53 protein-coding genes, 1 pseudogene and 1 riboswitch (1 of these 55 running past the window's edge) are annotated in these 57,671 nt (G+C 38.6%); of the genes and pseudogenes, 31 read left to right on the forward strand and 23 right to left on the reverse strand.

Features of this window, described 5'->3' with window-relative positions; translation table 11 throughout:
* Positions 1-259 precede the first annotated feature (259 nt).
* From ACE01U_RS07865 to ACE01U_RS07885, 5 genes are all read right to left on the reverse strand, one after another.
* On the reverse strand, positions 260-820 hold the full coding sequence (locus ACE01U_RS07865; RefSeq protein ID WP_395579126.1) for a lytic transglycosylase domain-containing protein: 561 nt from the start codon (positions 818-820) through the stop codon (positions 260-262).
* A gap of 338 nt (positions 821-1,158) precedes the next feature.
* Positions 1,159-2,358: an acyl-CoA dehydrogenase family protein gene (locus ACE01U_RS07870; RefSeq protein WP_395579127.1), complete on the reverse strand. Its 1,200-nt coding sequence runs from the start codon at positions 2,356-2,358 to the stop codon at positions 1,159-1,161.
* 17 nt (positions 2,359-2,375) lie between these two features.
* A complete protein-coding gene (locus ACE01U_RS07875) occupies positions 2,376-3,671 on the reverse strand; it encodes an acyl-CoA dehydrogenase family protein (RefSeq protein ID WP_395579128.1) in 1,296 nt (431 codons plus the stop codon).
* Positions 3,672-3,893: 222 nt separating this feature from the next.
* Positions 3,894-5,267 (reverse strand): ABC1 kinase family protein, encoded by a 1,374-nt coding sequence (locus ACE01U_RS07880; RefSeq protein WP_395579129.1) that lies wholly within the window; start codon positions 5,265-5,267, stop codon positions 3,894-3,896.
* 157 nt (positions 5,268-5,424) lie between these two features.
* A complete protein-coding gene (locus ACE01U_RS07885; RefSeq protein WP_086210648.1) occupies positions 5,425-5,730 on the reverse strand; it encodes a hypothetical protein in 306 nt (101 codons plus the stop codon).
* A 192-nt stretch (positions 5,731-5,922) separates the two neighbouring features.
* On the opposite strand from ACE01U_RS07885, the gene ACE01U_RS07890 reads away from it, so the two are divergent.
* The 4 genes from ACE01U_RS07890 to ACE01U_RS07905 all read left to right on the forward strand — a co-directional run bounded on the left by ACE01U_RS07890 (position 5,923) and on the right by ACE01U_RS07905 (position 9,146).
* On the forward strand, positions 5,923-6,345 hold the full coding sequence (locus ACE01U_RS07890) for a lysozyme inhibitor LprI family protein (protein WP_086210647.1): 423 nt from the start codon (positions 5,923-5,925) through the stop codon (positions 6,343-6,345).
* Between the two features lie 105 nt (positions 6,346-6,450).
* On the forward strand, positions 6,451-7,461 hold the full coding sequence (gene prmB / locus ACE01U_RS07895) for a 50S ribosomal protein L3 N(5)-glutamine methyltransferase (RefSeq protein ID WP_395579202.1): 1,011 nt from the start codon (positions 6,451-6,453) through the stop codon (positions 7,459-7,461).
* A 15-nt stretch (positions 7,462-7,476) separates the two neighbouring features.
* Positions 7,477-8,568, forward strand: a complete 1,092-nt coding sequence (aroC, locus tag ACE01U_RS07900) for a chorismate synthase (protein ID WP_395579130.1) — start codon at positions 7,477-7,479, stop codon at positions 8,566-8,568.
* Between the two features lie 68 nt (positions 8,569-8,636).
* A complete protein-coding gene (locus ACE01U_RS07905) occupies positions 8,637-9,146 on the forward strand; it encodes a GNAT family N-acetyltransferase (RefSeq protein ID WP_395579131.1) in 510 nt (169 codons plus the stop codon).
* Here ACE01U_RS07905 and ACE01U_RS07910 read toward each other — a convergent pair.
* A complete protein-coding gene (locus ACE01U_RS07910) occupies positions 9,143-9,922 on the reverse strand; it encodes a uracil-DNA glycosylase family protein (RefSeq protein WP_086210660.1) in 780 nt (259 codons plus the stop codon). The genes ACE01U_RS07905 and ACE01U_RS07910 overlap by 4 nt on opposite strands.
* Before the next feature lie 153 nt (positions 9,923-10,075).
* A riboswitch (glycine riboswitch) is annotated at positions 10,076-10,162 on the forward strand.
* 133 nt (positions 10,163-10,295) lie between these two features.
* On the opposite strand from ACE01U_RS07910, the gene ACE01U_RS07915 reads away from it, so the two are divergent.
* From ACE01U_RS07915 to ACE01U_RS07930, 4 genes and pseudogenes are all read left to right on the forward strand, one after another.
* Positions 10,296-11,540, forward strand: coding sequence for a D-amino acid dehydrogenase (locus ACE01U_RS07915; RefSeq protein WP_086210644.1), 1,245 nt, complete (start codon positions 10,296-10,298; stop codon positions 11,538-11,540).
* 193 nt (positions 11,541-11,733) lie between these two features.
* Positions 11,734-11,961 carry a hypothetical protein gene (locus tag ACE01U_RS07920; protein WP_395579132.1) on the forward strand — a complete coding sequence of 76 codons (228 nt, stop codon included), beginning with the start codon at positions 11,734-11,736 and terminating at the stop codon, positions 11,959-11,961.
* Positions 11,962-12,201: 240 nt separating this feature from the next.
* The gene (locus tag ACE01U_RS07925; protein ID WP_086210642.1) at positions 12,202-13,632 is read left to right on the forward strand and encodes a GGDEF domain-containing protein; all 1,431 of its coding nucleotides are present in this window, start codon (positions 12,202-12,204) and stop codon (positions 13,630-13,632) included.
* Positions 13,633-13,768: 136 nt separating this feature from the next.
* A pseudogene (locus tag ACE01U_RS07930) lies at positions 13,769-14,422 on the forward strand (amidase family protein); the annotation flags it as partial.
* 53 nt (positions 14,423-14,475) lie between these two features.
* On the opposite strand, the gene ACE01U_RS07935 reads toward ACE01U_RS07930, so the two are convergent.
* From ACE01U_RS07935 to ACE01U_RS07945, 3 genes are all read right to left on the reverse strand, one after another.
* Positions 14,476-15,630 (reverse strand): MFS transporter, encoded by a 1,155-nt coding sequence (locus tag ACE01U_RS07935; RefSeq protein WP_395579133.1) that lies wholly within the window; start codon positions 15,628-15,630, stop codon positions 14,476-14,478.
* 118 nt (positions 15,631-15,748) lie between these two features.
* Positions 15,749-17,686 carry an esterase/lipase family protein gene (locus tag ACE01U_RS07940; RefSeq protein WP_395579134.1) on the reverse strand — a complete coding sequence of 646 codons (1,938 nt, stop codon included), beginning with the start codon at positions 17,684-17,686 and terminating at the stop codon, positions 15,749-15,751.
* 130 nt (positions 17,687-17,816) lie between these two features.
* Entirely contained in the window at positions 17,817-18,896 is a 1,080-nt protein-coding gene (locus ACE01U_RS07945; protein ID WP_395579135.1) for a zinc-binding metallopeptidase family protein, read from the reverse strand.
* A 404-nt stretch (positions 18,897-19,300) separates the two neighbouring features.
* On the opposite strand from ACE01U_RS07945, the gene ACE01U_RS07950 reads away from it, so the two are divergent.
* The 4 genes from ACE01U_RS07950 (at position 19,301) to ACE01U_RS07965 (ending at position 21,771) form a co-directional block, all read left to right on the forward strand.
* Positions 19,301-19,792: a hypothetical protein gene (locus ACE01U_RS07950; RefSeq protein ID WP_395579136.1), complete on the forward strand. Its 492-nt coding sequence runs from the start codon at positions 19,301-19,303 to the stop codon at positions 19,790-19,792.
* A 317-nt stretch (positions 19,793-20,109) separates the two neighbouring features.
* A complete protein-coding gene (locus ACE01U_RS07955; RefSeq protein ID WP_265733403.1) occupies positions 20,110-20,232 on the forward strand; it encodes a hypothetical protein in 123 nt (40 codons plus the stop codon).
* Positions 20,233-20,236: 4 nt separating this feature from the next.
* On the forward strand, positions 20,237-20,692 hold the full coding sequence (locus ACE01U_RS07960; protein ID WP_086210636.1) for a CopG family ribbon-helix-helix protein: 456 nt from the start codon (positions 20,237-20,239) through the stop codon (positions 20,690-20,692).
* A gap of 56 nt (positions 20,693-20,748) precedes the next feature.
* On the forward strand, positions 20,749-21,771 hold the full coding sequence (locus tag ACE01U_RS07965; protein WP_395579137.1) for an ABC transporter substrate-binding protein: 1,023 nt from the start codon (positions 20,749-20,751) through the stop codon (positions 21,769-21,771).
* A 662-nt stretch (positions 21,772-22,433) separates the two neighbouring features.
* Here ACE01U_RS07965 and ACE01U_RS07970 read toward each other — a convergent pair.
* From ACE01U_RS07970 to ACE01U_RS07980, 3 genes are read right to left on the reverse strand one after another with little or no spacing between them, the layout of a single operon-like run.
* Positions 22,434-22,763 (reverse strand): DMT family transporter, encoded by a 330-nt coding sequence (locus ACE01U_RS07970; RefSeq protein WP_086210634.1) that lies wholly within the window; start codon positions 22,761-22,763, stop codon positions 22,434-22,436.
* Positions 22,764-22,777: 14 nt separating this feature from the next.
* Complete coding sequence (locus ACE01U_RS07975) at positions 22,778-23,659, reverse strand: ABC transporter ATP-binding protein (RefSeq protein WP_110975494.1); 882 nt, start codon at positions 23,657-23,659, stop codon at positions 22,778-22,780.
* Entirely contained in the window at positions 23,659-24,603 is a 945-nt protein-coding gene (locus ACE01U_RS07980; protein ID WP_086210632.1) for an ABC transporter permease, read from the reverse strand. The genes ACE01U_RS07975 and ACE01U_RS07980 overlap by 1 nt, the downstream gene beginning before the upstream one ends.
* Positions 24,604-24,820: 217 nt before the next feature.
* On the opposite strand from ACE01U_RS07980, the gene ACE01U_RS07985 reads away from it, so the two are divergent.
* From ACE01U_RS07985 to ACE01U_RS08020, 8 genes are all read left to right on the forward strand, one after another.
* The gene (locus tag ACE01U_RS07985) at positions 24,821-25,189 is read left to right on the forward strand and encodes an immunity protein Imm33 domain-containing protein (protein WP_004693046.1); all 369 of its coding nucleotides are present in this window, start codon (positions 24,821-24,823) and stop codon (positions 25,187-25,189) included.
* Between the two features lie 3 nt (positions 25,190-25,192).
* Positions 25,193-25,618: a hypothetical protein gene (locus ACE01U_RS07990; protein ID WP_086210631.1), complete on the forward strand. Its 426-nt coding sequence runs from the start codon at positions 25,193-25,195 to the stop codon at positions 25,616-25,618.
* Between the two features lie 126 nt (positions 25,619-25,744).
* Positions 25,745-25,996, forward strand: coding sequence for a hypothetical protein (locus ACE01U_RS07995; protein ID WP_395579138.1), 252 nt, complete (start codon positions 25,745-25,747; stop codon positions 25,994-25,996).
* A 33-nt stretch (positions 25,997-26,029) separates the two neighbouring features.
* Positions 26,030-26,755, forward strand: a complete 726-nt coding sequence (locus ACE01U_RS08000; RefSeq protein ID WP_395579203.1) for an ATPase — start codon at positions 26,030-26,032, stop codon at positions 26,753-26,755.
* A 471-nt stretch (positions 26,756-27,226) separates the two neighbouring features.
* Complete coding sequence (locus tag ACE01U_RS08005) at positions 27,227-27,643, forward strand: YeeE/YedE family protein (protein ID WP_086210628.1); 417 nt, start codon at positions 27,227-27,229, stop codon at positions 27,641-27,643.
* A 1-nt stretch (position 27,644) separates the two neighbouring features.
* Positions 27,645-28,058, forward strand: a complete 414-nt coding sequence (locus ACE01U_RS08010; protein WP_086210627.1) for a DUF6691 family protein — start codon at positions 27,645-27,647, stop codon at positions 28,056-28,058.
* A gap of 4 nt (positions 28,059-28,062) precedes the next feature.
* Positions 28,063-28,932, forward strand: a complete 870-nt coding sequence (locus ACE01U_RS08015; protein WP_086210626.1) for an MBL fold metallo-hydrolase — start codon at positions 28,063-28,065, stop codon at positions 28,930-28,932.
* Positions 28,933-29,120: 188 nt separating this feature from the next.
* On the forward strand, positions 29,121-29,894 hold the full coding sequence (locus ACE01U_RS08020) for an alpha/beta fold hydrolase (RefSeq protein ID WP_395579139.1): 774 nt from the start codon (positions 29,121-29,123) through the stop codon (positions 29,892-29,894).
* On the opposite strand, the gene ACE01U_RS08025 is transcribed toward ACE01U_RS08020, so the two are convergent.
* Genes ACE01U_RS08025 through tssH form a run of 6 tightly spaced genes read right to left on the reverse strand, consistent with a single transcriptional unit; the run spans position 29,895 to position 37,494 of the window.
* Positions 29,895-30,863, reverse strand: coding sequence for a M15 family metallopeptidase (locus ACE01U_RS08025; RefSeq protein ID WP_110975487.1), 969 nt, complete (start codon positions 30,861-30,863; stop codon positions 29,895-29,897).
* Entirely contained in the window at positions 30,860-31,459 is a 600-nt protein-coding gene (locus ACE01U_RS08030; protein ID WP_395579140.1) for a hypothetical protein, read from the reverse strand. The genes ACE01U_RS08025 and ACE01U_RS08030 overlap by 4 nt, the downstream gene beginning before the upstream one ends.
* 11 nt (positions 31,460-31,470) lie before the next feature.
* On the reverse strand, positions 31,471-32,268 hold the full coding sequence (icmH, locus tag ACE01U_RS08035) for a type IVB secretion system protein IcmH/DotU (protein ID WP_119064010.1): 798 nt from the start codon (positions 32,266-32,268) through the stop codon (positions 31,471-31,473).
* A gap of 5 nt (positions 32,269-32,273) precedes the next feature.
* Positions 32,274-33,644, reverse strand: a complete 1,371-nt coding sequence (tssK, locus tag ACE01U_RS08040) for a type VI secretion system baseplate subunit TssK (RefSeq protein WP_395579141.1) — start codon at positions 33,642-33,644, stop codon at positions 32,274-32,276.
* A gap of 5 nt (positions 33,645-33,649) precedes the next feature.
* Entirely contained in the window at positions 33,650-34,786 is a 1,137-nt protein-coding gene (tssA, locus tag ACE01U_RS08045; protein ID WP_395579142.1) for a type VI secretion system protein TssA, read from the reverse strand.
* Positions 34,787-34,809: 23 nt separating this feature from the next.
* The gene (gene tssH, locus ACE01U_RS08050) at positions 34,810-37,494 is read right to left on the reverse strand and encodes a type VI secretion system ATPase TssH (RefSeq protein WP_395579143.1); all 2,685 of its coding nucleotides are present in this window, start codon (positions 37,492-37,494) and stop codon (positions 34,810-34,812) included.
* A 376-nt stretch (positions 37,495-37,870) separates the two neighbouring features.
* Here tssH and ACE01U_RS08055 point away from each other — a divergent pair, with 376 nt between their 5' ends.
* From ACE01U_RS08055 to ACE01U_RS08105, 11 genes are all read left to right on the forward strand, one after another.
* Positions 37,871-38,524 (forward strand): hypothetical protein, encoded by a 654-nt coding sequence (locus ACE01U_RS08055; RefSeq protein ID WP_395579144.1) that lies wholly within the window; start codon positions 37,871-37,873, stop codon positions 38,522-38,524.
* A 36-nt stretch (positions 38,525-38,560) separates the two neighbouring features.
* Positions 38,561-39,064, forward strand: coding sequence for a type VI secretion system contractile sheath small subunit (tssB, locus tag ACE01U_RS08060; RefSeq protein WP_086210618.1), 504 nt, complete (start codon positions 38,561-38,563; stop codon positions 39,062-39,064).
* On the forward strand, positions 39,057-40,538 hold the full coding sequence (tssC, locus tag ACE01U_RS08065) for a type VI secretion system contractile sheath large subunit (protein ID WP_086210617.1): 1,482 nt from the start codon (positions 39,057-39,059) through the stop codon (positions 40,536-40,538). Before tssB ends, tssC begins: the two co-directional genes overlap by 8 nt.
* Positions 40,539-40,585: 47 nt before the next feature.
* Positions 40,586-41,089 carry an Hcp family type VI secretion system effector gene (locus ACE01U_RS08070; protein ID WP_086210616.1) on the forward strand — a complete coding sequence of 168 codons (504 nt, stop codon included), beginning with the start codon at positions 40,586-40,588 and terminating at the stop codon, positions 41,087-41,089.
* Between the two features lie 68 nt (positions 41,090-41,157).
* Positions 41,158-41,634: a type VI secretion system baseplate subunit TssE gene (tssE, locus tag ACE01U_RS08075; protein WP_291374058.1), complete on the forward strand. Its 477-nt coding sequence runs from the start codon at positions 41,158-41,160 to the stop codon at positions 41,632-41,634.
* An 11-nt stretch (positions 41,635-41,645) separates the two neighbouring features.
* Positions 41,646-43,454, forward strand: a complete 1,809-nt coding sequence (gene tssF, locus ACE01U_RS08080) for a type VI secretion system baseplate subunit TssF (RefSeq protein WP_395579145.1) — start codon at positions 41,646-41,648, stop codon at positions 43,452-43,454.
* On the forward strand, positions 43,418-44,410 hold the full coding sequence (gene tssG / locus ACE01U_RS08085; protein ID WP_395579146.1) for a type VI secretion system baseplate subunit TssG: 993 nt from the start codon (positions 43,418-43,420) through the stop codon (positions 44,408-44,410). The genes tssF and tssG overlap by 37 nt, the downstream gene beginning before the upstream one ends.
* A 1-nt stretch (position 44,411) precedes the next feature.
* Positions 44,412-45,851: a BAR domain-containing protein gene (locus ACE01U_RS08090; protein WP_395579147.1), complete on the forward strand. Its 1,440-nt coding sequence runs from the start codon at positions 44,412-44,414 to the stop codon at positions 45,849-45,851.
* A gap of 24 nt (positions 45,852-45,875) precedes the next feature.
* The gene (tssM, locus tag ACE01U_RS08095; RefSeq protein WP_395579148.1) at positions 45,876-49,697 is read left to right on the forward strand and encodes a type VI secretion system membrane subunit TssM; all 3,822 of its coding nucleotides are present in this window, start codon (positions 45,876-45,878) and stop codon (positions 49,695-49,697) included.
* A gap of 36 nt (positions 49,698-49,733) precedes the next feature.
* Positions 49,734-50,690 carry a type VI secretion system-associated protein TagF gene (gene tagF, locus ACE01U_RS08100; RefSeq protein ID WP_110975028.1) on the forward strand — a complete coding sequence of 319 codons (957 nt, stop codon included), beginning with the start codon at positions 49,734-49,736 and terminating at the stop codon, positions 50,688-50,690.
* Between the two features lie 6 nt (positions 50,691-50,696).
* On the forward strand, positions 50,697-51,461 hold the full coding sequence (locus ACE01U_RS08105) for an OmpA family protein (RefSeq protein ID WP_395579149.1): 765 nt from the start codon (positions 50,697-50,699) through the stop codon (positions 51,459-51,461).
* Positions 51,462-51,972: 511 nt separating this feature from the next.
* On the opposite strand, the gene ACE01U_RS08110 is transcribed toward ACE01U_RS08105, so the two are convergent.
* The 5 genes in view from ACE01U_RS08110 to ACE01U_RS08130 are tightly spaced (at most 21 nt apart) and all read right to left on the reverse strand, a layout consistent with a single transcriptional unit that may run on beyond the window.
* The gene (locus tag ACE01U_RS08110) at positions 51,973-53,031 is read right to left on the reverse strand and encodes a 2,3-butanediol dehydrogenase (RefSeq protein ID WP_119063979.1); all 1,059 of its coding nucleotides are present in this window, start codon (positions 53,029-53,031) and stop codon (positions 51,973-51,975) included.
* A gap of 21 nt (positions 53,032-53,052) precedes the next feature.
* On the reverse strand, positions 53,053-53,838 hold the full coding sequence (locus ACE01U_RS08115) for an acetoin reductase (RefSeq protein WP_395579150.1): 786 nt from the start codon (positions 53,836-53,838) through the stop codon (positions 53,053-53,055).
* 11 nt (positions 53,839-53,849) lie between these two features.
* Positions 53,850-55,250, reverse strand: coding sequence for a dihydrolipoyl dehydrogenase (gene lpdA / locus ACE01U_RS08120; RefSeq protein ID WP_395579151.1), 1,401 nt, complete (start codon positions 55,248-55,250; stop codon positions 53,850-53,852).
* Between the two features lie 11 nt (positions 55,251-55,261).
* Positions 55,262-56,797, reverse strand: a complete 1,536-nt coding sequence (locus tag ACE01U_RS08125; RefSeq protein ID WP_395579152.1) for a dihydrolipoamide acetyltransferase family protein — start codon at positions 56,795-56,797, stop codon at positions 55,262-55,264.
* Between the two features lies 1 nt (position 56,798).
* Positions 56,799-57,671 carry the 3' portion of an alpha-ketoacid dehydrogenase subunit beta gene (locus tag ACE01U_RS08130; protein ID WP_004979604.1) on the reverse strand. The gene runs 147 nt beyond the window's last position, so only the last 873 of its 1,020 coding nucleotides appear in the window; its start codon lies off the right edge, out of view — the gene reads right to left on this strand; the stop codon is at positions 56,799-56,801.

A 57,671-nucleotide genomic window follows, 5' to 3' on the forward strand; every position in this document is an offset into this window, starting at 1 on the left:
ACCTCTTAGCGCTGATGGTAGTGTGGCGTTTGCCATGTGAGAGTAAGTCATCGCCAGCTCATTATTCAAAAGCCCCCTAACGATTAAGTTAGGGGGCTTTTTTTATTATGTGGTTAGTGAAATATAGAGGAAAGAAGAAGAGATCAGAAACCATATAGTATAAAAAATTTATATTCATGCATGATCTAAAAGGATTATTCAAAAGTTAAAGTTAATGAATTTCCATGTGTCTCAATTCAAAGATCAATGTTTGAAAAACTTATAAGGCTCCTTTTAGGCTTTTTTGATGCTCTTTCACTTGTTTAGCATATTTTTTTCCTTGGCGTTTCATCTTCCAGCTTGAATGGTAGCCTGTTGGACCGACATTATAATAAGCCAAAGCTTTGGGCCAACTTTCTGCTTTTTGGTTATAGTTAGAGAGAATGTACGTGCCACAATTAATATTATTAACTTCCTCAAATAAATCGCCAGGGCAAGTTTGTTGCCAATAGCGTGGGATAACTTGTGTTAAGCCAATAGCACCAGCAGGGGAAATAGCATAATTACGGTAACTAGACTCTTGTCTTATAACAGCCGCAATTAACAATGGATCGACATTATAACGATCAGCACTTTGCACAATGATTGGCGCAACACGCTGTGCTGTAGTTGCTTCAACAGCATATGCCTTTTGAATACCATTGGCTAATTTTGCTGAACGCTTTTCAACAGAACCACCACCGAGCGATGAACAGCCTGTAAATATTAAAGCTGTTGTTAAAATTAAAACAGATTTGGTTCTAATTTGAGATGTGGGGAGGGATCTTTGAAAATTCAACAAGCTGCATATCCGTTGGTTTTAGCATTTGAAATGATCATATTCATCAGGTAAAGCACAGTCAACCCAGTGTGAGAGATGCTCTTTTATGGATTTGTTAAATTTGCCTTTTATTTAAGCAATATTTTCGATGTTAGGCAAGCACGCTGATTTCTAATGCTCTTAACATGATTCCATGACATGAAAGATAGATACAAATAGATTGTATCTAAATAGCCTAAGTAATCATAATGTCAGTTCATTTGTGTCTATGGGGGGACAACTTTAGATGAGCTAATATTTTAGCTAAACGCTTTTGGATGAAAGGCGATAGTTTTAGTTATCGCCTTATTAATATTGAATTATTTTAATTCGCTGGATGACTTGCCTAGTTCACGGCGCGCGATAATGAGTTGCTGAATTTGCTGAGTTCCTTCAAAAATATCTAGAATTTTAGAATCTCTTGCCCATTTTTCTAAAAGCTCATCTTCGTTATAGCCGACTGTTGCTGCAAGTTCGACGCACTTGAGTGTAATTTCATTACAGATCCGGCCAGCTTTAGCTTTTGAGATAGAGGCTTCTTTTGAGTTCGGTTTTTTGTTATCTGCCATCCATGCGGCTTTTAAGGTCAGTAAACGTGCCGCTTCCCATTCGGCTTCCATACGATAAATTTGACTCTCAATATGAGTCGTCTGTAAGTATGGCGTTATGTATTGAGGATCTAAATAATCGCTAAAAATCTCTTTAATGCGTTCTAGTGAGGCCTTGGCACAGCCTATAGCCATTGCTGCAACGAGTGGACGGGTATTATCAAAAGTTTCCATCACACCAGCAAAGCCTTTAGTAGCATCTATTTCAGCATTGCCAAGTAAATTGCTTGCAGATACGCGGCAGTCGATTAAACGAATAACTGCGGTATCAGAGGCTTTGATTCCTAGCTTATGTTCTAAACGTTCCACTGTCATGCCAGCAGTTCCTTTAGGAATCACAAAAGACTTGATCGCTGAACGCCCTAACTTTTTATCCAGTGTTGCCCAAACAACGATGGCATCGGCACGATCACCAGAAGTCACGAAAATCTTTTCACCATTTAAGATGTAATCATCGCCATCTTTTGTTGCTGTGGTGCGAATAGCCGCTGAGTCCGAGCCACAGTTTGGTTCAGTGATTGCCATGGCCGCCCATGTGTTTTTGAAGCGCTCCAACTGCTCTTCATTGGCAACAGCGGCTATTGCTGAATTTCCCAGCCCTTGACGGGGCATTGATAGAAGTAAAGCGGTATCTCCATAGCACATTTCAATGACACTTAATGCGGTGGAGAGATTGACACCATTTTTATTGCCTTGTTCATTGGTACCCCGCTTACCAACAGCGGCCCCTGCGTTCATACCTTCACCACCTTCATTCATACCATCGACTAAGGATGCCAACATATCCAGTTCTTTAGGATAGCTATGTTCAGCTTTATCGTATTTTCGGGAGATAGGGCGAAGTACATTGATTGCAACTTGGTGGGCTTGGTCAATCAGCAATTTAAATTTCTTAGGATTTTGTAAATTCATGCCAGTTTTCCTTTTTATTATGCATGTAGACCAGAGTGAACAATTGCTGTTGCACGTAAATCACGATACCAACGTTCGACAGGGTGTTCTTTGGTGAATCCGTGCCCACCTAAAATCTGTACACCATCAGTGCCAATTTTCATGGCTTTTTCGGCGCAAAGTAAACGTGCTAAATAGGCTTCACGGTGAAATGTCTGCCCAGATTCAGCTAGACTTGCTGCATTTAGGATAAGCATACGCATGGCATCAATTTCGATGGCCATATCGGCAATCATAAAAGCAACACTTTGACGGTGAGAAATGGGTTCACCAAAGGCGGTGCGTTCATTGGCATATTCAATACAATATTTTTTGACTGCTTCACATGTGCCGACCGCCATTGCACACCACATTAAATTGCCGAGGTCTAAAAAAGCAGTGTAGTTGAAGTCTTCATCACCTAAGCGTAAAGCAGGGGTTTGATTAAAAATTAAAGTTGCTGTTTCGGTGGCTTTGAGCCCCATAGCGGGAGATTTTTTAAACTGAATACTTTCATCGCGTCTGAGAATAAAAACTTCAGCTTGACCATTAAGTTCGGCACTGACAAGGAAAATATCTGCACTTTCAGCCAATAGCACCAGTGTCTTTTCGCCTTGAATAAGATACTGGCCATCACATGAAATGGCTTTGGTTTTTAACTGGTAAGGATTAAAAGCAGGCGTAGCTTCTTGAATTGCAAAGCTAGCGCGAATGCTAACGTCTTGCGCAAAACTGTTCAAATATAAAGCTTGTACTTGCTCAGAACCCCATTGTGTAATGGCATTAATCACACTAAAGGTAGAGAGCATACCCGCAGCTAAACTAAAATCACCTTTGGCCAAATGCTCCGCAATAAGTATATTACTCAGAATATTTTTTTCAGATGCAATACCGCCGAGTGCTTCAGGCAAAGCATAAAAGTTTAGACCTAGGTCTTCGATATATTGCCAAAGTTCTGTTGGAAAAGTTTCATTTTGATCGGCACTGGCGGCTAATGGGTAAAGTACATCTGCAGCGAATTGAGACATGGTGTCGATGGTCATTTGCTGATCTTCTGAATAGTTCAGATCAAACAATGATTTTTCTTGATTGTTGAGCCGCTGTTTATGCAGATCTGTATTGGCTTTAAAAGCTTTTTGTGTTTTTGATAGGGTTTTAAAGCTTGCTTTTGAGCCTTGATAAAGTGATTTTTCTACAAACTTTCTAAGTTTTAATTGGTCAAGTACGTCGCTACTTGCCATCTTTGTGATCAGTGATAAGCCAAATCCCTGCGCTTTATTTACCATATTTGTCATTATTTTCATCCAGCAGAATTATTCTGTATTTTTATGCTGACATAGCGGAACATGAATGACTATGTCATCGCTGACATGATGTATTGTCAAAGATAAACGGTAGATGGTGTGTTTTAAATTCTTCTAATGATTTGTTTTTAAACTTTTTTATTAAATCGTTGGAAATTAAATTTATTGACTAATTGACCAAAATGACATTGCGTCATTTTGGTCATGCAGCTTTTAGATGAACTTTTCAACCATTGCGCGAACATTGGTTTTCGCTTCAATCACTGTCATAAAGGTATAAGCACCGATGAATTTACGGCTGATAAACATAAATTCTTTGGGTGGAACACTGAAATAGCGAGACGCCATCGACTTAGACGCTTGTTGCATGACACGGCTATGAAGTTGGCTAGCTTTCCAGTCATAAGCAAAGTGTTCATCCATAACACCAGTAGGTAAGTCAGGATTGTTACTAGGACTGCTGAATGCTTCAGTTGCAAGTAAAAAGACTTTAGCCATATCCGGTTTAATGCTTTGAGGGATAGAGTCGAAAAATTCATAGCCTGTCATTGCTTGAACCATTTCTTCACTATTGTGGTTAAATCCAGCATGAATGAGCTTGCGTGCAACACCGAGTAAGTGTTCATCAAACTGTCGAATTGCACCAAAGTCAAGCAGAACGATTTTATCCAAGATGTCATTGCCATTACCTAAGCGAACCAGATAGTTACCAAAGTTCGGATCGGTCTGCATTTCACCCCATTCAAAAATCTCGCGTACCGCAATTTCAAGTGATGCTTCACCAAGTTTGTTGCGACGTTCTTGCGGTAGAGACAGCATGACGGGGCTGTTAATCGGCACACCACGTTCAAAGGTCATGCATAACACTTGGTCTGTGCAATAGTCATCAATAATTTGTGGCACGATGTAGCGTGGGTCTTCTTTTAAGCGAGCAGCAAAGCGGCGTGTAGTTGCAGCCTCAATTTTATAATTCACTTCACGGTGCATCATTTCACGGACTTCGTCGAACCATTGATCGAACTCACGTGTTTGCGGCACCATGCGTGTCAGTTTAAGCATATTTTTGAATAGGCTCATGTCTGAGTCAATGGCTTCAGCAACGCCTGGGTATTGAATTTTTAATACCACCTCTAAACCATCAGACTTACGTGTTGCGCGGTGCACTTGTGCAAGTGATGCAGTGCCTAAAGGTTCGTGGTCGATGGTTAAATCATCCAGTTTAGAACCCAATTGGCTGTGTAATTGCTGTTTAATCGCAGGCCATGCTAAAGCGACTGTTTGATTGTTTAGAGTATTTAACGCTTGTGTGATTTCTTCTGGTAAAAAATGTTCACCATATAGCGCCATCATTTGGCCAATTTTGACGATGGAACCTTTAAGCTTGCCAATTTCAGATACCAAATAATCGGCTTGTTCTTTCATGGCTTTTTTGCGTTTTTTTTCTTTTTCTTCTTCACTAGAAAACATAGACGTTGCGCTAGAAGCTGCCCAACGTGTTCCAGCAAGCAACGAAGCTTTGGCAATCGATAAACGACGATCCATAGAGGAGGTTTTCAGTTGTTTAAGCTTATCGTTGTGATCTGACATAATTCAGTAAAATCCTTTCATCAGCAAGGGCAGCACTTAAGATTGTAACGGATAATATCGTGTATTCACGTATTAAAAAAGTTCAACTTGCTGAATAGCGAGTTAAAAAAGCTTATAAGTGTCAGATAAGTACTTAAAAATAGCTCAACCTGAGGTTTTACATGCGAAATTGGATTTTAAGTTTGTTCTTCTGAATCAGTTCATTTTTATGCGTTTGAATGTGTTGTAGAATCATTTCTTGCACAGGTTGGTGCATAAAACCGTGTGCATAACCTTTAACAATAATGATGCTTGGTAGACTAAAAAAGAAATATTTTGCATCTTCAACGGTCGCGCAGTCAAAGATACCTTGTTGTTGTAGTAGGTTTTGAAAAAAAGCTTTTTCAATGTCGACGTGGTTATTTTCAGTGTCATTCCAATAACGCTCACGCATCGCCATTAGATTATTGTGTTTATAACTCATAGGTTGGGACGTAATCAGCAAAATAATTCATTTCATAATAAAGCCATTTGATCTGATTTCAATGTAAAGCCTGTGACTTCATGTAAAAGTAAGGATGTGGAAATTTTATAAGTGTTTAGTATGTTCATACAAAATAGGATGTTATATTAAAGCGTTGCAACGCGTAGATGTTGTGAATGATTAGATTAAAAAATGATTAAAGAACATTTGTTTTGGGGAATGGAATTGAAACAGATATTAGGTCTACTCCTTGTAATGGGATTGTGCGGTGGTTCAGCCTTTGCGATGGGTCCAAGTAAAGAATATGAAATATGTATGAAACAAACGGGTAATGTATTGAGTGAGATTGATACATGCATGAGTAAAGAATATAAAGTACAAAAAAAACGCTTAAAAAAAGTGTTCAAAATATATTTAGACAAAACCCCTACTAATGAGCAAGCTTTGGTTAAACAATCTCATCAGCAATGGCTTGAGCAGCGTGATCAAATTTGTAATAACAAACCCATTGTGAAAAATGAAAAGACTGAAGTTCAGCGGATTTCATGTCTGATGCAAATGACACAAACCCGTGCAGATATGTACGAAGCACGTACAGGCAGTATAAGCAAATAAGTGCAAAGCGTATGAAAATGTGTTTGCTGTGCATCAAAACATTATAAATCATAGAAAAACAGGGTATCATAAGGCGTTTTTACAATGACCTTGGAGACGCCTTTAGTGGATCGCCCGACTATTAGCCCTGAACATATACAGGAAGCCGCTGAAAACTTAAGTACAATTCGTGATTTTATCCGTTTTGGAGTGACAGCATTACGTCAATACGATGCACATTTAGGTCAAGGTACAGAAGACTATTTTGCTGAAAGCTCAACGTTGGTGTTACAGACTTTATCTTTAGATTGGAATGCGGATGCTGAAATCTTAGATTCAAAGTTACTACCAAGTGAAAAAGCAGAAGTTTTAAGTTTATTAGAACGTCGAATTAATGAAAAAGTACCGACTTCGTATTTGCTTAATTTGGCATATTTTGATGGCAAACCATATTATGTCGATGAACGCGTACTGATTCCACGTTCACCGATTGCAGAATTGATTCAAAACCGTTTTGCACCTTATTGCTTAGGTGAAAATGGTCAAATGGGTGAGGCAGTCAATAACTTGCCAGAAAATCCAAATCCAAAAACACCACAACGTATTTTAGATATGTGTACGGGTTCAGGTTGTATCGCGATTGCTTTAGCTTATGCCTACCCAGATGCTGAAGTGGATGCAACTGATATTTCTAAAGAAGCTTTAGAAGTGGCTCAAATTAACTCAGAACACCACGACAAACAGTATCAAGTGGCTTTACTTGAGTCTGACTTGTTTGCCAAAATTCCTGCTGAAAATCAATATGATCTCATCGTGTCGAACCCACCTTATGTGGATGCTGAAGACATGGCAGACTTACCAGAAGAATTTCACCATGAACCAGAATTGGCACTGGCAGCAGGTCAAGATGGCTTAGATTTGGTTCGTAAAATGTTAGCTCAAGCACCAGATTACTTAACTGAAGATGGTCTCATCGTGATTGAAGTGGGTAATTCTGAATGGGCAATGCGCCAAAACTTTAATACCGTTGATTTTTACTGGTTACAGTTCAAAAAAGGCGGTACAGGAATCTTTGCATTGACTGCAGCTCAGTGCCGTCAATTCCGTGATTTATTCATTCAATCTGTTCAAGCATAAAAGGAGTCGTTGGACATGGCAGGTAATAGTATAGGGCAACTCTTCCGTGTAACGACTTGTGGTGAATCTCATGGTGTAGGCTTAATGGCGATTGTGGATGGTGTTCCACCGGGTCTTGAGCTTACAGCAGACGATTTGCAAAAAGATTTAGACCGTCGTAAGCCGGGCACCTCGAAATTTGCCACGCAGCGCAAAGAACCTGATGAAGTTGAAATTATTTCAGGTGTGTTTGAAGGTAAAACAACAGGTACACCAATTGGTTTATTGATCCGTAACACCGATCAAAAATCCAAAGATTACGGTAACATTGCACAAAGCTTCCGTCCGGGACATGCAGACTATACTTATACACAAAAGTACGGTTTCCGTGATTACCGTGGCGGTGGTCGTTCGAGTGCGCGTGAAACGGCTATGCGTGTGGCTGCGGGCGCGATTGCGAAAAAATATTTGGCCGAAAAGTTTGGTGTTTTAATTCGTGGTCATGTGACCCAAATTGGAACTGAAGTTGCTGAAAAATTGGATTGGAATGAAGTACCCAATAATCCTTTTTTCTGCGGTGATGTCGATGCCCTACCGCGTTTTGAAGCATTGGTGACTTCATTGCGTGAACAAGGTACCAGTTGTGGCGCAAAGCTTGAAATTTTGGCTGAAAAAGTACCTGTAGGTTGGGGTGAGCCTGTTTTTGACCGTCTAGATGCTGACATTGCCCATGCCATGATGTCCATTAATGCTGTCAAAGGGGTTGAGATTGGTGATGGTTTTGCCGTTGCTGGTCAGTTCGGACATGAGAGCCGAGATGAGTTAACCACAGATGGCTTCCTCGCGAACCATGCCGGTGGCATTTTGGGTGGTATTTCGAGTGGTCAAACCATTCGTGTTGCAATTGCGCTTAAACCAACAGCATCTATTACTACACCAGGTAAAACGATCAATATTAATCGTGAAGATACTGACGTATTAACCAAAGGTCGTCATGACCCTTGTGTGGGTGTACGTGCGGCTCCGATTGCAGAGGCAATGCTTGCGATTGTTTTAATGGATCACTTTATGCGCCATCGTGCTCAAAATGCAGATGTTGTTGCCCCATTTGCGCCGATTGAATGCTAGAGAATTTTCTTCCTATTTAAGAAAGTACATATTAAAGTCAGACTTCGGTCTGACTTTTTTATTTGAATATGAAAGACAATATAATTCGTTTGGTAAAATTAAATGATATTGAAAACGTTGTAGATGTCATCAATATTGCCTATCGTACCAACCAAGGTTGGACACATGAATTTAATGTTGTTGCTGGAGATCGTATATCTTCAAAGCAGTTAAAAATCGAACTACAAAAAGAAAATTTTAAGCTCTTTGTTTTAGAAGCGGATGGTCAAATTTTGGGGTGCATTGGCTTAACCGAAGATGTTGACTCTATTGAAATTGGAAGTTTTGCAATTTTACCTATGCATCAAAATTCAGGTTATGGAAAGAAATTACTCAATTTTGCAGAAGTTTTTGCTAAACAAAAGCAACATATTGTTAGGTTAAACATGTCGGTCTTAAATGTAAGAAAAGAATTGTTAGCATATTATGCACGTCATGGTTATCACGATACTCATAAGACGGAATCTTACCCATTGGATGCCAATGTAGGACAACCTTTGATTAACCTTCATTTGGTCTTACTGAGTAAGCAAATTTAGAGTTCGAGTCTTTCTAATTTTTCAATTAACTGTTGTTTCGCTTGATCAATTTTCTCAGGATTAGTTTTGTTGGACAGTTGATCCTTGGTTTTTAAGTTTAAAAAGTATTGAATCCTTTCTGCATTTGCGCCAGAAGGATGGGGAAAACCATCTAAAATTTGGTTTCGGCTTAAATAGCCTAAGCTAGATAAATAATGTAAAATTTCAATCACACTTTGGCCCAAAGGGATATACAACGCATCGGGTAGATTTTGAATTTGGGGAATAAAATAGTGCTCTACATGCTGTCTCAAAAAAGCATTTCTAAGCATATTCGGTGATGTTCCTGTGTAATTCTTGCCATTATTCAATATGCACTGCCTGAGTAGTGAGCTGTGTTGTACCAAATGCTGTTGCTGTAAAAAAAGCTCAGCGGTCGTTTCAATGCGAAGTTTTTCATGCAAACCAACATGATCCAAAATTTTAATCAGGTTTTGCCGAAGTGGACCACTAAATGCACCAGTTGCTTTGGCAATACTAAGTGCTTCACTATCAGAATAACCTTGTTGTAGTGCATCCTTACAAGCTGTCACAGCATTTCGCCATTGTAGTTGTCCTGGCGCTATCCCCACGAGCACGATTTTGGCATGAGGATTGATGGTATCAAAAGGTGCATAAAAGCTCTGGAGTGAATCAAATGTAGTTATTCGAAGTAAATTAGAGCTGAATAATTTCTGAAGACTATGCTGTTGAATAACTGTTTTATAGTCTGAAAATTGAGCATTTGGAAGAGTCATATTTTGGAGCATAAAGCAGGAATTTATCCATTATAGTGCAAAGTTCATTATCATATTGGATCAATGTGGATCGTAATAAACGACAATATAATACTTTGAGAGTAGTTTTAAATTTCATGATTACATGGTATATAAATTGCTCATAGAATAATAAGCATTATTGCAGGAGAGAAATGTTCTGCATTCGCCGAAGGAGCAACGACCCCGGAAACTCTCAGGCAAAAGGACTGTAATAATGAAAAAACTCTGGAGAGAAGTGTTCAATCACTCACCGAAGGGGATGGTTTAAAGCTTCATGGGAAGTTTTAGATCGAAGCTCTCAGGTACACATGACAGATGGGGTTTGACATCAAACAATAAAAAGGAGGTGTCTATGTGTCATGTCGTTGTCATTGGTGCTGGAATTACAGGCGTCACAACTGCGTATGAATTAAGTTTACTTGGCTATCAAGTGACCGTTGTTGACCGTCATCTATTTCCAGCCATGGAAACTTCTTTTGCAAATGGTGGACAACTGTCTGCATGCAATGCTGAAGTTTGGAACCAAAAATCGACAGTGCTGAAAGGCATGAAATGGATGTCTCAAAAATCTGCGCCGTTGTTGCTGAATCCATCTTTTAGTGTACATAAATATGCATGGTTGATGGAATTTCTAGGCAATATTAAACATTATGAGACCAATACCCACGAAACGGTCCGCTTAGCTCTATTGGCTCGTCAGCGCTTATTTGAAGTTGCTGAAAAAGAGTCAATTGACTTTAACTTAGAGAAGCGTGGAATTTTACATTTTTATCATAATAAACAAGACTATGACGTTGCTATTCGCGTCAATGATATGTTGAATAAAGGTGGGCTTGAACGTTGCGGTGTAAGCAATGAAGAAATTAAGCAAATTGAGCCGACCCTGACTGGTGACTATTATGCAGGATTCTACTGTGAAGGTGATGCCACGGGTGATATTCATAAGTACACCACAGGTTTGGCAGAAGTCACCCAAAGATTAGGTGTAAAATACCGTTTTGGGATGGATGTAACGGATATTCAACATCTATCGACGGGTGTTGAGGTGAAATTACAACCGAGTTCTGAAAATGTAGAATTGGCACCGAATGATGTTGAGATTTTGGCTGCCGATGCTGTTGTGGTTTGTGCTGGTGTAGGCAGTTACCAACTGGCAGAGTTAGTCCAAGAACGTGTCAATGTCTATCCAGTGAAGGGTTATTCGATTACCGTTATGTTGAATGACGAAGAGAGTCAGCAAAATGCACCATGGGTAAGCTTGCTGGATGAAAGTGCAAAAATCGTCACTTCACGTTTAGGTAAAGACAGATTCCGTGTAGCGGGAACAGCTGAGTTTAATGGCTATAACCGTGATATTCGAGCGGATCGTATTCAGCCTTTGGTGGACTGGACTAATCGTAATTTTAAAGTCTCGACAGAGCATGCGGTACCTTGGGCGGGCCTTCGACCGATGATGCCGAATATGATGCCAGTGGTACGCCGTGGAAAATTAGAGCGTGTGTTCTTTAATACAGGACATGGGCATTTAGGCTGGACGCTATCTGCTGCGACAGCAGCCATGATTAGCCAAGAGGTTGCCACAGCTTATCCTGTTTAAGCCAAAGGTTGTATTGGGTTATATGAGAAATGATAAAAACAAACTCAAGTCGGACTTGTTTTTATCATTTTGACTTAATGATGTTATAATTCTGCCTTAATTTCAAAAGATTGCTCACAAACTAATACTTTAAACTGCATCAAAAATACGTAGTATGGTTTCAGGTAATTGATGACTAATTCGAAGGTGAATAATGATTAACATGAAAATGGCTTTGGTGATTTTGGCTTCTGCAACGATGATTTCACTTGCGGCATGTAGCGATAAAAAACAAGAAGCTGAACAAACAGCAGTGGAAAGTTCAGCAACCGAAACACCAGTAACCAATATTGAGGTGAGCCCTGACATGATTGATGCTGCACCTTTAGAGTCTGAGGAGGCAGGTGCGTCAGTGCCAGTAGCTGCTTCTGAAGCAAAATAAGCTCACTATAGAAAAGCCTCCTGATTTGGAGGCTTTTTTAAATGGGCAACTTTTTTTTACAAATGATATAAATTTAGAGCATAAATAAAAAATAATATTGAAACGCCACCTAACAATCTATACAGTTTGTTTAGTAAATATTGTCAATGCAAAATGACTTCTATTCAATGAGTATTTGAAGTCTAAAGGACAATAAAAAAACATGATGTTGCTAAACTCATGTAAACATGAGGGAATATTTTGTACGCAGGAAAGCTAACAGAAGTACCATTTAACTTTAAACAACATGGCCGCGCATGTGCATTGATTGCTTTGGTCATTTTTGTCTGTTGTTTGCTTGGAATACTGACACGACCGATTGCATATTTTGCTTATTTTTGGCCCGCCAATGCTGTACTCATCGGCTTGTTTTTAAGATTTCCTCAGTTAAGAAATCTGGGGGGATGGATAGGCGCTTTTATTGGTTATATGTCTGCGGACTTGGTAACGGGAAACCATTTTGAACTAACTTTAGCATTAACTGTTGCCAATTTTATTACAGTCAGTGTCTCTCTGTTTTTTATTCAATATTTACAAATAGATTATCGTTCTGATAATAAAGGATTAAATTTTCTCTATTTATTTTTAGTCTGTATATTTATTGGCTGTTTCTTTAGTGCGATTTTTGCTGTGACCGTTGTTCCACATATGCCACATACATTTATGACGGCAGATGACTCTTGGTCTGAGTTTTATATTTGGTGGACGGGTGAAGTCTTAAATTGTATCTCCATTTTACCATTGATGCTTACGTTCCCGACTGGGAAAAAGTTCACCAATATTTGGAAAAATCGGAGGCAGTGTGAGACAAAGTTTATAGATTTATTGCCACTATTTTCTGTTATTGTTTCTGTGGCTTGTACACATATTTTCTTTGGTCCAGGCGCTTTGCTTTTTCCTTTAGCAGGGTTGATTTGGGCGGCCTTGAGTTATAATTTATTTTACGTCAGTGTAATTAATAGTACGGTCTGCTTGGTGCTATATCATAGTTTAACAACCTATTATATTTCACGAACTGCAGATAATTTTTTGGCAACGTCAATGTCCGTACGAATTGGTCTATGCATGCTGATGATTGCGCCTTTGCTATTATGTATCGTAAGCCGAAATCGGCATGCTTTATATAAGGAAGTCTTATATCTTGCCAATCATGATCCTTTAACTCATGTGGCTAATCGTCGTTTTTTCTTTACAGAAACTGAGAATCTACTAAAACAAAATCAATTCAAATCGCTTACGATTATTATGCTTGATATTGATCATTTTAAAAAAATGAATGATCAATATGGACATTATATAGGAGATGTTTTGCTACAAAGCTTTGCAGCCACGGTCAAAAGTAATTTGCGTGAACAAGATCTATTTGCACGTATGGGGGGAGAAGAGTTTGTTGTGGTGTTGAAGAATACGAACTTAGTTGAAGCAGAAATGATTGCAGAGCGTATTTGTCGTGCCGTAGCGTTGTCCAAGACTCAAGTGGCGCATGCAGTTTTAAATATGACCGTGAGCTTAGGCGTAGTACATCAGGTGCTACCAACGCAAAATAGTCTACAGAGTATTCTAAATCAGGCAGATCGGGCGCTTTACCAAGCGAAAACATTAGGGCGGAACCAAGTACGTATTGCCTCTTAATCTAAAAGCAGGTAAAACTAGATAACAATAAGAATTATATATTTGGATCACAATGATTTTTTCTGAATACCTGCAATACGATGCTTTAGGATTGGCTGAGTTAGTTGCACAAAAACAAGTCCATCCTGCTGAATTATTACAACATACTGCACATTTGTTGGAGTCATTAGGGCATACAGTAGTTGAAGCACAACCTGAAATTGATGGTATGGCATTGGCCCGCGACTTTATCACGACATGGTTCAGTCAATTTTCGTATATGTTAGAGCAGATCAAACAACAAGTCCCAACAACAGCAGGCGATTTCGAGTTGGATTCTTTAACTCTGGCTGCCTTTGGTGCGAAAACAACAGCCTTAGAATATATTCATAACCTGAATCATTGGGGAATATATGTGACTCGAATGAACCAATTCTTTGACCATTATGATCTTTATTTAACTCCTGCAACTGCTTCAGTCGCGCCCAAAAATGGACAAGTTTCCACACCTTTATGGCAAAAGCCGATTCTAAAAAGCCTACTTAAAGTCGGTAAGGTGCATTTGCTCGCTCAAGGGAAGTTGGTAGATAAAATTGTAAAAGATAATCTGCTTTGGGTGCCTTTTACACAACTGGCAAATATTACAGGCTTACCCGCAATGTCTGTACCTTTGTATTGGAATGCTGATAACCTACCGCTTGGTTCGCAGTTTATTGCGCCTTTTGCTCATGAAGACTTGCTACTACAATTGGCCAATCAACTTGAACAAACTCAACCATGGTTTCATAGATATCGTGAGATCCACGTATAGAAAGGCTATGTTAGTTTAACTACCCAAGCTATAAGTGTCGCTCAAAAAGCGGCTTAAGCTTGTACTTCTTTGGGCAGAAAGATTACCAAAGACAGCCCGAATAAGACGGCAATACCAGCCAAAATAAAAATATATTCGCCCGATAGAATGCTCCAATAATGTCCTGCAAGAATACTGCCTGATGCGACGCCAAGGCCCCACATGGTGCTATAAAGTGCCTGTCCACGGCCTTGTTGGCCTAAACTAAAATTTTGGAAAATGATGCGCATAGCAATCAAATGGAATAAACCAAAACTAAAGGCATGAATGGTTTGTGCTAAAAATTGAATCGTGAAGATTTGTGGAAAAGAACCTACCAAAAACCAGCGTAGCGCCGTGAGAATGAGGCAAACAGAAACAAGGAGCCGCCATGAAAAACGTTTGAAAAACACCTGAGCAACGGCAAACATAATAATTTCAGCCATGACGCCCACTGACCATAAAAAACCAATTTCAGTGGTTGAATAGCCTGTTTGTTTTAAATAGTTGCTATAGAAACTATAAAATGGGGCATGTGAAAAAAGTAGAATAAATTCAATGCTAAAAAATGCGGCTACGACAGGCTTTTTTAAGATAGGTAAGAGTGGCTCAAGGTGCTTTTGAGAATTGGGAGCTGTGGTTGGCTCACGAATGCTAAACGACCAAAGAAAAGCCAAAAAAGAAATACATAGTAGTAGAATGGGCAGCATAGAAATTGGAATTATTTCTAATAATGCACCAATACCAAACACACCGACTATAAAACCAATAGAACCCCATTTCCGGACTTTTCCATATAATGCACTCCGTTGTTCTCCGAGCCAAAATAGGGTAACACCTTCAAATTGAGCTAAAATTGCATTTTGGAAAAAACTAAAAATTAGCATGAGCAGAGCAACGGTTTGAAAGGAGTTTGGAATGATAAAAATCATGAACCAAATACAAGCTTCCATCCATGTAGCAACTCGGACTAAGAGCATCCGTTTCCCTGATTTATCTGCAATCCAACCCCAAATAAACGGGGCAAAAAAACGGGTAATAATGGCAATGGATGAAAGAATACCGATTTCACTGTAGTTAAAGCCTTGATCTTCGAGATATAAACTCCAAAACGGCATGAATGTGCCTACAATAGAATAATAAAAGAAGTAAAAACCAGCCAGTCGGTGCTGAATGGGGAATGGAAGCATTGTGCTGTATTCCTTGCTAGAGCGAAAATATTCAAAAAGTGTTAAAGCATTTACTTATTTAAGCTTGGCTATATTTTTTAAAATAAGATAATTATATCAAAAACTTAAAAGTATTTGATTATCTGTTTGGGTTTTGTTCAAGGTGCAGTCTTAAAATACGACGTAACTCCAATAAGGTCTCTGCTTCTTCATGTACTGAATGCTTCGCTTTAATAATTTTTTCAGATACAGCATGGTCTAAATGTGAACTCGAATAGGGCACAATACCATCACTCATTTCACGTGTATCATTGGTCTGACGGTAGTTACCCATAATCGAATGATAGGGAATGGTGGAAACAGGCATGATGTTATGGGTCAACGTCATAAAACGAGACTTTGGACTTAAGTCATCTGGTCCTGATTGCACCATACCTTTAGTGCTAGAGCTGCCATTCAACTGCATATCAACTTGGTTAAAAAAAGTGATTGGTAGCTTCACCATTTTTTTCACTACCCCCATATACCAGCGATCGGAGAGTTCACTGCCACGGTGAGGTGCAGCAATAAATACTGCACGTCCAATAGGTAAGTCTGAGTGGAATTGAAAACGGTCTTTGATGATCGGATACTGCTGCAAGCGAATGTATTGTTCATAGTTTAAAAGTGGAATCACTTGTTCCGAAATATCTTGCTCACTGATCAATAAACGACTAATCACGCCTCCCATACTATGTCCAATCAACACAGCATCACTGGCTGAACGAGAGTTAGGTTTAACCTGTGCAAAGGCTTGTTTGAGTAGGGCGTGAATTTGATAGCGACTTTCAAAAATGGGCATATTGGTCGAATAGAATACCTGCCAAACTTGAAAGTTTTCACGTAAGACTTTGTCACCTAAAATGTTATTGGTCAAGTTGATCCATGTTTCAGGACTGCTGGCTAAGCCATGAATGAGGATAATAATTTTCTTATTTGGTTGATACGGTTCAAGCATATAGACATGCGGCATCCGTAAGCGTTCCGTTCGATCAAGTAAGGTTAAATAACCTGTTGAGCCTAATTTATTTTCAGCTAACCAATAGGCAAAAGGTACGGAATAATTTGCGGTGAGGATGTATTTTTGTTGATTAATTTCAACGTACTTTTGTGTATATGGATTAAATAACTCAATCTCAAAAGTAGCTGTTCCGTTGAGGATATTTTCAATATCACTTTCTGCATTTTGGGGCTGTGCTGTAGCAGTGACAGACAAATATTGTGCAGAATGTATATTTGGATTGCGCTGATTTTGATAAAACAATATAGGGTCAAGGATAAAATCATTTTTAGTGGGTGGTTCCGACGCTGTAGCGACCACAAACTCTGCACCAAGACCATCTTGACGGTTGACTTGATAGAAGCCTGAGAAATTTAAATTATAACTTGATTGAACTCGTTCAATACCTTTATTTTTGAGTTCGGGATAGTGTTCTAAGCTTATGAGGTATCTGCTTTTTTTTATGTTGAGTTGCGAAGGAACTTGCTGAAAAGGCTGCGTGTGGTACGCCGTAGTAATGAGACGTGATAATGCAACATTATAAAAGCTTCTGACATGCATTTGTCTTTGATCAAAAACGCGGGTACTCGGGCTTTCTTGCATTTTAAATAAGTATACATAGCTATAGCGTAAGCTTTGGTCAAATGCTTCTAGGCTATTCTGCAAGCAAGGATTCTCACCCGAGGTCTCTGATTGGGTACAGTCTCTTTGCTTTGATAGCTGTAATGCTTGGGCTAAATATAGTTCACTTAATGCTGCATAACGTTCATCAACAGCAATGGTATTTTGTTGATTTAAGCGGTTTAAACATATTTCCAATTTAGCAGCGCATTGTTGTGGAGTCAGGCTAAGTAGTTTTAATAAACTTAGGGTTTCGGTACTTAATTGGTCATGCGTTAATATATTTTCCGACTTATTACGAATGGATTGGTGAATGGTTTTTTCTTTAACTTTGACCAACTGGCAGGCAGGGAATAAAGCAATAATTAATCCTAAAATAAAAGACCGTGGTAAAGCATGATGTCTTTGTGAAAGCATAGTTTTTAGCACGGCAGTTATCTATATAGGCTAAACATGTCTTTTATTTTATGACAATTATTACTGAGATACATCAAAGTTCGTGGATGTGATCATTTAACTATTTCATATTTGGTTTTAGGGTTTAGCTTCAATTTATTTCGAGATGAAACGCTTTACCCAACACATGTTTATGAATAAACCGTAATTTATCGAGTACTGGATTGGACAAGGTAAAAGGATAGGCATCCTCTAACCCCATGCTTCGATTCAAAGCATTCAAATTAAAGGTTAGTGTCATCCATTGTTTCAGTAGTAGATCAAAATCTTGAGCGCCTATGGGGTTCTCATAAAAGGCTAAGTCATTCTCGTCTTTCCTGTTGTTTCGAACAATTAAACCTGCGTAGTAAGCGGTTTCTAGCGTATCCATCATATGTAAATAATGTGCCCATGTTTCTGCCCAATCTTCCCATGGGTGCGTACTGGCATAGGAGCTCACATAAAATTTATCCCAGTTTTGTGGTGGGCCATCTTCATAGTGACGTCGTAGTGCTTCGTTATAGTCTTGGCGTTCATCACCAAAAAACTGACGAAATTCATCGACCAGTTCAGGGTGGAGCGATTTAATGAGATCAAAATAATAATGCCCACTTTCATGGCGAAAGTGACCCAAAAGTGTTCGATAATTTTCCCCCATTTTAATGCGTGTGGTTTCACGATAAATAACATCTGCTTCACTGGCATTGAGAGTAATGACACCATTGGCATGTCCAGTCAGCACAGGCAGACCTTGTTCTGGCATTAAAAAATTAAAGCGTAGCCCAGAACGGTCATCATCGTTATATTTGGGTCTCGGCATAATATTAAGACGTTGCATTAAATATAAAAAACGGCGTTTAGCATGTTCGAGGCGGGACCAGTAGACGATATGATCAGGATTCTCTAGACTTGGGATGGTATAGGTAAGCACGCAGGATTCACAGTAAATATCGTTACTTTCAGCTGGAATGACCCAATTACACACTTGATGATGCTGATAGTTATAGCAAGGTTTATAGCGCTTTTCTTGATATTGTTCATTGAGCGCCAACCAAAGTACGGGACTATGTTGTTCAAAACTCCCCATGTCTTTTTCTGATGCAATATAACCGAGTGTAGTTTGGCAACTCACACATTGTGAGTTAGCAAAAAAGACTTGGTTTTGGCAGGATGCACAAGTAAAAAATTTCATTGGCGGCTGTATCAGTCGTGATCTTTTGGACTTAGTATAATTGATGTTGATTCAGTTCGTCATGCATAGTCATCAGTTTCATTTGTCTTTTAAAACTGAATTGCTGACTGCGTATAATATTTATAATGAACGATATTTGCTTGATGGCTTTTGTAGAAAAGATAATCTTTCCTGTATTTATGGGTGTGCTAGAGCAAATCCATGAAAAATGCGATTAAACATAACTGCTGTTTTCAGTCAGCTACTGTGAGTGGTTTTGCAGATGGTGCTTAATCGTATAAAATTTATATCGTAGTGTAATAAAAAGCTTGATTTAGGCACAGATTCGTCAAAAATAGTACGTATGTGAAGTCATCCCTTATTTGAACTTTCAAAGTTTTTTAAGTTTCTAGGAGTAAAATATAATGATAATGAACGTATCACCAAAAAAATGGCTACTCATGGGGTTAGGAGCGATGTTCCTTTCGGGTTGTGCAACGACCGCTACAGACCCAAGTCGTCAAAATGTGGGTACGACAGGTTTGCTGATTTGTGCGAAAAATGAGCTTTGTCCAGTAGTTACTGTAAGCTGGAATGAATCGAACAAGGAGCTACTTAAATTAAAAATTCATTTGAGTAGTACCTATAACAAATATGATATCCAAAAGGTTGAATTTACAAATGAGCAAAAAAGCCAATCCTTTGCTGTAACAGGTTCTACAGAGCATGATCATGTGTTAGGTGCAAACCGTTCTACGAATTATATTTTAGCGCCTGTGAATTTGATGGGCAGCTTAAAAGGCACGAGCTCAATTAAAATGAATATTTATACTGACAAAGGAATTATCTCTCGATATGTCTATAAAGATGGTGTTTCCGCACCAATTTTGGGTGAGTTCCAGAAAGTGTATCAATAAAGAAAAAATCGCCATTTGGCGATTTTTTTTATCTGCCAGATTGATATCTGGATAAGTAGTATTGCCCCATATCTTCTTTGCGATGGTTATTACTTGGTATGCTAGCCCTTATTTTATAAATGTTTTACTGAAAATCATCTTTGATTTCCCACAATGCACTTAGATGTGTCACTTCTAAAAATAAAACATAATTCCGCACAAAAAATAAACGTTTTTATGCGCTGTAGCTTTAAATTTGCTTTAAAAAATTGGCATGCATTCTGCTTATTCATTGGTAATACAAAAAACTTTTTTGGTAATACTGATAGGAGTTGCAGATGTCTAAACACTTCAAAGAGAGTTTAATCGCTTTAATCTCCATACTTAAGCTATTTGCCATAGAAATTTTAAGTGCAAGAGCTGGAATTTACATCAAACAAGATTTAACGAAAAAAGGATAACGACGTGTCTAAACCAAAGTTGGCGCGAATCAGTATTACTGTACCAGAACGAACCGTTGATGCATTGGATCAAAAAATTGTTGATCAACACTATGAAAGCCGTTCGCAAGCAATCGTCGATATGATCAATAAGCATTTGATCGCGGATCAAGAGCAACGTAACGCCGTGATGGTAGGGACTTTCACTTTACTTTATAACGCCAGTGTGACCCCACTTAGGATCCAATTGCTAGATTTACAGCGCCAATTTTTAGAACAAGTCGTGAGCTCACTGCATATTCAATTGGACGAGCAAAAGATTCTAGAAGTGATGATTTTGCAGGGTCTAAGCACTGAGTTAAAAGCTTTAAGTCAAAAATTCATTGCCTTGAAAGGGGTGATTAAAGGGCATTTGGAGCTTATGGATGCCGTAATGCCTCCGATTCCGCAAAACGAAAATCTGAATGCATTGAAATCATAATGCTGTACATCTATTAGAGAGCAACTTTAAGCCTAACTGCATCGGGGAATAACCTTATGATTAAACAAGTATTTTTATCAGTATCTATGGTTTCTGCTACATTCTTGGCAGGGTGTGATAATACTGCCAAGGTTCCAGAAAAGCAGAAAACGGCATCGGCCTCAACCAACACGCAGCCAATCACCATTGGCTATAGTGATTGGCCTGGCTGGGTTGCTTGGCAAGTTGCAATTGAAAAGGGGTGGTTAAAGGATACAGGCTTGAATGTTGAATTTAAGTGGTTCGATTATTCGGCATCTATTAACGCATTCTCAGCGAACCAATTAGATGCAATCTCAGTATCGAATGGGGACAATTTGGTCATTGCTTCTGGAGGAACCAAGGGCGTAATGATTATGGCCACTGATTATTCTGCTGGAAATGACGTTATTATTGCGAAAGATGGGATCAACTCAATTTCAGATTTGAAAGGGAAATCAATTGCTGTTGAAAAAGGGCTAGTTGATCATCATTTGTTATCTACCGCATTAAGTGATTATAAAATTCAAGCGACTGATGTGACTTTAGTAAATGCTGTTACCAATGAGCTCCCTCAAGTATTTTCAAGTCCCGATGTTGCAGCAATTGCTGTATGGCAACCCGTTGCAAATCAGGCTTTGAAAGCCGTTGCGGGTTCTAAAATTATTTATAGTTCTAAAGACAAACCTGGTCTGATTTATGACACTTTAACGGTGAATACGGCACATCTATCTTCACATAAAGAAGATTGGAAAAAAATCATACAAGTATGGGATAAAACCGTTAAATACATCAATGATCCGGTAACGCGTGATGATGCAGTCAAAATCATGGCAAAACGTGTTGGTGTTGAACCAGCTCAATATTTACAATTTATAGATGGAACACATCTACTGGATATAGATGCGAACAAGAAAGTCTTTGCCAAAGGCAATGGGTTAGATTCGATTTATGGTTCAACATATTTTGTGAATGAGTTTAACGTCAAAAATGGTGTGTATAGCACGAAGGTAGATGTTGATGGTGTGATCTTTCCTGAATTGGTCGAAGGTCTGAAATAATACAAATAATTTTTAAGAGGCTTTCTTTAAAAGAAAGCCTCTTTTGTATTTGATGGTGATGTATTTAAAACGTTTTATTTATCAATAATATATACTTAAAGTTTAATCCTGATGCAGTGTGATCATTTCTGCTCAGACAAAAGAAAATTCAAGCAATATGACAGCTCTAAGACATTCGTCATCTATTCGGATTTCTTGTAGTGAGGGACTTGGCTCATTGGCATCGGAAATCGTAAAGTCTATCTATAGTCTGGCTCAAATATTGATTTGATTTGGCTTTCTGACTATTGCACTTCAGTTGGGTAAATTAGCTCATGCATGGGCTTTTTGGCAACAACATTAGGGGCATTTTCGGGTCAATCTTAACTTAGATCAAAAACCTCTTTGTTGTCTGTTTTATTTGGAGTTTTTGCAAGTTCTGATCATTCTAAGGTTTCCGTACGTCCTTCACCAAGAGAGGGATCTAGCCTCAATGTTTAATCCCAAAGCTCTCCGTATACTCTTTCACTTTTTCTTCAAGTGGCAAAGCAGAAAGCTTTTTGCTTGATGTTTAAGTTTGTCAATTTGAGATCCTAAAAAACTTTTGTGTTTTGACTTAAACGCATAAAAATAAACTTTCAATTTCAGATGCTTTGAGAAGAAAGATGCAACTAGGCATCGGGTTAGATTTCAGTACTTTTTGAAAAAACATTAATGATGATGATTCCTATGACCATAAAGGCTAAACCTAACAATGCAGGCGCATCGAGATTTTGTTTGTAGTAAACCCAACCAATGAAGGAAATTAGGATAATGCCTGCTCCAGACCATAGCGCATAAGTGATTCCCACAGGAACAGTTTTCATGGTCAGTGCAAGGAAATAAATTGCAACTAAATAACCCACCACTGTAATTGAGGCGGGTAACCATTGAGTAAATCCGTCAGAAGCTTTAAGAGCAGAAGTTGCAATGACCTCAGCCACAATAGCAATACATAAATATAGATATGACATATCTGATCAGCTCCTTACTTCACATGACTAACTTTCGTCATACGTGGGATGACAGGTAACTCAGCCAAAGCAGGGTCAAGCTCATCTTCATCAGCATGGACAAGTCGATCTACATGTTTGCGTAGTTCTTTAAACTCAGTTGTTTGCATTAAATCTTGATGTCGTGGTCGAGGTAAATTGACCTCAATAATTTCTTTAATTTCCCCAGGATTTGCTTTTAAGGCAACAATACGATCGGCCAACAAAATGGCCTCATCCATGTCATGTGTCACAAAGATGATAGTGATATCAATGTTTTGCCATAGATCTAGCAGATGCCTCTGCATTTTTTGACGAGTATGTGGGTCAAGCGCGCCAAATGGTTCATCCATCAGCAGAATCTTGGGTTCATTGACTAATGCACGGGCAATAGCGACACGTTGTTTCATACCACCAGATAATTGATGTGGATATTGGTTTTCATATTTTTCTAAGCCAATAATATTAATCCATTCCCGTGCAGCCGCTTCAGCCGACGCCTGACTTGCACCTTTCATCAGTGGCCCAAACATGACATTTTCCTTTACTGTTTTCCATGGGAATAACGTGTAGCCTTGAAACACCATGCCGCGCTCAGGGCTTGGCCCTGAAATAGGTTGCCCATCTACTAGCAGTTCACCACTGCTATAAGGATCTAAACCTGCCACAACTCGGCTAAAGGTTGATTTCCCACAGCCTGATGGACCAATCACACAGATCAATTCACGCTTATGAATTTTCAGATCTAATTGATTTAAAATTGTGCGTGAGCTTTTACCATGCTGAAAGATTTGGCTTAGCTGTTTGGCTTCTAAGATTACAGGGCGTTGATAAATTTGATTAAAATACTCACGAGCATTAAATTCTGTAGTTCCCATTATTTTGCTCCTACTTTCCATTTAAAAAGATGTTGTCCTAGCTTCATTAAAATCACATCGCAGAGCAATCCAATCACACCAATAATCAAAATAGCTGCAAAAACGTTGTCGAAGTGTTGATAGCGAGCTTGTTGGGTGATAAACCAGGTAATGCCAGATGTTGCGCCAATTAACTCAGAAACGATCAAATAGGTCCAAGCCCAGCCGAGTAGTACACGTTGATTTTGATAAATATCAGGTAATGCTGCAGGGATAATGACGTGAAACAGGCTTTTCGCTTTATTTGTTCCGAGTGTATAACCCGCTTCGATCAGTCCCTGATCAACCATCCGAGTGGTATTGGCAATAATTAGAATTTGTTGAAACAGTGTCCCAATCACAATAATTGCAATTTTCGGTGCATCATTTATGCCGAGAATTGCTACGGCTAATGCACCAAATGCAGGGGCTGGTAGATAACGGAAAAACTCAACAAAGGGTTCAGCAAGTTTTGAGATAGTGCTTGAGAAGCCACAAAGAATTCCAAGTGGAACCCCAATAATTGATGAAATAAAAAATGCAGTGAATACGATTTTGACGCTATGCCAGAGACTTTGATGTAACCATGGCGCATCAGCCTGTGCTGGAGCCGTCGTAAAAGATGTTACTAAAGCTTTCACTACTTCATGTGGGGCTGGTAAGTAGATTGGGTTAACTAGTTTACCTTGAGGAACGGCCAAGTCATGATCAACTGCATTTTGTGCTTCATGATAAAACACAGCTTTATCAACACGGCTTCCTTCTTGTAAAAACGGAACACTACCAGAATCTGTAATTTGTACTTGCGGATGCCAGATAAATGGTAAATAACTTACTGCACACCAAATGAGCATTGGTATTAAAAATGATCCTAAGCTGAGCAAAAATTTGCTTTTAGGACTGAGTTCTCGTGTGATGTAACCCATATTTTCCTAGCCCCAATATTACTTTTTTAATAAAATGTAATACTGTTAAGCAAAATAGATGCCAAGCTTTGAGATGGGTTTTATCTGCATATTTTAATTTTAAGCCTGTTTCAATCATGAGTTTTTCATTTAACCCAGTAAATAAGCAAAGCCTTTGGCATAAATATGTTTTAAAATGTGCTATTGATAGACTGATGCTCAAAAGGGGCCGCATCACATGGCACAAAAGTCACAACAATCTGCACTGAACGAATTGATTGCAGAACAAAAACTACTTTGTGAAGAATTTGACTCTGCTTATGTTGAAGTAAAAGGTGATGATGTCGTAGCTGTCGCTGTGCATACTTTAAATCAAGAACCCATTGTTGGTTTACGTAAAAAGCCTGAAACTGAGGAGAATGTTGCTTGGTTTATTTATGGTGGTGAATTGGGTGAAGGGCAAGACTTTTTTACAACCATGACTGTACGAGAGTTACAAGATATTTTGCCAGATGTACTTCCGTACTTGGCTCTAAGTGAAGGTTACCGTTTTATGATTGATGGTGATGACTATGAAGACGTTTGGAAAGAAGGCGATGAGTCTTAAGACATGAAAAAACAGACATGGACGTTGCTTAGTTTTTCGTTATTTTTATTATCGCTTCTATCAACCCAGAGTTATGCAGAAACAATAAAACTGACTCAGGCGCAATATGACCAGAAAATGGCTGAATATACCGCAACGGTGAATTCGACTAAAAGTGTTCTAGATTCAAAAGATAACCAAGCAACTGCAACAGAGATGAAAACTGCATTTTGTCAGCGTATGGATGCTTATCATCAAATTGCTGCGCTGTCCAAGGCCAATATTGAGTTAAGTACAGCACCTGTAATGTTGATGGTGGCCAACCGTTATCTTGAACAGCAAGAGAAAAGTTTAACTGATAGCGGAATGAATGAAAGTGCTTTTTGCCCAACGGCTAAAGCTTTAAAACTTGAAGATACGAAACGAGTCAAAAGTAAAGTAACTCAATAAGACAACACGGAATTAGCGTAGATATTAAGATCTAATTTATTGTTTCAGTGTGCTGTATAAATAGACAATGTGCCCGATTGTGTTAAGATAAATAAAATCAACCATCGTTTGAGTAGGAGTTGGTGTATGGCAGCTTATACCGACATTAAAGCAGGCAAATATGAGGATGATATGATTCCTAAACTTGCTATTCATGCTTTTCATGATGCTTTTTTAAAGGCAACTACGCGTTCGTCTGTGGTTTATGCAAAAGCTGAGCAATTGGTTGAGCGTGATATTCACGGTAATGAAACTGTTTTACAGGACTTAAGTAGTGCTTATGTCGATGTAGGCGTTTTACCGACACTGACACGTAAAAAGAAACACGCAACTGTATAGATTGATATGCCACCTCGACAACCTAGAATAAGAATGTTTGCAGGGCCGAATGGTTCTGGTAAAAGCACTGTTAAAGATTACCTCTTGCCCCAACATATTGGGGCATATTTAAATGCAGATGAACTCGAACAAAATTTAAGACAAAGCCAACGCCTTGATTTATTGCACTATCATCCTTCCTTAAAAGCATCAGAGTTGGTCACTTTTTTAAAAAGTAAGAAACGTCCTCAAGCGGGACAGTTCGTGACTTTACTTGCGCATGATCCTATTGTGCTAGATGAATGGAAGATCGAGTTTAAAACCGAAGAAATTGATTCTTATCTCTGTGCACGCATTATTGATTATATTCGGTTTGAGTTTCTGCGCTTAAAAGTCAGTTTTACTTTTGAGACGGTGATGTCACATATCTCTAAAGTTGAATTTCTCCGGGAAGCGAAACGTCAGGGTTACAAAACCTATCTATATTATGTTTCAACAGTAGATCCACAAATCAATATTGCTCGGGTCAAGTATCGCGTCAGTGTAGGCGGGCATCCTGTCCCTGAACAGAAAATTATTGAACGTTACTACCGCAGTATGGATCTGCTCATGCAAGCCGTAGAATGCTGCGATCGAGCCTATTTGTTTGATAACTCTTCTGACGGTATACAAGCGTCTTTTCTTGCAGAAATAGAAGCAGCCGAAACCTTAAAAATGAATGCCGCCGTGTCTAAGCTGCCAAGATGGTTTGCAGAACGCGTGTTATCAGAATTCCAATAAACTGCTTAAAAAATAGCTTGTTATTTCATCACTTTTCATATATCTACCTACATAAAAATATATTCAAACGTCGTAAATGTGTTTCATAAACCTAAAATAGTGATCATGATGTAGAAATGTACCCATAACTCTATTCAGTTTCTTTAAATGAAAACTATAATGAAATAAAACGAGATAAATTAAGTATTTCTAATCTAAAAAAAGGTCGAATAGAAAATCTCTCGGGGATATATTCAAGCTTTTTACATTATTGTGAAGAATAACTATGTAAAAGAAATGGTTTAAGTTGTCAGCTGAAGTGTTAAAAATTTGGATAATGGACTAGCAGACTTCATTGAGCTATCCCAAGGTAGATGGATGCTCCTGTAAACAGCTGTTATATGTAGGCATAGCATGATTAGATACAAAGTACGCTTGATTATTTCTATATTTTATATATTATAAAAATATATATTATATGGGTGATTGCCAATGCACGATTTTGCGTGGTCTTTTCTAGGTGGAATATTCCTCGGCATCTCCGCCGTTGGATATTTATATACCAATGGACGAATTGCGGGAATTAGTGGTCTGGTCTCTCAAGTTTTAAACTTAAAGGGGATTATAAATACGCCTGCACTGTGGTTCTTATTGGGTCTGTTTATTATTCCGTTTATATACGCAGCTTTTGTTCAACCTGATATTCATATGGAAGCGACACCTTTCATGTTAATTATTGCGGGCGTATTGGTAGGTTTTGGCACTCGTTTAGGCTCGGGTTGTACCAGTGGGCATGGTATTTGCGGTATTAGTCGCTTATCCAAACGTTCAATCATCGCTACGATTAGTTTTATGTTCGCAGGCTTTATCACTGTGTATATCGTTCGACATATGCTTGGAGCAATCTAAAATGAGAAATGTTTGGGCATTCATTTGGGGCGGATTATTTTCAATCGGTCTCATGCTATCAGGAATGTCGAATCCTGCAAAGGTGATTGGTTTTTTAGATATTTTCGGGCAGTGGGATGCCAGCCTAGCTTTTGTGATGATGGGTGCAATTGCAGTTGCATTTATTCCTTTTCAGAACGCTGTACGTCAGTCACACCCACAAACCTTTTATGGTGAAGTCATACAACTGCCTAAAAATACGAAAATCGACAGAAAACTGATTATCGGAAGTCTGTTATTCGGTATAGGCTGGGGAATTGCGGGAATTTGTCCTGCACCGAGTTTCACTTTGATTGGGTTGGGGTATTATCAAGCGATCTATTTTGTAATTGCGATGTTCATAGGCGTGTTGCTACACCGTAAAGTGATGGAGTAATATCATGATGCAAACAGCTCAAGTCAAAGCCTTTTTTGACTCTGCAACTAACACCTTTAGTTATGTGGTGAGTGATCCAGAAACTCAGCGCTGCGCCGTGATTGATAGTGTGCTGGATTATGATGCAGCATCGGCAAAGACTAATACAGAGCAGGCTGATTTAATCATTAGTTATATTCAAGAAAATAGCCTAAGCGTAGACTGGATTTTAGAAACACATGTGCATGCCGATCATTTAAGTGCTGCACAGTACTTAAAGCAAAGACTAGGTGGAAAAACTGCTATTAGCCATAAGATTGAGATCGTACAACAAACTTTTGGTGAGATTTATCACTTAGATATTAAGAGTTTAAATGCTACGCAGTCATTTGATTACCTTTTTGCAGATCATGAGACATTTTTGATAGGCAACATAAAAGCATATAACCTTCCAACCCCTGGCCATACACCAGCGTGTTTAAGCTATGTCATTGGCGATGCTGTTTTCGTAGGGGATACCTTGTTTATGCCTGACTACGGCACAGCACGTTGCGACTTTCCTAAGGGAAGTGCAGCAACGTTATTTGACTCAGTGAGAACTTTGTACACATTGCCAGATCAAATGCGGATGTTCTTATGCCATGACTATTTGCCAGAGGGCCGGGATCATTATCAATATGAAACGTCCGTTTCTGTACAAAAACATGAAAATATTCATATTAATACCGAAACACAGAAAGTTAATTTTATCGAAATGCGCAATCGCCGTGATGCAACTTTAAGTATGCCAAAATTGATCTTGCCAGCCATTCAAATCAATATGTTTGCAGGAAAATTTCCTAAACCTGAAGAAAATGGTGTTTCTTACTTAAAAATTCCGCTGAATTATTTTTAAAACAGAAACTTGACTCAAAAATTTAAGCGGGTATTAGACACAATACATATATATGATATTTTAAATTTAGCCTAAGCAAATTTACATTCAAAATAGCCTAAGCAGATTTGAATAAAAATCAAAATGTCATTTGATTTATTCACATTAAAAATTCAATATCTATAGAAATCAAATACAGTAAGTTTTATATGATTCTCAATTATCAATTTCATCAAAATGAACAACAAACAGCAAAAACACTGGTATTCGTTCATGGTTTATTCGGCAGCTTAAGTAATTTAGGAATGCTTGCTCGACACTATTATGCGAGTCATCATGTATTACAAGTCGATGTTCGTAATCATGGCTTATCTGCACATTCAGATGCTATGACTTATGAATTGATGGCTGCTGATCTGATTGACACTTTGGATGAGCTTAATATTGAACACTTTTCTTTAATCGGCCATTCTATGGGTGGAAAATTGGTCATGAAAGTGACAGAAGTGGCAGGGAATCGGTTAGAGCAACTTGTGGTGCTGGATATTACGCCTATTGCGTATAAAGAAAATCATCATGAGCAGATTTTCAAAGCATTATTTTCAGTGCAAAAAGCTGATATTGAAAATCGCCAGCAGGCCATTGAAATTATGCGTGAATATCTCAAAGAAGAAATGGTAATTCAATTTTTACTAAAGTCTTTTAGCAAAGGAAAATGGTTGTTTAATGTAGATGCCCTGTATCAGAATTATGCTCAAATTCTTTCATGGGAAAATATAAAAACATGGCAAAAACCTGCATTATTTATTCGTGGTGGAAAGTCACCTTATGTAGAAAAGCTCGAATATATGGATGCGATTCAATCGCAGTTTTCTCAAGCGCAGATTCAAACGGTTGCAGATGCTGGGCATTGGTTGCACGCAGAAAAGACTTCAGAAGTCTTAGAAATCATGAACCAATATTTGGATCATGATTGCAACTGACTAATTTAAATTTGCTGCTAAAAGTTGCCCCTCGGAGGTCAACTTTTCAGCCATCTCAGCGGTTTTTTTTAAACCAGGCATTCGATACTCGGTATGTCCATAGTCTTGGATTGACGTCCAACGTCCGCCCCAAGTTAAACCGACAGATTCTGCAACTTCGCCATAGAGCTGATAGCCACGCATCGCCCATGGGTCTCGTTCAGAAATAACGACTTTTCCATCTCGCTTAAATGCGACATCGGCTGCCAAGCCAAATTGGTGGTAACTTTGATAACCACGAGCGAGCGTTGTATTTTTATTAGTGGCTAGGGAATTTTGGCGTTGTGGACTACGATAGCCCTCAAGCAGTACCAGCTCATAACCATGTTGATCACGCATGATTTTAAATACCATTAGTAGACGCTGCTTATAGCGCGGGTTCATTTTATGCCATTTACGGTCAGCCGTTGCTAAACTGTCATACGAATGGGCAGAATGTACATCCTGAATACTCGGGTCGTAACTCAAAGTACTGGCTTGAATAGAATTATTATTAAGATCCGCTTGCTCAAGCATACTTGCTTCAACTATGGCCGCAGCAACCAATGATTCTTCTACTTCTGGTGGTGGCGATAAAATTTGTCCCTCGAGTAATGCATAAATTTGTGGATCTGATTGTCTTAAATAATCGGCTTCAATCTTAGTAGGCGTGACAGGGCTAGTAAATGCAAACATCAAGATGCTGGTAAATAAAAGGAGACCTGCAACTAATATCCACCATTGCTGAATATGCCAAGAGGATTGTAATTGCTCAGGTGCCGCAGCATTATTGATGTGTTGCGCAAACTGACGAGCAGACTGAAACTTTCTTTTTCCTTGAGGAATTAACCCGACAAAAAAATCGGTAAACTTTGTTCTTAATTCATAGGACAGTGCCAAACTGAGTCCTAATGCCAGAATTAGAAAAGTAGAAAAAAGAGCATAGATCATGGTGTGGTAAGAGCCACATGTTTAGTTTCCACGGCGCGTGTTGTAATCGTTGTTTGTACATCTCCTACAGGAGATTCCTCTGGTATATCCAAAGATTGCTGTGGCCTAGTTATTTTTTGTGGGCTCTGTTTTTGCGAATGGTCTGAACTGCGTGGAGAAGTATTCTGATTTTTATTCTCCTTGTTTTGAGATATTGCATTCGTCGTCGGCTTTGGTACAGCTGTGGTTAATGCTTGGGGCCGGCGTAGAAAAGCTTTACTCAGCTCATCATCTTTGGGTTGAATAAATTCATTAGATGACTCTGGATCATTGGTTGCTTGAGGCTGATTTGAAGCATTGACTTTGCTCGCCTCAAAAATAGCTTCGGGTTCGCGCGTTGGCATTTCATTGTCTATTGCAGTTGTTTGATCTACAGCTGGGTTTTGGTTCACTTGGAGGGATGTATTTTTTTGTTGTATAAAAAAGTAAGTAAAAGCAATGCTTGATGTTAAGAGGATACCCACACAAAAACCACCCACGGCATAGAGCATGGGTGCAGGTCTTTTCTTTTTTGCTGATGTCAAAATTTTGACTGAAGTTTGTTTTTCACGAGTCATGGATTGAGTTCTTAGGGCAAATGGATTGTGATATATGCTTGTTCAGTAGGTGCTGAAATGACATTTTCATATTTAGCTAAAGAACTCGTATTTTGCTTAGACAACATGTAGTACAAGCCACCAAAGGCTAACAATGCAAACATTACCAAGAACAGTAAAATCCAATAGAACGGTAGTTCGCGGTGAATCATGTGTTTAATTTGATCGGGCAGAGAGGCAAAGGGAGAAAAGGCAGCCTTTTTCCCTTTTAAATAGTCAATTTCATCCCCCACACGTGCTACCAGATGATTTAAATTTTCTATAGACTCAATACGATATTTACCGTGAAAACCCAACAACATGCAGTAATGATAAACTTCTAGAGCACCTAATCGACCATGTCCTTTACGACGTAGTTCCTCTAATATTTCGAAAAAACGATAACCTGCAAGTTGTGACCCAAATAAACTCAGTTGTAGGGGGCTAATGAGCCAGCTATTTTGAAGCTCAAAAAACTGTGTATCTTGCTGAGTCACAATGGTTTCATCTAATAATGCACAGTAGGCATATTTAGCGTCTAGAATATCGTCTGCAGAAAACTGTAATTTTCGTGCTTGGTTTTCAAAGCGATCGAGCAATGCAATAACTTTTTCACGAAATTCCGTGACACTGCTAGGGATATATTGGTTTTTTAATAAAAAAACGATATAAAAACCATCATGCAATAAATCGACTAAGTTCGAGGTACTGGCAGTTTTTGCGGCTATAGGTGGTGAAACTAAACCAGTTCCAATTTGTCCATCATCAAAAAGTGAAGGGGCATTATTCATTATTATTATCCTTGGCCATTCATAACCACAATCAATTCAACAGCAATATCTTGAAACCCCGCTGGAATATAAATACAAATCGACTCGGCATCTAACATACGTTGGTATAAGTCATTATTCGGTTCGATTTCAAAGTAACTCACGCCAGACCGGACAGGAATCGCTGTTGGCACTTGTACTAAATGTTGTAACGGTACGGCTGGAAGTGCAGCAACTACACGTTGTTCAACGTCTATTGTATTGCCTACTTTGAAACGTAAAGGAACCAATTGAACCAGTTCGTGGGTTTGCATCATACTGCTTGAAACAGCCAAGTACAGCCTTGAATCACGTGTAATTTTGTCTGACTCTAAACGACCTAACCAATAAGATGGTCGGGTTTCTTTCAGTAGAATACTGATGTAACGGTTTGAAATAATGGTATCCAATAAGTCACGTAAAATGATATCAATCTCAGAAAAGCTTTCTTGTAAATGAAGATGTTGATAACGTGGTAAATGTTCCACATCATGTGCAGTCGAGAACGTGAGTAAAGAACCTGTTAAGCGCAATAACTCAAAATAAAGTCGTTCTGGGTGGATATGTGGGTATTGCAATAAATGATTTAATGTTGCATGTGCTGTATTCAGTGCATTGACCAACCAAAATGACACAATATCACCAGAGCGGAACTCAATCAGTTTCTGCTCATTTTCACGATTATTACTTTGAATGGTCTTAATTTTCGCTTTAATGACATTTAAAGTACGTTTTAGACTTGAAATGAGGTTCTCAGATGACTCAATGTGCAAAATTGGGGGAATAAAATGGCGATCAAACTCAAATTGCCCAGAGCTTTGACGTTTAATCTTTGCTAAAGCTAGATATAAAAATCCATCAAGTTCTTGATTAGGCTCAATATTAGCATCTAATAATCTGAACTCGGCACGGCGGTGTAATAATGTGATATCGGCTTCGCTGGCATCTGTAAATAAGTCATGAGTCGAAGTCGAATAAGAATGATAACGACCCAGTTGCGTACTATTTTCACCGGCTAAGTTCCTCTTGTTGGCTTGCACAATTGGAAGTGCTAAATAGACTAGAACTTCGCCACGCAGGTTGAGCTCATCTAATAAAACGGGCGATGGTAATAGATCACGCATAGGCGCCTGATAAATTTCTCCATCTTGCCAAATCACCTGAATGCTTTCGAGCGCCAAGACATGCGTTTGTAACTGAGCTTCGTCAAATTGTACTCTTTGAATGCCATAGGCAAATGGAATGGTCGAGCGAATCGTATGATTCAAGCGTTGCTCATGATAAGCATCTTGCAATTGAAAATGTTGAGGACGTAAGAAGAGACCTTCGCCCCAAAGTATTTTTTCTGCTTTAAACATGAAGATTACCAGTTATCAGATTCATTAGATTGTGGTTGTACACCCAAAAGTTCTTGGATGTTAAGGAGTGGATTTTCACTTTTAATGACTTGATTTAGCCACTCGTGAAGTGGCATCTGATTCCACTTTATAGTTTTCTGCAACATGTAACTTACGGGACTATGTGGTTCATTAGCTTGGAAATAGTCTGAGATATCTTGCAATACACGCATTGCTTGTTCACGATTTACGAGGTGATTTTGCGGTTGCACCTTAAAATTTTGAGGCATTGGTGATGTATTCTCTAAGCTGATTTGTTCTTCTTGTTGCATCAATGAAAGTCTTTGGCTACTTATCATTGCTGGTGTTGCTGATTCTGTCGATGTATTGATGGCATGTGTTTGCACAAAAACATCAGTTTTATAGAGTTTCTTTAAACTGATATGGACATTTTCAAGCTGCGTATCAATAGCTGCAAAGCTAGGGGCATCGAGTCCCATGAGGCGATCTAACACACTTTTGAGTTGAGACCATTCGGCTAGAAGTGCTGAAAAGTGTTGATAGTTTTGATATTGAAATGATTTTGATGTATTCAATAAACTGTGCTCGAACTGTTCAATCCCCTGAGATTGGACAGTATGATTTTCCTCGTAATTTTCGATTTGTTTTAATTGCTGATTTTTTTGTCTCAGCATCGCTTCGTAGTCACCCAGTGAAAACTGAGGAGAATGTGTGATTGGAACGCGTTTAATCAAGGCAACCAATTGATTGATTGAACCTTGTAATAAACCTAAACGTTGATCTAAATCATCTTCTTCCATTTCAGGATGTAACTGTGTCCAATAGTTGCTCAGTGTCCGATGCATTAGCTCAAGTGCTTTGGTTATGCCTTCAAATCCATACAAGTGGGAGCAAGCTTCAAGTAACCAGCCCAGTAAACGAATGTCTTTTGATTTTTCAGTTAAAAGCTCAATAGATTTTTGATGTACAAAATGCCAATCTGCTTGTTTGGGTTCAGCAACCCAATCTCCTTGATCGAGTAGTGGATCATCTTGAGTTTTTGCAATTTTAATGGCATGAAACTCATTGGAAAAAGATAGATCTTGTCCACAAGGATAGTCGCTTGAAATAGGAGACAGTAAAGACTCAAGTTCTAAGCTCATAATTCGATACTCTATAAATTGGGTTAGGCTTGATCTACTTGTTTTTTATTCGGCTGACGTTTTTTGGGAACTTTTGTTTTTTCAATTGGATCTAAACGGTAGGTGATTTCATCATCTTTAGCATTGATATAAATCACTTTAGGCACATTATCTTCCGCTAATGCTATTAAAATTTCAGTTGCTAAAGCAGGCAATACCGTAGCATTTAAAATGTGATCTATATTACGCGCACCGCTATCGACTTCCGTACAGCGGCTCAATAGCAATTCGACTAAGTCGTCTGTATAGTGAACTTTGGTTTGATACTGTTTTTCAAGACGAGCTGTTATTTTACTGATTTTATGATGAATAATTTCAACTAATAAATCATCATGTAAAGGTAAATACGGAACGATCCGCATGCGTCCTAAAAATGCAGGCTTAAATTGTTTATATAGACTTGGCTTTAGATGTTCAATTAAGTTTTCTGCGCTTGGCCATGTATCAACAGGTTGATTGATGCAAGCTTGCATAATTGCAGTTGAACCGACATTTGATGTTAAAAGGATCGTGGTATTTTTGAAGTCAATAAGTCGGCCTTCACCATCTTCCAGTGTCCCTTTATCAAAGACTTGATAGAATAATTCTTGAACATCATTGTGCGCTTTTTCTATTTCATCGAGCAGGACAACACTATAGGGATTCCGCCGAACAGCCTCTGTTAATATACCGCCTTGTCCATAACCAACATAACCAGGAGGAGCACCTTTCAAAGAGGAAACAGTATGTGCTTCTTGATATTCAGACATATTAATCGTAATAAGATGTGATTCTCCACCATAAAGTTCATTGGCTAAAGCAAGAGCAGTCTCAGTTTTACCTACACCACTTGGACCAACAAGCATGAATACACCTTGCGGTTTGTTCGGATCATCCAGTTTTGCTTTAGATGTTTTAATACCCTGAACCAGTTGATGAAGGGCATAGTGTTGTCCCATGACGCGGGCTGAAAGCTTATCCTCTAATGTTAAAATCTGTTGGATTTCATCATTCAACATATTGCTGACAGGAATACCTGTCCAATCTGAAATAATTTCAGTAATCATTTGCGCATTAACACGTTCAAAGACCAATGGACTTTGACCTTGTATTTCAGCTAATTCTTCACGTAATGTTGCAATTTCTTTTTGAACATTTTGATGATTTAAATCTTTTTGTCGTAGTTTAATCTTTTCAACGAGTGAACGCTCTTTGTGCCATTGTTTTTGTGTCAAATTAATCTCTGTATCTAGCAGTGTTAGTTTGTGCTTTAAATCTTGTAAGCGTTCATGATGAATTGGCAGATTCTGGTGCTCATTCTCCAAAATTTTGTATTCAAGTTTTAGATTATGTTGTTGAGCTAGTTGTTGATCTAACTTTACAGGCTGCGCATTTTGGGTGAGCGCAACACGAGCAGCAGCCGTGTCGAGTACACTAATGGCTTTATCAGGAAGTTGACGACCACTGATATAACGATGTGAAGAATTTACTGCAGCGATGACTGCTTCATCATCTATATTGAGATTAAAATGTTTGGTCATCACGGGAAGCATGGCACGTAACATATCAATAGCCACTTCTTCTGTTGGCTCTTCAACTTTAATGACTTGGAAGCGTCGGCTAAGAGCCGCATCTTTTTCAAAATATTGTTTATATTCAGCCCAAGTCGTGGCTGCAATGGTACGTAACTCACCACGTGCCAATGCAGGTTTTAATAAATTAGCAGCATCATTTTGTCCTGCTTGTCCACCTGCACCAATTAAGGTATGTGCTTCATCTATAAATAAAATAATAGGATGGCTCGAACTTTGAACTTCTTCAATCACCTGCTTTAAACGATTTTCAAATTCTCCTTTAACACTCGCACCTGCTTGTAATAGCCCCATATCGAGAATATGAAGTTGTACATTTTTTAAAGCGTCAGGGACTTGGTTGTTGACAATTTTGAGTGCAAGACCTTCGACAACTGCTGTTTTTCCTACACCTGGTTCACCTGTCAGTATGGGGTTGTTTTGACGTCGGCGCATCAAAATATCAAGCATTAAACGGATTTCAAATTCACGCCCAATGACTGGATCAATTCGCCCATTTTTGGCTTTGTCAGTCAAATTAATGGTGTATTGATCCAGCGCTAATGTCTTGTTTAAAGTGGGAAGTATTGGAACGTTAGTTGGTGTTAAGACTGTTTGATGATAGCAATCTTGTTCACTACTGTTAGTGCATAGGTCTATAAACTTATGCTTCATTGTATCAATTGGAAATAGTTCAAAAAGACTCGAGGCACGTGATGCGATTTGGTACAAATCAGGCGCAGTTAGTAGTGCAATCAATAAATGCCCAGTTCTAATGATGGAATTTTGTTCAGCAGACGCAAGTAACCATGCCTGTTCTAATAAACGAACTATAGATTGGGCAAAAATTGGTGTCCGAACATTGCCCTTGGGTAAGTGCGAAAGGCTGAGCTGTAAATCAATAACTAAATCTGCGTGAGAAATATTATATTTTTCCAGTAATAAAAGAAGGTCATTCGTTTCTGATTGTGACAATAATTCCAGAAAGAAATGTTCAATTTCAATTTCATAATTTTGTTGATTAATACAACTATTTGCGGATTTTTCTAACCCAATACGTGCGTGATTAGATAGTTTCTTAATTAGAATTTTAAGGTTATTCATATATAACTCAGTCATGGTTTATAGCAAGGCTTTAACAAGCAATCATGTGCCAATAGCAATTTGTTTTTTTGGTTAAAGCTAAATTTTTATATAAATTAGTGTTTTATGTTTAATTTAAAATACTATTTTTTGCTATTTTATATATATGACCTAAGAATACACAAATCATTTTTAGATAAAAAAGATATAAAATTACAAAAAGAGAACATAAAAAGATCAAAATTCTTTTGTTCGGAACATTTATTTCTTGACTTTAGGTGGGATGTTTTTGTTAAATCTCAGCGTATTAAATAACCAATAAAGAAGCGAGAGTTTAGGTCGCTAAATATTAATTTGAAGTTATACCCATAATAATTTTAATTTTTTATTCATAATAAGTTTGAGGCAAATTTTGAAAAGTTACTATTTTATTTTATCTACATCCATTCTATTGGCTGCGACGTCACTTGCTTTTGCAGACACAGAAGGTGTGATTCAGCTAAGCAATAAGTGTATTAAGGCATATCCACTGGTCAGTGGAGAAACTGATCAGAATTTACTGCATTTATATATGCAGCTTTGTGATAAGAAAAATAAAAAAGATGATGTCTTAAAAAATCAGCTCTCAGTTCAGGCGGCAAAACGCTATCAAGAGCTTGGGAAAAATTATAAAGCGTTACAATTGGTTGAAACATTAAATGCTCAAAATATACAGCACTCTTCACTTACAGATACGCAGTTTTTAGCGGGTATTGCGATTGCAAATGCGGCATTAGACTATATGCGTCAAGAAGAAATGCGTTATTTATCAGCAGACTTAACCTATCCGCCTGCTAAAAACTTGTCACAGAGCATACAAAATTCTCTACCAGCACCAGACACTAGTGACGCAAAAGCAGTTGTGCTGAAGACCTCCAAAAAAACAACACGCAAGCCTGCTGTTACTAGTTCTAAAAAAACAACAAAAAAGGTAACTACTCAGCAAGTAAAAACAAAAAAAGTTGAAAAAATACAATCAGTTGAATCTTTAAATAAATCGAACGCAAACCCATTTAATGCACTTTAAAACTTAAATTGAAAGAATAACGAACAGGATTTTTACATGGCTAAACGTGAAAGTGTACAAAAAAAGCTACAGCGCATTCGACCACCGCGTGTCCAATTAACATACGATGTTGAAGTGGGGGATGGTAAAGAAATTAAGGAATTACCTTTCGTTGTAGGGGTTTTAGGAGATTTTTCAGCAGCCTCTGAACTAGAAAAAACCAAGCTTAAAGATAAAAAATTCATTAATGTTGATTTAGAAAACATTGATGAAGTTATGGAGTCATTATTGCCTCGAGCAACTTATCAAGTTGAAAATACTTTAACTGATGACGGTGGTCGAATGTCAGTCGATCTGACTTTTAAATCTATGGAGGATTTTCGTCCTGAAAACGTGGTTCAACAGGTCGATCCATTACGAAAGTTGGTAGAAGCACGTGAACGTTTGACGGATTTACGAAATAAAATTTCAAACAATGAACGTTTAGAAGATTTGTTAGATCAAGTTTTACAAAATACTGACCAAGTGCGAAAAATGAGTGTGGAGGCAGAGAATGAATAATTTTCAATCTACAGCAGTAGCTCAAGACACTACAGAAGAATTTACGTTATTAGACTCAATCGTTGAAAGAAGTCGTATAGCGCGTAATGAAGAAGAACATGATCGTGCTAAAAGTCTAATTGGTGAATTAGCTAAAGAAGTGATGGCTGGAACAATTACTGTTTCAGAAAATATGACCTTATCTATTGATAAACGTATTGCAGAAATTGATGCGCTCATTTCGACTCAACTCAGCAGAATCATGCACGATGAACAATTTCAAAAAATTGAATCGACATGGCGTGGTTTATATTATTTTTGTCAGGAAACGCCATCTAATCCGCTTATTAAAATTCGGATGTTGAATACTACAAAAAAAGAGCTAATTAAGGATTTTCAAGGTGCAACAGATTTTGATCAAAGCACACTGTTCAAAAAAATATATGAAGAAGAGTATGGTTCATTTGGTGGAGCGCCATATGCCACATTAGTTGGTGATTTTGAGTTTGACCGCACGCCTTCAGATATGTATTTGCTTGAACAAATTTCGCATGTTGCAGCAGCAGCACATGCACCGTTTATCTCTGCAGCAGATTCAAGCATTTTAGGCCTAGAATCTTTTACAGATATAGACCGCCCTCGAGAGGTTTCAAAAATCTTCGAGACGGCTGAATATGTGCAATGGCGCTCATTCCGTGAAAGTGATGATGCGCGATATGTGGCATTGACCATGCCACGAGTACTAGGCCGTTTGCCATATCACCCTAAAGAAGGTACTGCGACCGAAGGCTTTAATTTTGTCGAAGAAGTGACTGGACAAAATCATCATGACTATTTATGGATGAATGCTGCTTATGCATTTGCAACCCGTTTAACCAATGCTTTTGATATGCATGGTTGGTGTGCAGCGATTCGTGGTGTAGAAGGTGGCGGTTTAGTAGAGGGCTTACCTGTCCACACATTTAAGACTAATGATGGTGAGGTTGTCTTTAAATGTCCAACTGAGATTGCAATTACAGACCGTCGCGAAAAAGAACTCAGTGATCTGGGTTTCATTCCGCTTGTCCATTGCAAAAATACAGATTACGCAGCATTTTTTGGCGCACAGTCGACGCAGAAACCGAAAAAGTATGATAGCGATTCTGCGAATGCAAACTCAGCTTTATCAAGTCAAATTCAATACATTATGGCAGTGTCACGTATTGCACATTATCTAAAAGCCATGATGCGGGATAAAGTCGGTAGCTTCGCATCTGCTGGAAATGTCGAAGCATTTTTAAATGAATGGTTAGCCCAATATATCTTACTTGATGACGGCGCTTCACAAGAAGCGAAAGCGCAATATCCACTTCGTGAAGCCTCTGTCAAAGTTGTAGAGAATCCTGCACAGCCAGGGCACTACAAATCTGTGGTTTTCTTAAGACCACATTTCCAGTTGGACGAGTTGTCAGTATCACTGCGACTTGTTACTGAATTACCTCAGTCCTCAAATTAATTTTGAATGCCAACACATAATAACTTTAAAATAGGAAAATATTAAAAATGAAAGATATATACGTACAATTTCGTGGTAAGTACAAAGTAGATGGTGAATCACGCGATGCTGAACATAAAGGCTGGTTGGAGGTAAATTCTTGGTCACATAACATTCGCCAGCCGAAGTCCGCAACATCCTCAAGTGTAGGTGGCCATACAGCTGAGCGTGTAGAACACTCTGACATGATTTTTGTGAAAGATTTAGATGCAACCAGCCCAAAGCTATGGGAAGCATGTTCAGCGGGATATACCTTTGATGAAGTTCAGATTGATTTTTATCGAGCGAATGGTGATAAACGTATTAAATATCTGCAAATCAAATTAAAGCATGTGTTGGTTTCAAGTGTTACACCAACAGTGAGTGAAGAAGGTGTCCCAATTGAGAGCTTCGGTTTGAAATATGCCGCAGTGGAATGGACGTATAACCAGCAAGATATTAATGGTACGCAAAAAGGTGCAGTGACCAAGAAATGGTCACTGTCAAATAATACCGCATCGTACGCTGCATAAATATGCTTCAAAAATAAGGGCTAACTTATATTAGCCCTTATTTTTCATGTAGGAAAATTCTAGTCAATATGAACCTAGATCAACTTTATCCATATGGTTTTAGAAAAACACTATTTGACCGATTGTTGCCTACAAGTGAGCAGGATCGGCAGGGGATGTCTCTTCAAGAGTTGCGCGAGTCTGTCGCGTATGATTTAGAAGAATTACTTAATAGTCGTATGGCAAATTTCGACTCAGTTATTGATGCCTTTCCCTTAGTAAAAAAATCCATTTTACAGTTTGGGATCATTGATTTTGTTGGGCTTTCGACGGCTAACCCCTTAGACCGAGATAAAATATGTCAGTCTATCGCATGTTCTATTACCGCACATGAGCCAAGACTAAAACAGGTTAAAGTCGAAATGTTATTTGATGGGCAGAATATGGGAGCTTTATGTTTGAGTATTCAAGCTTATTTAAATATTCATCCATTGTATGAGCCTGTTATTTTTGATGCTTTACTCAAACCAACAACACAACAATATGTTATTTCTGCACGATCTTAATTGGGTGATTTGTGATTGAAGAGTTATTACCTTACTATGAAAAACAATTACAAGAATTTGGACAGCAATCACGCGAATTTGCACAAAAATATCCTAAAATTGCTCAACGGTTGTCTTTAAACCAAGAACAAATTGATGATCCGCATATTGAGCGCTTAATTCAGTCTTTTTCTTTGATTGCAGCTAGAATTGATAAAAAACTTGTAGACAGTTATGACGTCTTTACACGATCACTGTTTGAGGTGATGTTTCCACAATATTTAAAGCCTTTTCCTGCATGTACTATACTTAGTTTGGAAGATTTAAATAAGTGTAAACAATTAACAGAAGCACATGTTGTTCCTAAGAATACCACGATTAAGTCACGTAGTTTTAAAGGAGTGCAGTGCGAATTTAATACCACCCAAGAGTTAAAACTATTACCACTTGAGTTGTGTCAACTCAGTTTTAAAACACATCCCAGTGCACATATACACTTAAATCAAAACGCTACCCTTACTTTAGGTTTTAATCTTTTTAATCAATCTCAGCGCATTTTAGAAAAAGAATGCTTACCTATTTATCTGGATGCTATATCTAATTTTCCACTCCAGGTTTTGGATGCAGTGTTTCAATCAAATACTGGGTTTTCATTGAAATACGGTCATCATCTGATTGATATTAAAAATCCTTTTTGTACTCAAGGTTTCTCAGAAGATGAAAGCTTACTGCCATTAGATCAGCATACACATCATGCTTATCGGTTATTGATGGAGTATTTTTGCTTCCCCGAAAAGTTTAGCTTTCTAAATATGAAGTTAGATTTTTTAAAACATCTAGATAAAGGTCAGCATTATTTTGAAATTTTAATTCACCTAAAACTTAATTTAAATGATCAAGTGAATATTAAAAATTACTCAGAATTAAATATTGCAAACTTTAAATTATATGTTACTCCAGCAGTGAATTTATTTAGGAAACAAGCAGAACCACAGAAAATAAATCATAAGCAATTAGAATACCCTTTAATTACAGATGCACATCATCCTGAGTATTATCAAACATATAGTATTACTAGAATGCAGATGATCCGTGAAAAATCAAATCAAGAACAAACAGCATTTGATATTTATCCTTTTTTTGCAATGAGTCATTATCAAGATCCAGATACTCAATTTTTTTATAGTTTAAATTCAGCCCATTTGCATAATAAATATACAGAAACAGTATATAGTATTATCTCAAAGCAGCTTTCGCCAGAAAGCACTAAATCAGACTTCATTAGTACACAATTACTGTGTTCCAATCGTGACTTACCCCATGAAGCGCTAAGTCAGACTAATAGTATTCTGAGTTTGAATGACAATAGTCTTGCACGGCGAGCGGTGGTTCTAAAAAGACCCAATAAACCCTATGTTTTTGAAAAAAATAAAAAAGAACAATGGAGAATTATTTCACATCTTTCATTAAATACTTTGTCCTTAATGAAAGGAGAGACCTTAAGTCATATTAAGGAATTACTTGAACTCTATAATTTACCCAAATCAAAAGAAAATCAACTGATTATTAACTCAATTCAAATGGTTGATTTTTCTCTTACTCAAAAAATGGTAGAGGCAAAACCTTTTCCATTATTTGTCCGTGGTTTAAAAGTAAAACTAGCGATTGATTCAAAGGTTTTCCGGGGGCATAGCTTATTCATTTTTAGCCAGCTTTTAGCACATGTTTTCAATTTAAAAGTACACATGAACAGTTTTGTTGATGTTGTTATATCCGATGCTTATACACAACAGGAGTTATACCAATGCGTGCAGAACGTTGGTGGCAAGACACTTCTGTAATTGGGGCCTTGATTGAACAACCGTGTGCCTTTGAGTTTATTCAAGCAACACGATTATTACGGCAGACAGCAGATTCAAACAAGGAAATCAAGGGAGATTGGGCCAAGCCATTTAGATTTCATAGTTCTTTAAATCTTAATTTTCCCGATACAGAGATTGAAAGTTTAAGTCTTGATGAGGAGAAAATTCATTTAACCAATTTAATGGTCGGGCTAACAGGTATTCATGGAAGCTTACCCTATAGCTATACCCAGAAAATTAGACACAGTCCCCGTATCCAACGCGAGGAGACTATTCATTTTTTAGGTTTGTTCAATCATAAGTTGACGACCCAATATGTCGATGCATGCTTGGCTTATCATTTACCTGTGCGCTATGAAATTGAAGCAGAGAACCATTATTTAGATATTTTGCACGCTCTGAATGGATATATTCGCTCACAGCACCATCAACCAGATTTAGATGATTATTTTGCTGAATTTGCAGGTTTAATGCAGGGGCAAAATAATACAGTACATGCTTTGAAGATCATGTTGAGTGCTGTGCTTAAACAAAATATCAAGGTTTCTGAGTTCATCGAAGAAAAATTTACTCTGTCTGTTGATCAGAGAACAGTGCTTGGAGGAAATGGAAACCTTTTGGGAATGAATACTTTTTGTGGTGAAACGATACGTCAAATTGACGAAAAGATAGAGATAGTGGTCGGCCCAGTTTCTTATAGCGAATATTTAACATTTTTACCGAAAAAAGAAAATAGCGAAAAAATTAAACGGATTTTGTCTACTTGGTTGAGCCCAACACTCGCGGTTGATCTAAGGCTCATTCTAAATAAAAACGATATTCAACCGTTACATCTGAATTCAATAACCACTATGGGCTTATCCCAAGGTGCTTTTTTAATGCCTAAACAGAAAGATCACAACGCTGAAACCTGTTATGCACTGATGGGAATGTGACATGCTTAAACTTTTTATTGCAACACTTGTGAGCTCATTGTTACTGGTGTGTGGTGTTGTTGTTTTTTATTGGCGTGATACTGGTTATGACCCAAGTGCAATTGATTTAGTTCATCATTTGCTTTTACTTCCCTTATTGATCAGTGTGATTTTATGGTTGCCTTGGGCTATCTACAGAGTATGGAAAGCACAACAACAACGTAAAGAGCAACGAAAGCAAGATGAGTTGGCACAAAGTCAACAGATAGAAGCTGTAGAAAAACAAGCAAAACCTGTTGATATCGAATGGATCCAACTTAATATTTATTCTTCAGCTGCTTATAGTGCTTTGGGAGAAAATGAAACAATTATTGATGAACTGCAAAAGTTTAAAAGCCCTGAGTTAGATACTCAATTACAGAATAATTATGGGCTTCCAATGTTGTCCTATCGTATACAAGCGCTAGACAATGTCATTACAAATGCAGATAAAGAAGATGAATTTGAGATAGAGCATCCTCGTCACCAGCGTATTCAAGCATTGATTGAGCATCAACTTGAACAGCATGCTGAAATATTGTGGCAAATTGCGCAGCACTTAAAACAATCTGCGTTATTTTATGACAGCGAGTTAGCTTATGAATATCGAATGCATCCCGCTTGGATTGATCCGAATAGTGAATATGCATCTGATGTACAAGACGATCAGGAAAGCATTAAAAGTGTAACGAAACTGAATCGTATTCATATCCATATTTTGTTATCTGAGTCGGTTTTACATTTTTGGAATGAAGCACAAAGTTTTGAAATTGTGGAGCATTATTTAAGGTCTTTAGGGATCATCACTGCGCAAATCCAAATTGAACATCATTATTTGAGTCAAGAAACTGCCTATAAAGATTGGGTGTTGTTGTTGGCACAACTGTCTAAGCAACTAGAAGAAATTTCATTGATTCTTAATGTTGACTCTGAAATTGATCAAGAGTTGCTAGATGAAAAAACATGGCTGACGGATCGTTACTTACCCTCAGAATATGCATCGAGTTGGTGTTTGGCTGCATCTTTTTTACAACTATTAGAGACTACACCACAAAAAAAACTGAATATTGGTTTAAATGTGGACAATATCTTAGATCAACTTCCAACTGAGCACATAGTGAGCTTAGAGCAATTGAAGCCCGTTCAGCCTTTTGTGTTGATATTGGATGATATGACAAATATTCCAACCATAAAAAAGGTCAATCATGCTTTTAGTCAAAGCCATATTGAGCCACACCATTTTATTTATACAAAACAAAGTCTTGGTGATACGCAGCATTTGGCTAAAGTATTCGGTTTTATGCTGAGTATGCATTTTCCAGATGAACTTATGACAATGATCTATAGCGTAGATCAATCTTCAACGCATTGCTTTATACAAGCATATGAAGACATGAATGAAAAATTAGCACAATCCATTTAAATTAAAAAAGAATAAGAGAGTAACGTGAATTCTTTATTTTACAACGTATTAGGTTATGTTTGGCAGTATGTGACGAATCCTAAGGCCATTATCGCTTTATCTTGTTTTGTTGCGTTATTTGCAATGTATAACACGATTCCCGCCAAAGTTTTTTGGGCTTTAATGATCTGTTATGTATTAGGGCTTGTGATTTGGGGTGTGTATTTATTGATTATGCGTCGTCGGCATGCTGCACAAGGTGAGGTGCTTGCTGACGCCATTGCCCATGATACGAAAGCTGAATATGGAAAGCAGAAAAACAACGATGAGCTTCATTTGATTCAACAACAGATGAAAGAGTCTATCCAATTGATTCGGAAATCTAAACTAGGCGATAAGAAAGGCAATGCAGCCTTATATGAATTGCCATGGTATATGGTGATTGGTAATCCCGCTGCTGGGAAAAGCTCAGCCATTTATAACTCGGGTCTAAAATTTCCTTTTGAAGAGACACATCAAAGATCAGTTTCTGCCGGTTTAAGTGGAACACGCCAGTGTGATTGGTTTTTTTCAACAGAAGGAGTCTTATTGGACACCGCAGGGCGTTACTCCATTTATGTGGATGACCATTTTGAGTGGTTAGGTTTATTAAATATTCTAAAAAAGAATCGTTCCAAGGCACCTATTAACGGTTTGATTGTGATTGTGAGTATTGCCGAGTTAGTCAGTAATAGTCCTGAAAAATCAATTAAACTTGCGAAAAATTTACGTGCACGTATTCAAGATCTAACTGAACGTTTAGAGGTTTTCTCTCCAGTTTATCTGGTCTTTTCGAAAATGGATTTGATCGCTGGTTTTACAGAGTTTTTTGAATGCTATGAAGTGAACGAGTTTGATCAGGTTTGGGGCGCAACGTTACCTTATAATACAGATGCATCAAACCATGCGGTTGAGTTATTTGAGAAACATTATTCAATTTTATACGACGGTTTGAAAGGGGTGAGTACCACACATCTTAGCCGTCGACACGCTCAGAATATCTCGCCAAGCGTAATGACTTTTCCTTTGGAGTTTAAGAGCTTAAAGCCTGCATTGAAAACGTTTATTAGTACACTTTTCGAAGATAATCCTTATCAATTTAAGCCTGTTTTTCGTGGTTTTTATTTCACGAGTGCGCTACAAGAAGGTATCATCGAAAGCCCAATGACTGAACAAATTGCACAAGACTTTTTATTACAGAAAGGTTTGGGTAATGACAGCGGTATTCCAACACGTTCAATTTCACAAAATCATGGTTATTTTTTAAAAGGTCTATTTTCAGACGTTATTTTAAAAGACAAAAACTTAGTTAAGCAACACATCAACCCAACGCGTAAACGTCAACGGTATATTGCATTCGTTACCGCTTTATTTGGTGTGGCTCTTATTTTAAGTCTATGGGTTTGGTCTTATCGTAATAATCAACAGCTGATTACCGATGTACAGGCTGACTTAGAAAAGGTTGTGTTACTTGAAAAACAGTCAGGTCAAGAGTTGTCCACACAGCTTAACGCACTGTTAATTTTACAAGAACGTATGCAACAACTCGATCAATTTGAGCAAGATCGACCACTAAAGTTTGCTTTTGGTTTATATCAAGGAGATGAGCTGCATGAGAAGCTTAAAACTGAATACTTAAAAGGTGTTCAACAAATTATATTGGTTCCAACGCAGCAAAATATTACTCAATATTTACAACGTGTTAAAGCCAATGAAGAGCAATTGCGAACCAATCATAGCAATGTAAAGCTAACACCTGTTTCAAAAACACAGCAATATTTAGAGCCGAGTGATACGAATCCACAAGATGCATACAATGCATTAAAAGCCTATTTGATGATGGGTAATGGTCAATATATGGATGCCAGTCATTTAAGTGACCAAGTGACTCGCTTTTGGCGGTCGTGGTTAGACAATAATCGTGGACAAATGCCACGCGGTGAAATGATTCAAAAAGCTGAGCAAGTGCTGTCATATAGCATGACTTTAACAAATGATCCTAAGTTTCCAGTCCTAAGCTCAGATAGTCTGGTGGTGGATCAAGCACGTCAAGTCTTGTTGTCTGTAGTACGAGGCATGCCTGCACGAGATCGTGTTTATAATGAACTCAAAATGCGCGCAGCAGTTCGTTATCCTGCATTGACCATAAAACAGATGTTGGGTGAGACGAATCAAAATACAATTTTAGGTAGTTATGCACTACCAGGCATGTTTACACATGCCGCATGGTCTGAATATATCGAACAAGCTATTGATGAAGTTGCCAAGCGCCCAACAGACACCAAAGATTGGGTGCTAAATAGCACGCAATCTGACGATTTAAGCTTTAGCGGTAGCCCAGATCAAATCAGAAAACAGCTAACTGACTTATATAAAAAGGAATATATTGCGGAGTGGAGAAAATTTCTGACGGGCATACATTATGCGAAAGCAAGTGATTATGCTCAACAAACGAATTTTATCCAAGTTTTAGGTGAACCAGAAAACTCACCAATTCGCAGTGTGTTTGATCGAGTTGCGACAGAGACTAGTTGGGATAGTCCTGTTGTAATGGCTGAACTTGCAGCACCACAGACTGGATTTGTTGCTTGGTTTAAACGTAAAGTCTTAAGACGTGATGACGCAAAAATTAATGCAACTATCTTAAATCAAGCTCAAGGGCCTATTTCCAAAGAGTTCCAAATGTTTTATCAGTTGGTTCGTAAACGTGATGATCAACAAAATAAATCTTTGCTTGATGAATATATGCAGTCTTTGGCACAAGTTCGTAGCAAATTCAATGATCTAAAAAGCTCTGGTGACGTTGGGCCAGCTACAATAAGCTTGGTTAAATCTACCATTAATGAGCAAAATTCAGTATTCAATACAACGCAAAAACTGGTAGATGAAAAAATGTCTGTTGGGTTGTCTGAGCCAGATCAAAAAATACTACAAAAGCTACTTATGTCACCCCTTACACAGTCATTTGAGAGTTTAATTATTCCAGCACAAGATGAGATGAATAAACTTTGGCAAATGCAGGTATATCAACCATTTAATAGTGGTTTGAGTAAGAAATATCCGTTTAACTCTTCTGCAACTTTACAAGCCACCAGCAGTGAGATCAGTCAAGTTCTCGGGGAGAATGGCAGTATTGCACGTTATGTAAAAGAGACACTTGATCCGTTGATCATTCGTCGTGGATATACTTTGACATCGAAGACTTGGAAAGATCTAGGTATCAGTTTGAATCCTCAATTTGTTGTAAATTTTCAAACTTATGTTGCGCCAAGTCGTGGCATGGCCACAGGAGAGTTAAATCAAACTTCATCTGCACCAGTAGCCCAAAATCAATCTAATTTTCAATTTTACCCAATTGAAAATACTAAACTTCTATCATATACCATTGATATTGATGGACAGCGTATGCTCTATGAAAATGGGGTTCAGCAGTGGGTGAACTTTGTTTGGCCAAATGCAGGTGCAATTCCAGGTGCACGTATTACAGCTATTGATTTAGATGGAAAAACCCATACGATTTTTGAGGCTCCAGGTGAGTACGGGATTAATCGTTTAATTGACAGTGCACAACGTACGCAACGTGGTGGAAGCTATGAAATGATATGGAAAAATCAACAAAATCCTGAACTTGCTGTAAAAGTTAACTTCCGTTTAATTAGCGGGGATGCCAGTGGTGGAGTAGGAGGGCAACGTAGCTATAACGGTATGCAATTAGTTGATCAAGTGGTTTCAACTAAATCCGTTCGTGTGGTGGCTGCACAAACAGCACCTGTAGCAACAGCGGTGAGTTTAAAAGCTCCTACAAATTTGCAGGAGCCACGTTCATGATTTTATGGAAGACATGGGATAAGGAGGCGTGCCGATATGGATGAACTGCGTACATTGCCTTTATATTATGGAAAATACCCAGCACATGGCGATTTCTTAAAAACACGTGGACAATATGCTTTAATTCAGGTGATTGACCAATGGATTACGGAAGCTTTAGAACATGCGATGCAATCGGAAAACTTTGCTCAAGCTTATGAGAAATTACCATCATTAGACTTTTTCATTGCAAACCCACAAGAAAATCATTTTCTTGTGGCAAATTTAATTGCAAGCCATGATAGTTCAGGGCGCCAATTTCCAATGGTCTTAAGCCATTTATTGGAGGTTGATGATAGTTTCCAGCATATTATTTATGCACCATACCGCTATAAACAAACTTTGATTGATTTGTTTCAAAAAAACCGTGTAATGCGGTCACTACGCGATGAAAATATATTATTGGATAAGTTGACGAAATTACAGAATGAAATTCAGGTTTTTAATCATGTTGAAGCCTCTGCATTTTATGAACATCATACAATCCACTCATTTGCACAATTACTAAAAATTAGTAGTTACGAGTTTGCCCAAAGTATGATTGGATTAGGTTTGTTGCTACAACCAGTTATTCAGCAAGGGACGAGTCGCCTTACCAAAGTTTTGATTTTACCTATTCATAACGCTGCTTATTGCTACGAAATTGCAGCTTTTTGGGTCAAGTTAATCAGTTATTTTATTCAAAATCAAAATGCAGAGCTCTTGATAGGCATCTCTCATGACGAAAAACCAATCTTACTATTTGGTTTTCAAGGTGCTGATATTCTGACATTAAGTGAAATTTTTACACAGAAAATGGATACAGGTCGTTGGGTTTCATTGGTCAATGCAAATTGGATAGACCCTTATTTAGAACAAAATGCTGGTTTGGCAACCCTTGAACAAGCATTAAGTGAGAGGCAATTAAGCTTAATGCAAGGCGTAAAAATTTTTAAAAAAACATTTATAGATTAATGAGATATGAAAATAAATTATAAAATTAAAACAACGGAAATTCTATTCAGTTTAACACTGTTTTTCGGTGTCAACGTTTGGGCAGAGCCGGTTATTGTAGAAGGCATTGTTCCCAATCAAGCCAGTAAGCAAACCATATTAGCTAAAATGTACAGCATTTATGGTGCAGATCAAATTATTGATAAAATACAAGTTAAAGCTGTAAATGCACCGTCGGGTTGGAGTGAGTCTGTAGCGAATTTGGTGATTCCAGAGCTAAAAAAAGTACATCAAGGGAAATTGTCCGTACGTGGTACGCAGATGGAACTCAATGGAAAAGTAATGAACTCAACGGATATCCAGCCCATAACAAACTTATTTCAGGGTTTAGTCATACCACCTTATCGCTTAAATACGCAATTTTCTGTAAATCAGGCAGAACAACAAATTATTGATGATACGCTTAAAAATCGAATTATCGAATTTGAATCTGGCAGTGCCATTTTAGCAGTAAGCGGGACACAGATTTTAGATGAAATGGCACTGGCTTTAAATAAGGTTGGAGGAAAGAAAGTCCGAATTGTTGGGCATACAGATAGTTCTGGTGATGCGACAAAGAATCTAGCTTTAAGTAAAGAGCGAGCTATTGCTGTAAAAAACTATTTGCTAAACAAGCATATCGCTGAAGAGCGTTTAAGTGTTGAAGGAATGGGAGCAAATAAACCTGTTGCTGATAATGCTACGGCTGATGGGCGCAAGAAGAATCGTCGAATTGAATTTGAGGTGATATAACTTATTTATAAGAAGCTACATATAAGTGGCTTTTTATAAATAAGCTATATTTCGTATAATGTATATTATGTTAAATAGCATATCCAAGACTGTAGCCTACGCAACCTCAGTTGGTGCTACAGCTCGACATCGTGAATCCCAGTAAAATTATATTCACGATGCCGAGTACGCTAATGAACATAATATACGTTATGCCGAAATCTACGCGCGCAACCAATCAATGTGATGATCTAACTTGATAAAAAACTGTTTGAGTTGATCTATTTCTCTATCGTTGTCTAATTCTGAATTTTGCAGTTGTTCCAGCACGATCTCCAGTAGATCGCGTATGTACACATAGTCAACCTTGGTTAAAACACCCTTTGATCTGTCATAGCTGACTGTTTTGTAAATGTGCTTCAAGTGTCATTTAAAATTTGGAGAAATTATTGATACAAATATTAGAATGAGTCTGCATTTACAGACTCATTCTCTGTCACTATGTATTACATAAAGTTGTATTGAAGCCTAACTACGGATGAACAATAATTTTTACAGCAGACTCATTATTGTGAATTAGTGTTTCAAAGCCTTTAGATACAAGATCATCTAATGCAATACGTTGGGTAATGAAAGGTTCCAGATTAATCTTACCTTGCTCGACTAAACGGATGGTTTCCTGATGGTCATTGACATAAGCAATCGTGCCACGAATATCGAGCTCTTTCATGACCACACTATGCACATTAATTGTGGCAGGATGGCTCCAAATCGAAACGATAACGACCACACCAGTTGGTTTCATCGCCGCCACCAGTGTATCCATGACTTTATTAACACTACTACATTCAAAAGCGACATCAACACCACTGTCTTCCGTAATTTTCATCACTTCAGCGACCACATCAACTTGTGATGGATCTAGCACATAATCTGCAACACCCGCTTCTATCGCTTTTTCTTTACGTTTTGCACTCAATTCAGTAATGATGACCGTGAGGCCTTTGGCCTTTAAAATGGCTGATAAGAGTAAACCTATTGGGCCTGCTCCACCAACCAGTGCGATATCGCCAGCTTTTGCACCACTTCGTACATAGGCATGATGACCGACAGACAAAGGTTCTATCAATGCTGCTTGGTCTAAGGGAATATCATTTGAAATAGGATGTACCCAACGTCGTTGCACCGCAATTTTTTCAGAAAGACCGCCACCACGTCCGCCTAAACCAATAAAGTTCATATTTTTTGATAAATGATACTTATCATTGGGGCCAGTCGGTACATCATCCGCAATAATGTAGGGTTCAACGACGACATGTTGCCCAATTTGGATATCATCTACACCCTCACCAACTGCATAAACCACGCCTGAAAATTCATGTCCCATTGTTACAGGTGCAGATTCTCCCGAAATTGGATGTGGATGACCACAAGGTGGAATAAAAATAGGGCCTTCCATGAATTCATGTAAATCTGTACCGCAAATACCGCACCATGCAACTTGAATTCCCACTGTGCCTGGAAGTACTTTCGGTTCAGGGATATCTTCAATTCGAATATCCCCTCGATCATAAAAACGAGCTGCTTTCATTCTGTATTCCTTATGTTGATATTAACGGTAAACCATTCCACCATCTGTCAAAATAGACTGACCTGTAATGTAGTTTGCATCCTCACTGGCTAAAAATGCAACTAATGCAGCCACGTCATCTGGTGTTTCAGCACGTCCTAAAGCAATACCATCTACATATTTTTTATACGTTTGACCAATTGGTGCACCTGTAATTTCAGAGAACCGCTGATCTATTTCGACCCACATGTCTGTGCCTACAACACCTGGGCAATAACTATTTACAGTAATTTCAGCACTGGCATATTCTTTAGCCGCTGCTTGCGTCAATGCACGAACTGCAAATTTAGTTGCCGAATAAACACCGAGTAAAGCAAAACCTTCATGACCTGCGATTGAGCAGGCATTAATAATTTTTCCCGCCTGTTGGCGTTGTTTAAATTTATTTGCTGCGGCTTGAATCCCCCAAAGTACACCACCGACATTGATGTTCATGATTTGGTTAAATTCATTCGGTGTTACTTCTGCTAAAGCTTTGACTTGTGCAATCCCTGCATTATTGATCATGATATCAAAGCCATTAAGTGTCGATTCGGCATGATCAATTGCATGACTGACTTGTATTGGATCTGAAATATCCGCAATAAATGTGGTGGTTTTTACGCCAAAGGCTTCGATCTTTTGTTGAACAGTATTTAACTTTTCTTGATGAAGATCGACCAATGCAATATGAACACCTTCTTGTGCCAAACGTAAGGCAATACCACGTCCAATTCCTTGTGCTGCACCCGTAATTAATGCAACTTTATTGTTTAAACCTCTAGGCATGTTGCGACTCCTTAGATATGAATGGCACGTTGCATCGCCGACAATACCGACTCATGCATCGCCTCAGATAAAGTAGGATGAGGGAAAATGACCTGTGCTAAGCTTTCATCCGTAGCTTCTAGGTATTTTGCGATGGCAAAACCTTGGATGTGTTCGGTGACTTCATGTCCGACCATGTGAGCACCTAACAATTCACCCGTTTCCTGACTAAAAATGGTTTTAACAAATCCTGCGCTATCGCCCAAAGCCAATGCCTTGCCATTGGCTTGTAAAGGGAACTTACCCACATTGATATTCAAGCCCGCAGCTTTCGCTTTCTGTTCTGTCAAACCAATACTGGCCACTTGCGGATGGGTAAAAATACAGCCCGGAATTTGTGTACGATCTAAAGCATGTACATGACTCAGTCCTGCAATTTTCTCCACACAAAGAATGGCTTCATGACTGGCTTTGTGCGCCAAACAGGGTACGCCTGCGACATCGCCAATTGCATAAACGCCGACAACATTGGTTTTACACCAAGAGTCGACTTTGATAAAACCATTCTCAAATTCAATGCCCAAAGCTTCTAGGCCAAGATTTTCCGCATTCGGTTTCACGCCAATAGCTGAAAGTACCTTGTCAACGCTAATGATTTGCACACCTGCGGCAGTTTCAATATGACAATGCACCTGAGTATGATCAGTTTCTATTTTTTTTACGGTCGCTTCGGTTAAAACCTGCATACCCTGCTGTTCAAATTGCTTTTGTACATACTTGGCAACTTCAATGTCTTCGCTGGGGAGAATCTGCTTTGCAATATCAACCAAGGTGACTTGGCAGCCTAAGTCTTGGTATAGGCTTGCAAACTCACTGCCTATAGCACCCGAACCAATGACCAGTAAAGATTTTGGTAATTGTTCAGGAACTAAGGCTTCTTTATAACTCCAAACCTGATCACCATCTACAGGAATATGAGGCAAATTGGCCGCACGTGCACCTGTTGCGACAATAATATGCGGTGCAGAAATCTGCTGTTTTTTACCATTTGCATCAGTAAGTTCTAATTGCTCTTTGGCAATAAACTGGGCTGTTGCATTAAAAACAGTGATTTGATTCTTTTTCAATAATTGCCCGATACCTTGCACCAGTTGCTCAGAAACCTGTCTGCTATGACGGACCAGTTTTTGAATGTCAAAATCAACCGTGTTAAGCGTAAAGCCAAACTGCTCTGCATGTTTGAACTGCTGCGCAAGCGCAGCCCCGCTCAATAATGCCTTGGTTGGAATACATCCCCAATTAAGACATACTCCACCTAAGTGTTGTTTTTCAACGATTGCTGTTTTTAATCCCAGTTGCGCTGCGCGAATCGCAGCGACATATCCTCCAGGACCAGCACCAATAACCACAAGATCAAATTGTGTATCTGACATGGCTATTCCTCCTACACCAAAATTAATGCAGGATTTTCGACAAACTGCTTAAATGCCGATAGGAATTGAGCACCCAACGCACCATCAATGACACGATGATCACAAGACAATGTTGCTGTCACCATTTGACGAACAACAATCTCATCATTTTCGACGACCGCACGTTTCTCTGCTGCACCTAGGGCCAAAATTGCACCTTGAGGTGGGTTAATAATGGCATCAAACTGTTGAATACCAAGCATTCCCAAATTGGAAATACTGAAACTGCCACCTTGAAACTCATCAGGTGCTAATTTTCCAGTTTTGGCACGTGTCGCCAAATCACGCATATCATTGGAAATTTGCGCCAAAGATTTACGGTTTGCTGCTTTAATAATTGGCGTGATCAGTCCGTTTTCGATGGCCACAGCAACCGAAATATCAGCCTGTTCAAATTGTAAAATCTGCTGATTTTCTTCATCAAACTGAACATTGACCTGTGGAACTTTGATCAGTGCAGCAGCAGCAGCTTTAATCAGCATATCGTTAATGGACAGTTTGACATGCGGTACAGTACTGTTAATTTGCTGACGCAAAGCCTGAACCGACTCAACATTTAAGTCTATCGTTAAGCGAAAATGTGGTGCATTACGTTTTGCTGCTTGTAGCCGTGAAGCGATTGCTTTACGCATACCATTCATAGCCACAGTGGTGAATTTTGCGGATTCTGCTGGATGCGCATGCTCAGTATGTTGAGCTTGTACAGGGTTTTCACGTTGATATACAGCTTCAACATCCTCCTTACAGACTCGTCCACGTGAACCCGATGCACGACAATCATGTAAATTAATACCCCATTGTTTTGCCAAACGGCGGGCAACAGGTGTCGCTAGAACATCACTATCATCTGCTTTAGATTTCGCGGCTTTCGTACTGGCTTGATGACGCACATCTGGCCAAGAACCACCAGCAGCTTGAACTGCAGCCTGAATATCTTGAACACTAATACGACCTTCACGTCCAGAACCCGTAATCTGAGACAAGTTTACATTATGCTTTTCAGCCAATTTCAAGGCATGAGGCGTTGCAAAAATATCATCGCTTTGTTGGAAGCCTTGTAACGTAGCAGGAATTGAATATCCGCCCTGAGCCACCGCTTTTGATGCATGACCAACACTGTTCTGTTTAGGCGTAGCTTGTACTTTGGTTTCAACTTGAGCCACAGCTACTTTTTCAGGAACCGCTGCTACCGCTTTATGTTCAGTTACAGCAGGTGTTCCACCTAAGGACTGTGCAAATGCTGCAACTTCTGCATCGGAAACTTGAGCGTCTGCACAAATTGCAATGACTCCACCTACGACCAGCGTGTCACCATCTTTAGCAATAATTTTTCGTAGCAAGCCATCAAAAGGTGCCTCCAATACATTGACGATTTTTGTGGTTTCAATTTCACAAATATCCTGTCCTTTACTAAATTGCGTACCTTCCTGAATTAGCCATTGGGCAATCGTGCCCTCTTCCATGGACAAACCCCATTTTGGGATTTCTAAGGTTTTAATTTCGCTCATCCTAAGCCTCCAACGTCTTACGTACAGCCTGTTCGATGCGTTCTACACTGGGTAGCCATTCTTTTTCTAATACTGGTGAAAATGGTACGGGTGAGTGTGGTGGAGTGACTAACTCGATTGGTGCTTTAAGATAATGAAAGCCTTTCTGGGCAATGAGTGCAGCCACATCATGTCCGAAACCACAACGCGCTGCAGATTCATCCACAATCACCACGCGGCCTGTTGAAGCCACTGACTCTAAAATACCGTCTTCATCTAATGGAGAAATGGTTCGAGGGTCAACCACTTCAACCGAAATGCCTTCTTTTGCGAGCTTATCCGCGACTTCATTGGCACGATGTACCATCAGGCTTAAAGCAATAATGGTAATATCAGTGCCTTCACGAGTGTAATTTGCGACACCAAAAGGAATGGTGTAAGCCTCATCTGGCACTTCACCCTTAATGTCGTACAACAACTTGTGTTCGCAAAATACGACAGGATCGTCATCTCGAATGGCTTGAATTAACAGTCCTTTCACATCATAGGCACTCGAAGGCACCACCACTTTTAAGCCTGGCACTGAGGCAAACACGTTATATGGCGACTGGGAGTGCTGCGCTGCTGCGGAAAAACCTGCACCAATCATGCCACGTACAACGAGTGGAGCTTTGGCTTTACCACCAAACATGTAGCGGAATTTAGCCGCTTGGTTATACAACATGTCATAACACACGCCGTAAAAATCCATGAACATTAAATCAGCCACAGGTCTTAAACCTGTTGCAGCAGCACCGGCCGCCATACCAATAATCGCCGACTCTGTAATTGGAGTATCAATGACTCGCTCAGAACCAAATTCAGTCCATAAGCCTTTGGTTACACCAAGCACACC

The sequence above is a fragment of the Acinetobacter halobius genome, from assembly GCF_044130335.1.
Taxonomy (GTDB): domain Bacteria; phylum Pseudomonadota; class Gammaproteobacteria; order Pseudomonadales; family Moraxellaceae; genus Acinetobacter.

What these genes read in the sequence shown, in the direction of transcription:
- tssK (WP_395579141.1), bottom strand. Translation starts at nt 33,644, where the DNA reads ATGTTTAAAGCAGAAAAAATACTTTGGGGCGAAGGTCTCTTCTTACGT.
- tssB (WP_086210618.1), top strand. Translation starts at nt 38,561, where the DNA reads ATGGCTAAACGTGAAAGTGTACAAAAAAAGCTACAGCGCATTCGACCA.
- icmH (WP_119064010.1), bottom strand. Translation starts at nt 32,268, where the DNA reads ATGAATAATGCCCCTTCACTTTTTGATGATGGACAAATTGGAACTGGT.
- ACE01U_RS07975 (WP_110975494.1), bottom strand. Translation starts at nt 23,659, where the DNA reads ATGGGAACTACAGAATTTAATGCTCGTGAGTATTTTAATCAAATTTAT.
- ACE01U_RS08115 (WP_395579150.1), bottom strand. Translation starts at nt 53,838, where the DNA reads ATGCCTAGAGGTTTAAACAATAAAGTTGCATTAATTACGGGTGCAGCA.
- ACE01U_RS07955 (WP_265733403.1), top strand. Translation starts at nt 20,110, where the DNA reads ATGTCTAAACACTTCAAAGAGAGTTTAATCGCTTTAATCTCCATACTT.
- tssG (WP_395579146.1), top strand. Translation starts at nt 43,418, where the DNA reads ATGCGTGCAGAACGTTGGTGGCAAGACACTTCTGTAATTGGGGCCTTG.
- ACE01U_RS08110 (WP_119063979.1), bottom strand. Translation starts at nt 53,031, where the DNA reads ATGAAAGCAGCTCGTTTTTATGATCGAGGGGATATTCGAATTGAAGAT.
- ACE01U_RS08010 (WP_086210627.1), top strand. Translation starts at nt 27,645, where the DNA reads ATGAGAAATGTTTGGGCATTCATTTGGGGCGGATTATTTTCAATCGGT.
- tagF (WP_110975028.1), top strand. Translation starts at nt 49,734, where the DNA reads ATGGATGAACTGCGTACATTGCCTTTATATTATGGAAAATACCCAGCA.
- ACE01U_RS07995 (WP_395579138.1), top strand. Translation starts at nt 25,745, where the DNA reads ATGGCAGCTTATACCGACATTAAAGCAGGCAAATATGAGGATGATATG.
- tssA (WP_395579142.1), bottom strand. Translation starts at nt 34,786, where the DNA reads ATGAGCTTAGAACTTGAGTCTTTACTGTCTCCTATTTCAAGCGACTAT.
- ACE01U_RS07905 (WP_395579131.1), top strand. Translation starts at nt 8,637, where the DNA reads ATGAAAGACAATATAATTCGTTTGGTAAAATTAAATGATATTGAAAAC.
- ACE01U_RS07870 (WP_395579127.1), bottom strand. Translation starts at nt 2,358, where the DNA reads ATGAATTTACAAAATCCTAAGAAATTTAAATTGCTGATTGACCAAGCC.
- ACE01U_RS08020 (WP_395579139.1), top strand. Translation starts at nt 29,121, where the DNA reads ATGATTCTCAATTATCAATTTCATCAAAATGAACAACAAACAGCAAAA.
- aroC (WP_395579130.1), top strand. Translation starts at nt 7,477, where the DNA reads ATGGCAGGTAATAGTATAGGGCAACTCTTCCGTGTAACGACTTGTGGT.
- ACE01U_RS07990 (WP_086210631.1), top strand. Translation starts at nt 25,193, where the DNA reads ATGAAAAAACAGACATGGACGTTGCTTAGTTTTTCGTTATTTTTATTA.
- tssC (WP_086210617.1), top strand. Translation starts at nt 39,057, where the DNA reads ATGAATAATTTTCAATCTACAGCAGTAGCTCAAGACACTACAGAAGAA.
- ACE01U_RS07980 (WP_086210632.1), bottom strand. Translation starts at nt 24,603, where the DNA reads ATGGGTTACATCACACGAGAACTCAGTCCTAAAAGCAAATTTTTGCTC.
- ACE01U_RS08015 (WP_086210626.1), top strand. Translation starts at nt 28,063, where the DNA reads ATGATGCAAACAGCTCAAGTCAAAGCCTTTTTTGACTCTGCAACTAAC.
- ACE01U_RS08090 (WP_395579147.1), top strand. Translation starts at nt 44,412, where the DNA reads ATGCTTAAACTTTTTATTGCAACACTTGTGAGCTCATTGTTACTGGTG.
- ACE01U_RS07875 (WP_395579128.1), bottom strand. Translation starts at nt 3,671, where the DNA reads ATGACAAATATGGTAAATAAAGCGCAGGGATTTGGCTTATCACTGATC.
- ACE01U_RS08125 (WP_395579152.1), bottom strand. Translation starts at nt 56,797, where the DNA reads ATGAGCGAAATTAAAACCTTAGAAATCCCAAAATGGGGTTTGTCCATG.
- ACE01U_RS07940 (WP_395579134.1), bottom strand. Translation starts at nt 17,686, where the DNA reads ATGCTTTCACAAAGACATCATGCTTTACCACGGTCTTTTATTTTAGGA.
- ACE01U_RS07985 (WP_004693046.1), top strand. Translation starts at nt 24,821, where the DNA reads ATGGCACAAAAGTCACAACAATCTGCACTGAACGAATTGATTGCAGAA.
- ACE01U_RS07890 (WP_086210647.1), top strand. Translation starts at nt 5,923, where the DNA reads ATGATTAAAGAACATTTGTTTTGGGGAATGGAATTGAAACAGATATTA.
- ACE01U_RS07915 (WP_086210644.1), top strand. Translation starts at nt 10,296, where the DNA reads ATGTGTCATGTCGTTGTCATTGGTGCTGGAATTACAGGCGTCACAACT.
- ACE01U_RS07945 (WP_395579135.1), bottom strand. Translation starts at nt 18,896, where the DNA reads ATGAAATTTTTTACTTGTGCATCCTGCCAAAACCAAGTCTTTTTTGCT.
- ACE01U_RS07920 (WP_395579132.1), top strand. Translation starts at nt 11,734, where the DNA reads ATGATTAACATGAAAATGGCTTTGGTGATTTTGGCTTCTGCAACGATG.
- ACE01U_RS07935 (WP_395579133.1), bottom strand. Translation starts at nt 15,630, where the DNA reads ATGCTTCCATTCCCCATTCAGCACCGACTGGCTGGTTTTTACTTCTTT.
- tssE (WP_291374058.1), top strand. Translation starts at nt 41,158, where the DNA reads ATGAACCTAGATCAACTTTATCCATATGGTTTTAGAAAAACACTATTT.
- ACE01U_RS08105 (WP_395579149.1), top strand. Translation starts at nt 50,697, where the DNA reads ATGAAAATAAATTATAAAATTAAAACAACGGAAATTCTATTCAGTTTA.
- ACE01U_RS08005 (WP_086210628.1), top strand. Translation starts at nt 27,227, where the DNA reads ATGCACGATTTTGCGTGGTCTTTTCTAGGTGGAATATTCCTCGGCATC.
- ACE01U_RS07970 (WP_086210634.1), bottom strand. Translation starts at nt 22,763, where the DNA reads ATGTCATATCTATATTTATGTATTGCTATTGTGGCTGAGGTCATTGCA.
- ACE01U_RS08025 (WP_110975487.1), bottom strand. Translation starts at nt 30,863, where the DNA reads ATGATCTATGCTCTTTTTTCTACTTTTCTAATTCTGGCATTAGGACTC.
- ACE01U_RS07950 (WP_395579136.1), top strand. Translation starts at nt 19,301, where the DNA reads ATGATAATGAACGTATCACCAAAAAAATGGCTACTCATGGGGTTAGGA.
- ACE01U_RS07910 (WP_086210660.1), bottom strand. Translation starts at nt 9,922, where the DNA reads ATGACTCTTCCAAATGCTCAATTTTCAGACTATAAAACAGTTATTCAA.
- ACE01U_RS08030 (WP_395579140.1), bottom strand. Translation starts at nt 31,459, where the DNA reads ATGACTCGTGAAAAACAAACTTCAGTCAAAATTTTGACATCAGCAAAA.
- lpdA (WP_395579151.1), bottom strand. Translation starts at nt 55,250, where the DNA reads ATGTCAGATACACAATTTGATCTTGTGGTTATTGGTGCTGGTCCTGGA.
- tssH (WP_395579143.1), bottom strand. Translation starts at nt 37,494, where the DNA reads ATGACTGAGTTATATATGAATAACCTTAAAATTCTAATTAAGAAACTA.
- ACE01U_RS07885 (WP_086210648.1), bottom strand. Translation starts at nt 5,730, where the DNA reads ATGAGTTATAAACACAATAATCTAATGGCGATGCGTGAGCGTTATTGG.
- ACE01U_RS08000 (WP_395579203.1), top strand. Translation starts at nt 26,030, where the DNA reads ATGTTTGCAGGGCCGAATGGTTCTGGTAAAAGCACTGTTAAAGATTAC.
- ACE01U_RS07965 (WP_395579137.1), top strand. Translation starts at nt 20,749, where the DNA reads ATGATTAAACAAGTATTTTTATCAGTATCTATGGTTTCTGCTACATTC.
- ACE01U_RS07880 (WP_395579129.1), bottom strand. Translation starts at nt 5,267, where the DNA reads ATGTCAGATCACAACGATAAGCTTAAACAACTGAAAACCTCCTCTATG.
- ACE01U_RS08070 (WP_086210616.1), top strand. Translation starts at nt 40,586, where the DNA reads ATGAAAGATATATACGTACAATTTCGTGGTAAGTACAAAGTAGATGGT.